Origin of the sequence: Rhodococcus sp. IEGM 1307, assembly GCF_030056915.1 — a bacterium.
Classification (GTDB): Bacteria; Actinomycetota; Actinomycetes; order Mycobacteriales; family Mycobacteriaceae; genus Rhodococcus_F; species Rhodococcus_F opacus_D.
This window is the reverse complement of the sequence record NZ_JASHKW010000014.1, coordinates 57,543-115,213: the sequence shown is the minus strand read 5'-3', so window position 1 is coordinate 115,213 and position 57,671 is coordinate 57,543. Positions and strand designations below refer to the sequence as shown.

The following is a 57,671-nucleotide window of genomic DNA, read 5'->3' as shown; positions in this document are numbered from 1 at the left end:
CGTACTCCGCCGCCCCCAGTCCGGCGCGGCGCCCGAACACCAGGAGGTCGGACAACGAGTTGCCGCCGAGCCGGTTGGAACCGTGCATCCCGCCCGAGCACTCCCCCGCGGCGAACAGCCCCGCGACGCTGGACGATCCGCTGTCGGGGTCGACTTCGATGCCCCCCATCACGTAGTGGCAGGTGGGCCCGACCTCCATCTGCTCCTTGGTGATGTCGACGTCGGCGAGTTCCTTGAACTGGTGGTACATCGAGGGCAGCCGCCGAACGATCTCGTCGGCGGGCATCCGTGAGGCGATGTCGAGGTACACGCCGCCGTGCGGGGTCTGCCGTCCGGCCTTGACCTCGGAGTTGATCGCCCGGGCCACCTCGTCGCGGGGCAGGAGATCCGGTGTGCGGCGGTTGTTGTCGGAATCCTTGTACCAGCCGTCGGCCTCTTCCTCGGTCTCCGCGTACTGCCCTTTGAAGACCGGCGGGATGTACGAGAACATGAACCGCTCGCCCTCGGAGTTCTTCAGGACCCCGCCGTCACCGCGGACGCCTTCCGTCACGAGGATGCCCTTGACGCTGGGCGGCCACACCATGCCGGTGGGGTGGAACTGCACGAACTCCATGTTGATGAGGTTGGCGCCTGCACGCAAGGCGAGGGCGTGACCGTCGCCGGTGTACTCCCACGAGTTCGACGTCACTTTGAACGACTTGCCGATCCCGCCGGTGGCCATGACGACGGCGGGGGCCTCGAACAGGACGAAACGTCCACTCTCGCGCCAGTATCCGAACGCACCCGAGATCCGGTCGCCGTCCTTGGTCAGCTCGGAGATGGTGCACTCGGCGAAGATCTTGATCCGGGCCTCGTAGTCTCCGGTGGCGGCGAAATCTTCCTGCTGCAGCGACACGATCTTTTGCTGCATGGTGCGGATCAGTTCGAGTCCGGTGCGGTCACCGACGTGGGCGAGCCGCGGATACGTGTGACCGCCGAAGTTACGCTGGCTGATCCGGCCGTCGGGGGTCCGGTCGAACAGGGCCCCGTACGTCTCGAGTTCCCACACCCGGTCGGGAGCCTCGCGGGCGTGCAGTTCGGCCATTCGCCAGTTGTTGAGGAACTTGCCGCCGCGCATCGTGTCCTGGAAATGGGTCTGCCACGTGTCCTTCTCGTTGGCGTTTCCCATCGCGGCGGCGCAGCCACCCTCCGCCATGACCGTGTGCGCCTTGCCGAACAGCGACTTGCAGACGACGGCGACGGACAGGCCCTGTTCCCGGGCCTCGATGACCGCTCGCAGTCCGGCGCCGCCGGCACCGATGACCACGACGTCGTACTGGTGCCGTTCGACTTCCGTCATTCCACTCCCTCTTCGATGAAGTCAGTTGATGAGGCGCAGGTCGGAGATGGTCCCGCTGGCCACGAGCATCACGTAGAAGTCGGTGACGATCAGTGTGGCGAGGGTGGTCCAGGCGAGCTGCATGTGCCGGGTGTTCAGTGTGCTGACCCAGGTCCAGAGCCGGTACCGGATCGGGTGCTGGGAGAAGTGGGTGAGCCTGCCGCCCATGACGTGCCTGCAGGAATGGCAGGAGACGGTGTACGCCCAGAGCAGGATCACGTTGCAGACCATGATGAGTGTGCCGAGCCCGATTCCGAATCCGCCGTCGGCGCCGTGGAACGCGCGGATCGCGTCGTACGTGTTGATCAGCGAGACGACGAGTGCGACGTAGAAGAAGTAGCGGTGTGCGTTCTGGACGATCAGCGGCAGGCGCGTCTCACCCGTGTAGGTGCTATGGGGTTCCGCGACCGCGCACGCGGGCGGCGAGAACCACACCGACCGGTAGTAGGCCTTGCGGTAGTAGTAGCAGGTGAGCCGGAAGCCGAGCAGGAACGGCAGCACCAGGAACCCGAGCGGGATGATCATCGGCAACTCGCCGATGGGTGTCCCGAAGTCGCTCGAACCGGGCACACACGAATCGCTCAGGCACGGCGAGTAGAACGGCGTCAGGTAGTGGTAGTCCTCGACGAAGTACGCGGTGCGGACCCACGAGCGGATCGATGCGTACACCACGAAGACGGACAGGCCGAGCACCGTCAGCAGCGGGGCCAGCCACCACCGGTCGGTGCGGAGCGTGCGTTCCGCTATCCGGGCACGCGTCGGCGCCCCCACACCGGCACTTTCGGAATCCTTCGGCGGCGCGCTCATCCGCGCTCGTAGTGGAGCCCGCCCAGCCCCTCGTCATCGATACCGAGCCACATCGACGCGTCGTACGGGGTGTCCGACACCTTGATTCGCTCCACCGGTTCGCGGTGGACGACGTTCGGTGGCGAGGAGTCGAGTTCCCGCGCGTCGATCTCGAGCCGCTCCAGATCGTTGCTCAGTCGCCGCACGGATGCGGCGTCGCCGTACATCGATCGCAACGAACCGACAGCGCGCCGAAGGCGGTCGATGGTGCGATTCAATTCGAGCATTTCGGAGGTCGACATGTGACCCCTCCCAACCCAGCCGGATGTAGCCGTGACATGAATCACACTACCGATATTCGGAGGGGACGGTGCCGCTTTCGGAACCTCGAAAACTCCGTTGCGATGAATTTCTCGGGGCGGCCGAGTCCATATCTGCAGGACCACCGACAACGCACACCCACCGGGAGGACATCATGGCCGACGCCACGATCGGAAGCATCCTGCTCGCGAGCACTCACCCCGACCGACTGCGGGACTGGTACACCGCCGCGTTCTCGCCGAAGGTCGAACGCACCCCCGGCGAACCGGGCTACGACGTCCTCGACTTCGACGGCTTCTACATCATGCTCGACCGGCGCGACGACGTCGGCGACACCAATCCCGAACCCGGCCGCGTACTCCTCAACGTCGAGGTCACCGACGCCCGCGCCGCAACACACCGGATCGACGAACTCGGTGCGACGTGGTTGTCCCCGCTGGAGGATCGTGACGGCAGCTGGTTCGGCACCGCCGTGGACCCCGACGGCAACTACGTCCAGATCATCCAGCTCAGCGCGCAGGCGCGGGCCGAGATGTCCTGACCGACAGCACGGAAGGAGAACAGACATGTTGAGCAATGCGCGAGCATTCAGCGGTTTCGCCGTCGACGACATCGCCGCGGCCCAGTCCTTCTACACCGACACCCTGGGCCTCGAGGTCACCGAGGAGGAGATGGGACTACTGGGCCTGCATCTCCCGAAGGGGCCGGTGGTGCTGATCTATCCCAAGCCCGACCACACGCCGGCGACGTTCACCATCCTGAATTTCGCCGTGGACGACGTCGAGAAGGCCGTCGACGCGCTCACCGAACGTGGGGTCCGGTTCCTGCGGTACGACGGCTTCGATCAGGACGACAAGGGGATTATGCGCGGCAACGGTCCCGACATCGCGTGGTTCACCGACCCCGCGGGAAACGTGCTGTCGGTGCTCGCCGAATCCTGACCGCCCCAGCTCAGAGCCGCGTGAGCGTCGACTTCAGCCAGGTGCTGTCGAACCACGTGGATGCGGCCGCACCGAACGAGGCAGAGGCCAGGCGTCCGCTGCCTGCGGGCACCGAGCCGACGACGTCGACCCCGGTCACGGCGGGCAGGTCGTCGAGATTGCACCGCTCGGCGAGCCCGGGCTCGTCCGGCCACGACCCGATCACCGTTCCGGCGCAGGCGAGACCGGCCGCCGACAGTCCCCGGATCGTGAGCTCGGTGTGGTTGAGCGTGCCGAGGCCTGCCGCGGCGACCACGACAGCCGGTGCGTCGAGGGCGAGCGCGAGATCGACGAGCGTGAAGCCCTCGGCGCCCAGCCGCACCAGCAGGCCGCCTGCACCCTCGACGAGCACCAGATCGTGCCCGTCGTCGAGCGCGCGGACCGTCTCGACCACGTCGGCGCACCGCAGCATCGGCAGGCCGCTGCGCCGGGCCGCGGTGTCGGGGGCGAGTGGTTCGGGGTAGCGGGCCAGCTCCACCACCGCCGTCACACCGGACAGTCTGGTCACCTCGACCAGATCGCCCGGCTCTCCCGGGGCGACGCCGGTCTGCGCGGGCTTGCACACCGCCACGGACAGGCCCGCTTCATGTGCAGCCGCCGCGAGCGCCGCCGTGACCACCGTTTTGCCGACATCCGTCGACGTGCCGGTGACCACCAGGATGCTCACGCCGACGCTCCCGCCAGGACGTCCGTCAGCACGGCTTCGATCCGCGCCAGTTCGTCCTCATCGAGCGTCGCGCGCGCGGTGAGCCGCAGACGCGACGTGCCTTCGGGCACCGACGGGGGCCGGAAGCAGCCGACGTGCAAGCCCTGTTCCCGGCAGGCGGCGGCTGCGTCGACGGCGCGTTGCGGGTCGCCGAGGATCACGGAGACGACGGCGGACTCGGGTGTCCCGGCGCCGGTGAACCGGGCGAGATCCCGCGCACGGTCCAGGACGGACTCCGCACGGTGGGGTTCACGCCGCAGAACGGCGAGGGCCGCCCGTGCCGCGCCGACGGCCGCTGGGGCCAGGCCGGTATCGAAGATGAACGTGCGCGCGGCGTCGACGAGATGCGCGCGCACCTTCTCCGACGCCAGCACCGCACCGCCCTGGCTGGCCAGCGACTTCGACAGCGTGGCCGTGACGACGATGTCGGGTTCGCCCGCGAGACCCACCTCGTGCACGAGTCCGCGGCCCCCTGCGCCGCGGACTCCGACACCGTGCGCCTCGTCCACGACGAGGAACGCGCCGTGCTCGCGGCACACCCGGTGGAGGTCGACGAGGGGTGCGAGATCCCCGTCCGCGCTGAACACCGAGTCGGTGACGACCAGCGCCCGCTCCTCCGGCCGGGTGGCCAGTGCGCTGCGGACGAAGTCGAGATCGGAATGCGGTGCGACGGCCACGCGGGCCCGCGACAGCCGACACGCGTCGACCAGTGACGCGTGGCTGCCCGCATCGGAGACGATCAGCGATCCGGCGCCGGACAGCGCGGTGACGGCACCGAGATTCGCGGTGTACCCGGAGGAGAACACCAGCCCGGCGTCGGCGCCGACGAACTCGGCGAGTTCGGTTTCGAGGAGTTCGTGTTCGGTGGTCGATCCCGTGACCAGACGCGAGCCGGTGGCCCCCGCACCCCAGCGGCGCAGCGCGGTCATCGCGCCGTGCAGCACCTCCGGGTGCCGTACGAGACCGAGGTAGTCGTTGGACGCCAGATCGATGAGCGCGTTGCCGGGCGTGCGTGGACGCAACTCGCGGCGCAGTCCCGCGGCGCGCCGCTGGTCCTCGACGTCGTCGAGCCAGGTGGTGAAGGTGCGGTCGGTACTCACCCCCGGCACGATACGCGACTTGAACGGTGTTCAACCCGGGTGGGCCCGGTTTTCCTCGGGTGGCTAGGGTCGAGACCGTGACCTCCCCGAGCCTGTCCGTCGACGACATCACGTCCCTCGATGCCTCGCTTCTCTGGCATCCGTACGGCGCCTTCCCCGCCTCGACCACCCCGCTCGTGGTGGCCGAGGCGAGCGGGACCCGCCTCACTCTCGCCGACGGACGTGAACTCGTCGACGGCATGAGTTCGTGGTGGGCCGCGGTCCACGGCTACCGGCATCCCGTCCTCGACGCGGCGGCGACGGCGCAGCTCGGGCGGATGAGTCACGTGATGTTCGGCGGGCTCACCCACGAACCGGCCGCGCGGCTCGCCCAGCTGCTCGTCGAGATCACCCCGGACGGACTCGACAAGGTGTTCCTCGCCGATTCCGGTTCGGTGTCCGTCGAGGTCGCCGTCAAGATGTGCCTGCAGTACTGGCGCAGTCGCGGCAGGCCGGAGCGGCACCGGCTGCTCACCTGGCGCGGCGGGTATCACGGCGACACGTTCGCCCCGATGAGCGTCTGCGACCCGGACGGCGGCATGCACTCCCTGTGGACGGACGTCCTGGCACGGCAGGTCTTCGCCGGACCCCCGCCCCGCGAGTTCGACCCGCGGTACGTCGCGGAGTTCGAGCGCCTGGTGGCCTCGCACACCGACGAACTGGCGGCCGTCATCGTCGAACCGGTGGTGCAAGGCGCCGGTGGCATGCGCTTCCACGACCCCCGGTACCTGTCGGAGCTGCGGCGGATCTGCGACGAGCACGGGCTCCTGCTGGTGTTCGACGAGATCGCGACCGGTTTCGGCCGCACCGGCGAGCTGTTCGCCGCGGACCACGCCGGCGCCCGCCCCGACATCATGTGCGTCGGCAAGGCCCTCACCGGCGGGTACATGACCCTCGCGGCGACGCTCTGTTCCACCGACGTCGCCGAGACCATCAGCTCCGGGGAGGCCGGCGGGCTGATGCACGGTCCCACGTTCATGGCCAACCCACTCGCCTGTGCCGTCGCGGTGGCGTCGATCGAACTCCTGCTGTCGCGCGACTGGCGAGGCGAGGTCGAGGCCGTGCGCCGCGAGCTCGAATCGGGGCTCGCACCGGCCCGGGAACTCCCCGGCGTCCGGGAGGTCCGGGTGCTCGGCGCGATCGGTGTGATCGAACTCGCCGAACCCGTCGACATGCGTGCCGCCACCGACGCCGCGGTGGCCGCCGGGGTCTGGTTGCGGCCGTTCCGGAACCTGATCTACGCGATGCCGCCGTACGTGTGCACCACCGGCGACGTGCGGAAGATCACAACCGGAATGCTTGCTGCGGCACGGAGCTCCGCCCCGGGCCGATAGCCCGATCTCGTCGAGCTGAGAGCAACGCCGACGCGGGCTAGTGTTCTCGATATGGAAGCAAGCGAGTCGACCGGCACCACGCCCATTCCCGTGTGGCCCGGCAGCGCCTACCCACTGGGCGCCACCTACGACGGAGCCGGGACGAACTTCTCCTTGTTCTCCGAGGTCGCCGAGGCGGTCGATCTGTGCCTGATCGCGAAGGACGGCACGGAGACGCGGATTCGCCTCGACGAGGTCGACGGTTACGTGTGGCACGCGTACCTGCCGACCGTCGTTCCCGGTCAGCGGTACGGGTACCGGATCCACGGCCCCTGGGATCCCGCGGCCGGGCACCGCTGCGACCCCAGCAAGCTCCTCCTCGACCCCTACGGCAAGGCGTTCGACGGCGAGTTCGACGGAGACCGGTCCCTGTTCTCCTACGACATCGACGCGCCCGCCGAGTCCGCCCCCGAGAAATCGGAGGACGCCGCGCTGATCGTCGACACGGACGACGACATCGAGGCCGAGGACGAGGCGGAGGCCGAGCTCGCGGCGGAACCCGAGGAGACCTCGGCGCCCGGACTGCCCGGACACGACTCGCTCGGCCACACGATGACGACGGTGGTGATCAACCCGTTCTTCGACTGGGCTGCCGACCGCGCACCGAAACACCCGTACCACGACACCGTGATCTACGAGGCCCACGTCAAGGGCATGACGGCGACGCATCCCGGTGTGCCGGAAGAGCTTCGCGGCACGTATGCGGGCCTCGCGCATCCGGTGATCATCGACCACCTCGTCGACCTCGGGGTCACCGCGATCGAACTGATGCCGGTGCATCAGTTCATGCACGATCAGACGCTGCTCGACAAGGGGCTGCGGAACTACTGGGGTTACAACACGTTCGGCTTCCTCGCCCCGCACACCGGGTATTCGTCGGCGGAGAAGCCGGGCGCCGCGGTGTCGGAGTTCAAGGCGATGGTCCGCTCGTTCCACGAGGCGGGCATCGAGGTCATCCTCGACGTCGTCTACAACCACACCGCCGAGGGCAACCACCTCGGTCCGACCATCTCGTTCCGCGGCATCGACAACGCCGCCTACTACCGGCTCGTCGACGGCGACGCCGAGCACTACATGGACTACACGGGCACCGGGAACAGTCTCAACGCCCGGCACCCGCACACGCTGCAACTGATCATGGACTCGCTGCGGTACTGGGTCACCGAGATGCACGTCGACGGATTCCGGTTCGACCTCGCGTCCACGCTCGCCCGTGAACTGCACGACGTCGACCGGCTCTCCGCGTTCTTCGACCTCGTCCAGCAGGATCCGATCGTCAGCCAGGTCAAGCTCATCGCCGAACCATGGGACATCGGCGAGGGCGGGTACCAGGTGGGCAACTTCCCGGGCCTGTGGACGGAGTGGAACGGCAAGTACCGGGACACCGTCCGCGACTACTGGCGCGGCGAACCCGCGACGCTCGGCGAATTCGCGTCCCGGCTCACCGGCTCCTCCGACCTCTACGAGGCGACCGGCCGCCGCCCCGGCGCGAGCATCAACTTCGTCATCGCCCACGACGGGTTCACCCTGCACGACCTGGTGTCGTACAACGAGAAGCACAACGAGGCCAACGGCGAGGGCAACAACGACGGCGAGAGCCACAACCGGTCCTGGAACTGCGGTGTCGAGGGACCGACGGACGACCCGGAGATCCTCGATCTGCGCGGGCGGCAGAGCCGCAACATCCTGGCTACCCTGCTGCTCAGCCAGGGGACGCCGATGCTGGCGCACGGCGACGAGATGGGCCGCACCCAGCAGGGCAACAACAACGTGTACTGCCAGGACTCGGAACTGTCCTGGATGGACTGGTCGCTGGCGGACGCCAACGCCGACCTGGTCGAATTCACCAAACGGGTGATCGCCTTGCGGATGAAGAATCCGGTGTTCCGTCGTCGCCGGTTCTTCGAGGGCACGCCCATCCGCAGCGGTGACCAGACCCGCGACATCGCGTGGCTCACCCCGGCCGGCGAGGAGATGACCCCCGAGGACTGGGACAGCGGTTTCGGGAAGTCCCTGGCCGTATTCCTCAACGGCGAGGGCATCCCCGAACCCAACCACCGCGGCGAGCGGGTGGTCGGCGACTCGTTCCTGTTGTGTTTCAACGCGCACGACGAGGAGATCGAGTTCTCCACGCCGAACTCCGATTACGCCGACGAGTGGGCGGTCGTGCTCGACACCGCCGTCCCGACGGGGGCGAAGGAAGCGGTGATCAAGGCCGGGGATCCGCTGCAGGTCGAGGCCCGCTCGCTGGTCGTGCTGCGCCGGACCGCCTGAGCCCGGGGACGACGATGTCGATCACGGCCACCTACCGGCTGCAACTGCGCGGTGACTGCTTCACCCTGGCGGACGCCGCCGCCGTCGCCGACTACCTGGACGACCTCGGGATCTCCCACGCCTATCTGTCGCCGATCCTGACGGCCACCACCGGATCGACCCACGGGTACGACGTCACCGACGTGACCCGCGTGTCCCCCGCGCTCGGCGGGCGGGAGGCGCTGGCCGCGCTGTCCCGGGAGGTGCGGGGCCGCGGCATGGGTCTCGTCGTCGACCTCGTCCCCAATCATGTGGGTGTCGCGAATCCGCGTGAGAACCCGTGGTGGTGGGACGTTCTCACGCACGGTCGCCGCTCCGAGTACGCCGAGTTCTTCGACATCGACTGGAGCGACGACAACGGCGCAGGCGGCCGGCTCGCGCTGCCCGTCCTCGGATCGGACGCCGATCTCGAGTCGCTGACCGTCGACCGCTCGGGACCCGAACCTCTGCTCGCGTTCTACGAGCACCGTTTCCCGATCACCCCCGGCACCGATGCCGCCGAGCCGACGGCGGTGCACGACGCGCAGTCGTACCGCCTGGTCCCGTGGGACTCCGGTCTCATCGGGTACCGGCGATTCTTCGCGGTCAGCGAACTGGCCGGTATCCGTCAGGAAGACCCGCGCGTGTTCGAGGCCTCGCACCGCGAACTGCGGAGCTGGGTGGCGGACGAGTTGATCGACGGCGTGCGCATCGACCATCCCGACGGGTTGTCCGATCCGGCCGAATATCTCGACCGGCTGCGCGGGCTGATCGGCGCGGACCGGTGGCTCGTGATCGAGAAAATCCTCGGCCACACCGAACCACTGGACGACCACCTGCCGATCGCGGGCACCACCGGTTACGACGCATTGGCCGAAGTCGGCGGCGTCTTCGTCGACGCGTCGGGAGCCCCCGCGCTCACCGCCCTGTCGGCGTCCCGCACGGGTGACCGGGGTGACGCGACGTGGATTCACGAACACGAAACCGCGATCAAACGCGACGTCGCCGGAACCATTCTCGCCCCGGAGGTCCGGCGCCTCGTCCGTGCGATCCGCGCGGAAACCGGCACCGACTGCAGCGATACGGACCTGCGTGACGCCGTTGTGGACGTCGTCGCGGCCATGCCCGTGTACCGGTCCGACTACAGTCCGCTGGCCGGGCTGGCGAAACGGGTGATCGGCGACGTCCTGCGGCGTGAACCGCACTGGTCCGACGCACTCTCTGCCCTCGGCGCCGCCCTGATCGCCGGCGGTGAGGCGGCCACCCGATTCCAGCAGGTGTGCGGCGCGGTGATGGCGAAGTCCGTGGAGGACTGCCTGTTCTACCGCACCGCCCGGCTGGTGTCGTTGCAGGAGGTGGGCGGCAATCCGGCGAACGTCGGCGTCTCCCCCGCCGAATTCCACCTGGCCGCAGCCGAGCGAGCCACCCGGTGGCCGCGGGCGATGACGACGCTGTCGACGCACGACACCAAGCGCGGGGAGGACGTCCGGGCCCGGATCGGCATCCTGTCGCAAGTGCCGGACCTGTGGGCCGAATGCGTCGATCAGTGGGAACGCATCGCACCCAGCCCCGATCCCGTGACCGGACTGTTCCTGTGGCAGAACCTGTTCGGGGCGTGGCCGGTCGACGGCCGGGCCGCGGCCGACGTGCCCGACTTCCGCGACCGCGTCCACGCGTACGCGGAGAAGGCGGTCCGCGAGGCCGGGACCCGGACGTCGTGGCACGACGTGAACGAGGACTTCGAGCGCGACCTCCACAGTTGGCTGGACACGGTGATCGACGGCACCGTCGGCAAGGCGCTCGGCTCGCTGTGCACCCAGCTTGCCCCGCACGCCTGGTCGGACTCGCTCGGTCAGAAGCTTCTGCAGCTGTGCGGACCCGGGATCCCGGACGTGTACCAGGGAACCGAGCTGTGGGAAGACTCGCTCGTCGACCCGGACAATCGCCGTCCCGTGGACTACGACATACGACGGAGCCTGCTCGCGGGGCTCGGCACTCCTCCCGTCGATGCGACGGGCGCGGCGAAGATGCACATCGTCCGCACGGCTCTGCGCCTGCGCCGGGAACGTCCGGACAGCTTCGTCGGCGGGACCTACACGCCGGTGTTCGCGTCGGGGACCGCGGCGGGGCATCTGATCGGCTTCGCTCGCGGACGGCAAGGGTCGGCGCCGGACGTCGTGGCACTGGCCACCCGCCACACCGTCGGACTGGAGCAACGTGGCTGGGGCGACACCACCGTGCCCCTCCCGGACGGCACCTGGACCGACCTGCTCACCTCCCAGACGTACACCGGCGGCCGCATCGACACGGCGACGCTGTTCGCCCGCTATCCCGTGGCGCTTCTGACCCTGTGAGTACTTGTTAACCGCCCGCGGTTGACAAGTACTCACAGGGGTACTGGCCTTGTATGTCGCGACGTGTGGTTGCCCGGGCGTACGGAGGGCCGGAGGTCCTCGCGGTCGTCGACGCGGAGGCTGTGAATCCCGCCCCCGGCGAGGTGGTGATCGACGTTCGCGCCATCGGGGTCAATCCGATCGACTACAAGCTCTACAGCGGCGCGTTCGGCGCCGACCCGGACGTCTTGCCCATGGGTCTGGGCAGCGAGGCCGCGGGCATCGTCGGCGAGGTGGGTGACACCGCGGCGGGGCCGGTGGGCCCGATCTCGGTGGGCGACGAGGTGATCGTGTACCCGGTGTCCGAGTCGTACGCGGATCGACTTGTCGTGTCCGGTGATTCGGTGATCCCGAAACCGGCGTCGTTGCCGTGGAACGAGGCGGCCGGACTTCTCGCCGTGGGTGCCGCCGCGGTCGACACCCTCGACACGGCGAACGTCGGCACCGGCGACCTCCTGCTCGTGCACGGAGCTTCCGGCGGCGTGGGCTCGTTCGTCGTGCAGTTGGGGCGGGCCCGCGGTGCCACGATCATCGGTACCGCGCGCCCCGAGCACCACGACTACGTCCGCTCGCTCGGTGCCACCCCCGTGTCCTACGGCGCCGGCCTGGACGATCGGGTCCGCGTCCTGGCACCGGACGGGGTGGACGCCGTGATCGATACCGCGGGCAGTGACAAGGCGATCGACGTCTCCGTGGACCTGGTGCGGGACCGGTCGCGGTTGGTGACGACCGTTCCCGGCCCCCGCCCGGCCGAAGCCGGTTTCCGGATCGTGGGCGCGCTGGGGCCGGAAGGGATGGAGCCGCGTAAACGGGCCCGCGTCTTCCTCGTCGACCTCGCGGGCAACGGCGACGTGCGGGTGCGCGTGGCGCGCACATACGCGCTGACGGAGGCAGCGCGCGCTCATGCCGATCTTCGGAAGCCGCACGCGGCGGGCAAGTTCATCCTGCTGCCGTAGGCCCGACGCACCTCGGATCAGTGGAGCAAACTCGCCCGGATCGTCGCTTTCACCCAGTTCCGGTACTCGACGACATCCCACCCGCACTGCCGTCGCAGCATCGAGTACACCTGCGGCGACACGACCGTGAACAGCACGTCGGCGGCCCGCTGGACGGAGATTTCGGGACGCAGCAGTTCGTGCGCGGCGAGTCCCTCGGCGAGCGTCATCGCATTCTCGGCCGAGGCCCGCGCTCCCTCGTCGGCGAACCGCCGCATGTCGTCGTCCGCACCCGAGGATTCGATCGACGTCGTCATCAGCGTTCCGGCGCGCTCCAGGACGTCGGTGCTGAATCCGACCATCTGGTCGAGGATCCGTTCGACGGGGTCGCCGTCCCGGGGTGCGGGCGTGTGGGTCGCGGCGGTATCACCGTCGATGGCCGTGTGCAGGGCCTCGTGGAACAGTTCCGCCTTGCCGCCGGGGAACGCGGTGAACACCGTGCGGGTCGACACCCCGGCGGCCTCGGCCACGTTCCGCACCGTCGTGCTGACGTATCCACGCTCGACGAACAGCCGGGCCGCGGCGTCCCGGACGAGGAGGCGGGTCCGGCGCGCCGATTCCGCACGAAGCGGCGAGCTGTAGGACCTCTTGGCGGATTCGGGCATGGGCTCACGATAGACGCATTCGATACATCAATCGTGCAACCAATGTGGCACAGCGATTTGCCACACATCGACCAGGCGAAACGCCCGATACCTACGACTTCGGGTGTTCCACCCAGGCATCGGATCCGGGAAACACGAGCGCCTCGTGGCCGTCGTCGTACCGGACGAGATAGGGCGGTTCGCCGTTCTCTCCGTGTACCTCCACGACCTCGGCGGTCGTCTCGTGCACTCCGACCACCCTGCCCTGGACGTGCAACCGGTCTCCCACTGCTACGTGCATGACTGCTCCTCGCGACGTTCGAGTCCGTACCCCCAGCTTGCTACTTCCGGAACCGGGGCGAAAGGGTCGACTCGCCGCCATCTCTGCCGGCGTGTGCCATCGTGGGGACATGGCTACGTATCGATACCTCGACAAGGACCGTAACGTGCTCGAGGAGCAGGACTTCGGCACCGTGCAGGACGCCGAGGAACACCGGTTGTCCGTTCTCGGCGCCGAGATCATCGAGGAGGTCGAGGACTCCGGCACGTCCGAGAGCTGACTGTTCTGCGCGGCCCGCCGCATCGAGGCATGCTGATCGGGTGCACACATTCGAGGTATGGGCCCCGATTCCGGATTCCGTTTCTGTGGAGGTCGACGGCCGACGCCACGACATGACCCCGTCACCGGACGGATGGTGGCGAGCCGACGTCGACGCGTCGCCGGATTCGCGGTACGCGTTCGTCCTCGACGACAGCGACACCCCACTTCCCGATCCCCGGTCGCCGCGACAGCCCGACGGAGTGCACAGCGCTTCCCAACTCCACACCCTCGACGAGAGCCTCTGGACCGACTCGCGGTGGACCGGGCGGCAGCTCGCCGGCTCCGTCGTCTACGAACTGCACGTCGGCACGTTCTCCCCGGAGGGCACGTTCGCGGCCGCCGTCGACCGGCTCGACCACCTCGTCGAACTCGGCGTCGACTTCGTGGAACTGATGCCCGTCAACGGTTTCAACGGGACCCACAACTGGGGATACGACGGCGTTCTCTGGTACACGGTGCACGAGGGTTACGGCGGGCCGGACGGGCTGCAGACCCTCGTCGACGCGTGCCACGCCCGCGGTCTCGGCGTCGTCCTCGACGCCGTGTACAACCACCTCGGACCGTCCGGCAACTACCTCGACCGGTACGGCCCGTACCTCGCGCAGGGCGCCAACACGTGGGGCCGGAGCATCAACCTGGACGGACCGGACAGCGGCGAAGTCCGCCGCTACATCATTGACAACGCGCTGCGGTGGTTCCGTGAGTTCCACATCGACGCGCTCCGCCTCGACGCGGTCCACGCACTCGTCGACCACACCGCCACCCATCTTCTCGAGGACCTGGCCATCGAGACCCGCCGGCTGTCCGCGCACCTGAGGCGGCCGCTGACGCTCATCGCCGAGAGCGACCTCAACGATCCGCGCCTGATCACGTCGCGCTCGGCAGGCGGCTGCGGCCTCGACGCGCAGTGGGACGACGACGTGCATCACGCCATCCACGCCGCCGTCTCGGGCGAGAGGCAGGGCTATTACGGAGATTTCGGTTCGATGGCCTGCCTCGCCGACACCCTGCGCCAGGGGTGGTTCCACGCGGGCACGTTCTCGACGTTCCGCGGTCGCACCCACGGCAGGCCGCTGGACACCCGCCGGACCCCGGCCAGTTCGCTGGTCACGTACACGTGCACGCACGATCAGATCGGCAACCGGGCGATCGGCGACCGCCCCGGCACGTATCTCGATTCCGGGCAGCTCGCCGTGAAGGCCGCGCTCGTGCTGTGCTCGCCGTTCACGCCGATGCTGTTCATGGGTGAGGAGTGGGGTGCGAGCACCCCGTTCCAGTTCTTCACCTCCCACCCCGAACCGGAACTCGCGAGGGCGACGGCCGAGGGGCGCAAGGCCGAGTTCGCGGAGCACGGCTGGAGCACGGACGACGTCCCCGACCCACAGGACCCGGAGACGTTCGAGCGGTCCAAGCTCGACTGGGACGAACTGGTCCGCGAACCGCATGCCCGGCTGCTCGACTGCTATCGCTCGTTGCTGCGCCTACGGCGGGAGCGCGCCGAGCTGACGGATCCGTGGCTGGAGAACCTGTCCGTCGACTACGACGAGGCGGAGCAGTGGATCGTGGTGCACCGCGGCGCACTTCGTCTCGCGTGCAATCTGGGTGCCGAACCGGTCACCGTCCCGGTCGGCGGCTCCCCCGTCTTGTGGTGGGAGCCGCCGACCCAGGACGAGACCGCGTCGGCGACGGTGCTACCGGGTCACTCGTTCGTGGTGCTCGACAGCTCGCCCTGACGGTCACGCAGCATCCGCAGGACGAGGATGGCGGTCGCGAACAGGATCACGGCCGTCGCGCCGGCGGCGACGTGCATGCCGTCGACGAACGCCGACTGCGCGGACTCCAGGAACACCGTCCGGGCCGTCTCCGGGAGGTGCTGGGCCTCCGCGACGGCGGCACCGAGCGTGCCCTGGGCGGACTCGACCTGTTCCGCCGGCAGCATCGATGTGTCGAGGCCGTTCCGGAAGATCGCCATGACGACGCTGCCGAGCACGGCGACGCCGAGTGCGATACCGAGTTCGTATGCCGTCTCGGACACCGCGGAGGCGGCGCCGGCCCGCTCGGGCTCGACGGCGCTGACCACGAGGTCGGAGGTCAGGGTCAGTGCGATACCGACACCGGCGCCCGCGAGGCCGAAGCCGATCACGAACATCGTCGGGGCACCGTCCACGCCGAGCGTGAGCATCAGTGCCGCACCCACAGCCGCGATCGCGAGACCGCCGCCGAGCACGTGCGAGGTGGCCCACCGACGCACCATCCAGGCCGCCGCGAGTGCGGTGACCGCGCTCATCAGCATGCCGGGCAGCATCAGCACACCCGATTCGAACGCGCTGTTGCCCAGCACCAACTGCAGGTACTGCGAGCCGAAGAACAGCACACCGGCCAGCGCGAAGATGGACAGCAGGTTGGTGAGGACGGCGGTCGAGAACGCCGGCTTGGCGAACAGGCCGATATCGATCATCGGGTCCTTCATCCCCTTCTGCCTGCGCACGAACACCACACCGGACACGACGCCGACGAGTCCGACGGCGAGCAGCACCGGGTCGACACCGTGCACCACGGTCTCCTTGACCGCGTACACCAGCGGCAGCATCGTCGTCATCGACAGCGCGGCGCTGAGAAGGTCGAAGCGCCCCGGGGCGGGGTCCTTGGACTCGGGAATCACGAGCGGTCCCACGGCGATCAGAACCAGCATCACGGGGATGTTGATCAGGAACACCGAGCCCCACCAGAAGTGCTCGAGCAGCCAGCCGCCGATCAGCGGGCCGGCCGCGGTACCGCCACCGGCCATCGCACCCCACACTCCGATGGCGAGGGTCCGCTGGCGCGGGTCGACGAAGATCGTGCGGATCAGGCCGAGTGTCGCGGGCATCAGCGTCGCCCCCGAGATTCCCTGCAGCACGCGGGCCGCGATCAGCATCTCGGGTGTCGGCGACCACGCTGCGATCAGCGAGGCGATGCCGAATCCGGCGGCGCCGAGGAGCAGCAGACGACGCCGTCCGATCCGGTCGCCGAGCGTGCCCATCGTGATGAGCAGGCCGGCGAGGACGAACGAGTAGACGTCGATGATCCACAGCAGCTGCGTGCTGCTGGGTTCGAGGTCGGCGCTGATGAACGGCAGCGCGAGGTCGAGCACGGTGCCGTCGACGGCGATCAGGAGGACGGCGAAGGCGAGGACGACCAATCCGAGCCAGTCTCGGCGTGATGCGGAGGACTGACCTGGCGCACCGTAGGCGTCGTTGATCCCGCGATCCGTGGAGACAGACATTTATCTTCCTGCGACTTTCCGATTCAAGAGCTGGCACGGCGAGAACCGTCCAGCCGGTACAGTTCCGTTACCTTATCGTGAACCGTCCGGACGGTAAAGTTATTTCCCGGGTACAGTCCCTCTCCATGGCTGCCGGAACGCGCGATCGAATACTCGACGCCCTCGAGAAGCTGCTGCTCGACGTGGGGATAGCCCAGGTGACCCTCGAAGCGGTCGCTACGGAGGCCGGGGTGTCCAAGGGCGGACTGCTCTACCACTTCCCCAGCAAGGAAGCGCTGCTCGCCGCCATGGTGCGCCGGCTCGGCGAACGAGCGGACGCCCAGCTCGCCGACGCCGTCTCCGGCGGCACCTCGCTGTCCGAGTGGTATCTGCAGGTTCCCGACGCGAGCACCACCGAGGAACTCGCCCTCTACCGTTCGACCATCGCCGCGCTACGGAGCGTCGACGGTCAGCACGACGAGATCCAGAAGGCCGTCACCGAAGTGATGCGCGGCTGGGACGAAGGTCTCCAGAGCGAGATCGACGACCCCGTGCAGGCCGAGATCGTCCGGCTCGTCGGCGACGGCATCTACCTGTCCGCGCTGCTCGGGCTCCCCATGCCCGAGCCCGAGCTGTACAACAAGGTCGTCGCGCGGCTGCTGCAGAAGTAGCGGCTCAGGTGAGGTAGCGGTACGCCGGGCTCCCCGGCTCCAGGCGTTCCACCTGCATCCGGGACTGCTCCATCCGCTCGAGCAGCTCGCCGAGCCCCTCGGCCTTGCCGAGTTCGATACCCACCAGCGCGGCGCCGGTCTCCCGGTTGTTGCGCTTCACGTACTCGAACAGGGTGATGTCGTCCTCGGGGCCGAGCACCTCGTCCAGGAAGCGGCGCAGCGCGCCCGGCTCCTGCGGGAAGTCGACGAGGAAGTAGTGCTTCAGGCCGAGATTCACCAGCGAACGTTCCAGGATCTCGCCGTACCGCGAGACGTCGTTGTTGCCTCCGGAGATCAGGCACACCACCGTGGACCCCGGTTCGAACGTGATGTTCCCGAGGGCCGCCACCGACAGGGCGCCCGCGGGCTCGGCGATGATGCCCTCGTTCTGGTACAGCTCGAGCATCGTGGTGCACAGTGCGCCCTCGTCGAGGTTGGCCATCACGAAGCTCTCGGGATCGAGCCGGATCGTGGTGGACCGGTCGGACTGGCCCAGTGACGTGTGCGTCACCACCTCGGCGCCCAGGGCGGACACCACGGCGTAGGGAAGGTCGCCGACCCGCTTCACCGAGGCGCCGTCGACGAACGGGTCGATCTCCGTCAACGTCACGGGACCACCGGCGACCAGGGCCGCCGTCATCGACGCCGCCCCCGTCGGCTCCACCCCGACGATGGCCGTGCGGGGTGCGTGCGCACGCAGATACGTGGCGATGCCGGCGATGCATCCGCCGCCACCGACCGGGACGAGCACGGTATCGGGGGCCGCACCGAGCTGCGCGAGGATCTCGGCGGCGATGGTGCCCTGACCGGCCGCGGTACGGGCGTCGTCGAACGGCGCAACCATCGTCGCGCCCGTCCGCCGCACGTCGGCGGCGGCCGCAGCGGCAGCGGCGTCGTACGTCTCCCCCGTCAGGATCAGCTCGACGAACTCGCCGCCGTGCGCGCGGATGCGATCCCGCTTCTGCTTGGGGGTGTTCGACGGAACGTAGATGCGGCCGGTGATTTCCATTGTCCGGCAGGCGAACGCGACGCCCTGCGCATGGTTGCCCGCGCTGGCCGTCACCACTCCGGCCGCACGCTCGCCGGCATCGAGCTGCGCCATGAGGTTGTAGGCGCCGCGCAGCTTGTAGGAGCGGACGACCTGCAGATCTTCGCGCTTGAGGTAGACGTTCGCGCCGGTCAGCGACGACAGGCGCTCGCTCCGCTGCAAGGGGGTCGCGTCGATCACGTGGGAAATTCGCTCGATGGCCGCATCGATGTCGCCCACCGTCAGGGGCGAGGTGATGTTCTGGGCTGCGGTATCGGGCGATGTGGACACCCGGATATGTTCCCACTCTCCAGCCACGGGATACCAGTCGGGTTCAGCCGCGCGGATCGAACTGGGACGGTCGCGGAACATTGCGGACGTTCGACTTCGCCATCTTCACGGCCTCGCCGACACCCCCGTTCATCACCATCTTCGACAACGCCAACGCGAAACCGGTGACCTGCCCGCCAGTGATGGTCGGTGGCAGCGACAACGCCAGCGGGTCGGTGACCAGATCGACGAGCGCCGGTCCGACGTGATCGAACGCCTGCCGCAGGCCCGATTCGATGTCGGCCGGATCCTCGATCCGGCGGGCGAAGATGCCCAGGGCCGACGCCACCGCCGCGTAGTCGACGGGTGCCACGTCCACCCCGAAATCCGGCAGCCCGTCCACCAGCATTTCCAGCTTGACCATCCCCAGAGTGGAATTGTTGAACACCACGATCTTGACCGGGAGCCGGTACATCGCGACCGTCACCAGTTCCCCCAGCAGCATCGACAGCCCGCCGTCGCCCGACACGGACACCACCTGCCTGCCCGGCGCGCACACCTGGGCGCCGATCGCGTGGGGCAGGGCGTTCGCCATCGATCCGTGCAGGGCCGAGGACAGGAACCGCCGCGACCCGTTCGGTGTCAGGTAGCGCGCCGTCCACACGTTCGACATTCCCGTGTCGGTCGTGAAGATCGCGTCGTCGGCGGCGAGGTCGTCGAGGATCGACGCCGCATATTCGGGGTGGATCGGGATGCGCTGCTTGGCGGGTTTGGTGTACGCACCGACCACCTTGTTCATCAGTGTCCGGTGCTTGTCGAGCATGTCGTCGAGGAATCGGCGATCGTCCTTCCGCCGGATCAACGGGGCGAGGGCACGCAACGTGCTCGCCACGTCGCCGTGCACGGCCAGGTCGACGTTCGTTCTCCGGCCGATTCGTTGTGCGGCCCAGTCGATCTGCGCGGTGCGGACTCCGTCGGGCAGGAACTGGTTGTACGGGAAGTCCGTTCCGACGAGCAGCAGGAGGTCGGCGCCGTGCATCCCGTCGTGCGCCGCCCCGTACCCCAGCAGCCCCGTCATTCCGACGTCGAAGGGGTTGTCGTACTGAATCCATTCCTTGCCGCGGAGCGTGTGGCCGATCGGCGCACCGATCGTGTCGGCCAGGCTCAGCAACTCCTCGCGCGCCTCCCGCACACCCTCGCCGGCGAAGATCGCGACCTTTCCCGCCGCGTTCACGGCGTCGGCGAGCGCCTGCACGTCGGCCTGGTCGGGCACGATCGCCGGTGCGCCGGTCCGCGGCACCGACGGCGCCTTCCCCTCGGCGGGCCGGTCCGCGATGTCGCCGGGCAGCGTGATGACCGCGACACCGGACAGCGCGGTCGCGTGCGCGATGGCGGACGCCGTCACGCGTGGCGCCTGGGCGGGACTTCCGATCAGCTCCGCGTACCGGGAGCACTCGACGAACAGGCGGTCCGGGTGGGTCTCCTGAAAGAAGCCGAGTCCGATCTGCTCGCTCGGGATCTGCGCCGCGATCGCAAGTACCGGCGCCCCCGAGCGGTCCGCGTCGTAGAGGCCGTTGATCAGGTGCAGGTTTCCCGGGCCGCACGAGCCGGCGCACACCGCCAGCTTGCCGGTGACCTGCGCCTCGGCTGCCGCGGCGAACGCGGCGGCCTCCTCGTGACGCACGTGAATCCAGTCGATTCCGCCCTTCGCCGCGCCGCCCGACCGCCGGACCGCGTCGACGACGGGATTGAGGCTGTCGCCCACGATTCCGTAGATCCGCTGGACGCCGGCGTCCTGGAGTTGACGTACCAACTGATCGGCAACGGTTTTCGCTCTCATCGGGCCTCCGGTCGGGGGACGGTCGAACGGCGAAGGACAGCGGGGCGCGGGTCAGGCGGGTTCGAGCACGAACACCGGGATCTCCCGATCGGTATTCTTCTGATACTCGGCGTAGTCCGGGAACGCGGCGACGGCGCGGTCCCACCAGGCGGTCTTCTCCTCGCCCGTCACCTCACGGGCCACCATGTCCTGTGTGGTCGAGCCGTCGCGGAGTTCGACGTGCGGCTCGGCCTTCACGTTGTAGTACCAGACCGGGTTCTTGGGTGCGCCGCCGAGCGAGGCGACGATCGCGTACGTCCCGTCGTGTTCGACACGCATCAACGGCGTCTTGCGGAGCTTGCCGGATTTCGCGCCACGCGTGGTCAGCAGGACGACGGGCCTGCCGCCCAGCGTCGTGCCCTTCGCTCCATCGGTGGATTCCATCAACTCGGCCTGATCTGCTGCCCACTTGGACGTACTGGGCTCGTATTCACCTGTGAGTGGCATGCGTCCAGTCAACACCTGATGCGCGAGAACGCGCCACCGATTCCACCGAACGAGCGCACATGCGAAGAACCACATCCGATTGTTCGTTGCGCCGAACTCCGGGTTCCGAGTACCCTGATCCCACGCGGGGGATGTCCGCTCCCCCGACCCGCGCCAGTGAGGTGACCTGCGATGACGACACACGACGCATGGGTGCGCCGCGAGATTCGCCGCAGCAACCCTGCCCGCACCGTCGATCTCGCCGGCACCGCGTGGCCCCTGTACAAGCTGGAAGCGCTGGCTGTCGCGCTGCTGGTCTTCGTCACGATCCTCGTCGTCACCCAGACACTGCAGGCGGCCGTCCTCACCGCCGCCGCGGTGGCCGTCGTCGTGTGGTGGGCGCGGCGCCTCTACCCGCCGCGCCCCTAGCCGTCACACCGACAGGCAGCTCGGTCCGAGCAGCGCCTTGAGATCGCCCATCAACGCCGACGACGGTTCCACCCGGAGCACGTCGTCCACCTTCCACAACGTGACCTCGGTGCCGCCGATCAACCGCACGTGCACGTCCGAGGTGCCCGGATGGCGCGTGAGGACCTGACGCAGCGCGCCGAGCTTGTCCTTGGTGCACTGACGCAGCGGCAGACTGACCGCCAGCGGCTTCGCGACCCCCACCGCCGAGAGATCCGGCACCGCAAGATCGTTGGCGATGAGTGAGATCCGGTCGTCACGAATCGACACGCGCGCCTTGACCAGCACGACGGAGTCCTCCGTGACGTCCATCCCGTACACCGAGTAGGCCTGCGGGAAGAACAGCACCTCGATACCACCGGTCAAATCCTCGAGCTGCGCGGACGCCCAGGTGAGACCGTTCTTGTTGATCCTCCGGTTCACCGACGCGAGGATGCCGCCGACGGTGACCTGGGTGCCGTCCTTGATGTCGCCTTCGAGGATGGTCGGGATCGCGGTGTCGGACTGCGCCGACAGCACGTGTTCGACGCCGTTGAGCGGGTGCCCGGACACGTACAGTCCCAGCATTTCCCGTTCCAGCGCCAACCGGTGCTTCGAGTCCCACTCTTCCTCGGGGATCTTCACGTTGAAGACCGAGGAGATCGACTCGTCGGCGTCGTCGCCGCCGAAGAGGTCGAACTGTCCGATCGCCTCCGCCTTCTTGGTGCCCATCACCGCGTCGATGGCGTCGGCGTGGACGAGCATGAGTCCCTTGCGCGGATGGCCCAGCGAGTCGAACCCGCCTGCCTTGATCAGCGATTCGGTGACCTTCTTGGAGCAGGCGGCGGCGTCGATCTTGTTGAGGTAGTCCGAGAAGTCGACGAACTTGGACTTCTCCTTGCGCGCCTTGATGATCGAGCCCACGACGTTGGCGCCGACGTTGCGGACGGCGCCCATTCCGAACCGGATGTCCTCACCGACGGAGGCGAAGTTGACCTCCGATTCGTTGACGTCCGGCGGCAGCACGGTGATACCCATCTTGCGGCAGTCCGCGAGGTAGATGGCGGCCTTGTCCTTGTCGTCACCGACCGAGGTGAGCAGACCGGCCATGTACTCGGCCGGATAGTTGGCCTTGAGATACCCGGTCCAGAACGACACCAGGCCGTACCCGGCCGCGTGCGACTTGTTGAACGCGTACCCGGCGAACGGGAGGATGGTGTCCCACAGTGCCTTGATGGCGGGCTCGGAGAATTCGTTGGCGAGCATGCCCTCCCGGAAGCCGGCGTACGCCTCCTCCAGCACCGAGAGCTTCTTCTTACCCATGGCTCGGCGGAGAATGTCGGCCTGTCCGAGCGAGTACCCGGCCACCTTCTGAGCGATCTGCATGATCTGCTCCTGGTAGACGATCAGGCCGTACGTGTCGGCCAGGATCTCCTTCAGGGGCTCCTCGAGTTCCGGGTGGATGGGTTTGACCTCTTGCCGCCCGTTCTTACGGTCGGCGTAGTCGTTGTGCGCGTTCATGCCCATCGGACCGGGCCGGTACAGCGCGAGCACCGCGACGATGTCCTCGAAACCGGTGGGCTGCATACGGCGCAGCAGGTCGCGCATCGCGCTGCCGTCGAGCTGGAACACGCCGAGAGTGTCTCCGCGCGAAAGCAGTTCGTACGTGGCTTGATCGTCGAGCGCGAGGGTGTCGAGATCGAGGTCGATCCCCCGGTTGGCCTTGATGTTGTCGATGGCGTCACCGATGACGGTGAGGTTCCGCAGTCCGAGGAAGTCCATCTTCAGCAGGCCGATGGCCTCGCACGACGGGTAGTCCCAGCCGGTGATGATGGCGCCGTCCTGGGCGCGCTTCCACACGGGAATCGCGTCCATCAGCGGTTCGGACGACATGATCACCGCGCAGGCGTGGACGCCGGCGTTACGGATCAGGCCCTCGAGTCCCTTGGCCGTCTGGTAGATCTTCGCGACGTCCGGGTTGGAGTCGATGAGGGCGCGAACCTCCACCGCTTCCTTGTAGCGCTCGTGGTTCGGGTCGGTGATGCCGGACACCGAGATGTCCTTGGCCATGATCGGCGGCGGCAGCGCCTTCGTGATCTGGTCGGCGATCGCGAAACCGGGCTGACCGAACTGGACTCGGGCGGAGTCCTTGATGGCCGCCTTCGTCTTGATGGTGCCGAACGTGATGACCTGGGCGACGCGGTCGCTGCCCCACTTGTCCGTCGCGTAGCGCACCATCTCGCCGCGACGGCGATCGTCGAAGTCGATGTCGATATCGGGCATGGAGACGCGCTCGGGGTTCAGGAACCGCTCGAACAGCAGGCCGTGCGGGATGGGGTCGATGTTGGTGATGCCCATCGCGTAGGCGACGAGCGACCCGGCCGCCGAGCCTCGGCCGGGGCCGACGCGGATGCCGACCTCCCGGGCGTGGTTGATGAGGTCACCGACGACGAGGAAGTAGGCGGGGAAACCCATTTCGAGGATGACGCCGATCTCGTAGTCGGCGCGGGCGAGGTACTCCTCGGGGGGTCCGTCGGGGAACCGGCGATCCAGTCCGCGCATGACCTCCTTGCGCAACCAGGTGCCCTGCGTCTCACCCTCGGGGACCGGGAAGATCGGCATCCGGTCGTGGTGCGCCCAGACGTCGTCGTACGACTGGACCCGCTCGGCGATCAGCAGTGTGTTGTCGCACGCGCCGGGCACCTGGTCGTCCCACAGCGCCCGCATCTCCGCGGCCGGCTTCAGGTAGTAGCCGTCGCCGTCGAATTTGAACCGGGTGGGGTCGGACAGCGTCTTACCGGTCTGGATGCAGAGAAGCGCCTCGTGGTTCTCCGCGGCTTCCTTGGTGACGTAGTGGCAGTCGTTGGTGGCGAGCGGCGGAATCTCGAGCTTCTTGCTGATCTCGAGCAGGCCCTCGCGCACCCGTCGCTCGATCGAGAGCCCGTGGTCCATCAGCTCGAGGAAGAAGTTGTCCTTGCCCCAGATCTCCTGCCACTTGGCGGCGGCCTCGAGCGCCTCGCGGTCGTGGCCGAGTCGCAGCCGGGTCTGGATCTCACCGGACGGGCAGCCCGTGGTCGCGATGATGCCCTCGTGGTGGGTGGCGATGAGCTCTTCGTCCATCCGCGCCCACTTGCCGAGCTGGCCCTCGATCGACGCGAGCGAGGACAGCTTGAACAGGTTCCGCAGACCGGTCGCGTTCTCCGCGACCATCGTCATGTGGGTGTACGCACCGCTACCGGAGACGTCGTCGGACTTCTGGCTGCGGTCGCCCCACAACACGCGCTTGGTGTTGAAGCGGGACTCGGGCGCGATGTACGCCTCGATGCCGATGATCGGCTTGATGCCCTGCTTCTTCGCGACGTTGTAGAACTCGCTGGCGCCGTACATGTTGCCGTGGTCGGTCATGCCGACCGCCGACATCCCCAGTCGCTCGGCCTCTTCGAACAGGGGGCCGACCTTGGCCGCACCGTCGAGCATCGAGTACTCGGTGTGATTGTGCAGATGTACGAACGAGTCAGCCACGTGCGCCTCTCTGAAGGTCTGGGAGCCTCACGAGTGTAGGCCCTCGGACCGACAGCACCGGTCGCCGACGGCGGGTGTCGGAGAAGTCGTGACGCGAGTTACTGGACGGGCGCCTGGGACGGTTCGGTATTTCGCCGCTCGCGCCGGACCCGTACCAGCGCATCGGTACTGAAGATCGCGAGTGCCACCCAGATCAGCGCGAAACCGATCCACCGCGACGCGGGCATGTCCTCGTGAAGAACGGCGACACCCCACGCCATCTGCAGCGCCGGTGTCAGGTACTGCAGCATGCCGAGTGTGCGCAACGGCACCCGTTGCGCGGCCGCGCCGAACAGCAACAGCGGCAGCGCGGTCACCGGTCCCGCGGCCAGCAGCAGCAGGGTGTGACCGATCCCGAACCCGAGGAACGTGCCGGCCCCGGTGAGGGCGAGGAACACGAGGTAGCCGATCGCGACGGGCGCGGCCACGATTCCCTCAGCGGTCAGGCTCGTCCGCGGGTCGAGCGGCATCACCTTCTTGCACAGCCCGTACAGGGCGAACGACGCGGCCAGGGTCAGCGCGATGTACGGCGGATGCCCGTAGTCGACGGTGATCACGATCACCGCGGTTGCGGCGAGCGCGAGGGCGACGATCTGGGCGGGGACGAGCCGTTCCCGGAAGATCACGACCCCGAGCAGCACGCTCACCAACGGGTTGATGAAGTAGCCGAGCGCGGTCTCGACCACCCGGTCCGAGGTGACCCCGTAGATATAGGTGCCCCAGTTCACCGCGATGGCCGTCGACGCGGCCGAGACCAGGAGCCAGGTGCGCACACTCAGCCCGCGCAGCGACCGGAGCCGGCCCGAGACCGCGAGGACGACGAACATGAGCGCGAGCGTCCACACCACCCGGTGCGCGAGGATCTCCACCGACCCGGCCGGGCCGAGCAATCCGAAGAACGCCGGGAACGCGCCCCACAGCACGTAGGCGCCGACTCCGCACGCGGCGCCCACGGTTTCCGCCTTCCTCGCCTTCACGAACCGCTCCCCGGGACGATGCCGTCGTCGGGGCCGGGCGCGACGATCTCGACCTGCTCCGGCAACAGCGGGCGCACGGCGAACCGCCCGGCGACGGCTTCGGCTCCGAGTGCCTCGACCGCCCGGACGTCCGGGGCGGACCGCAGCGCGGTGAGGGCTTCGTGATCACCGCGGACGACGACACCGATCACGCACGCGCAGTTCCGGGCGAGTTCCTCCGACGACACCGCCGCGATCTGCGCCTGCCGCTCCGTTTCGCCCGTCATCGCCTGGGCGCGTCCGGCGGCCAGGACACTCGCCCGTGCGAGCGCCGCATCGCCTGCCGCGACGGACACGGGAACGAGGGGTGTCTGCACCCGGTCCAGGGGCACACGGAAGAGAACCTGCGACACCCGGGTGCCGGAGGCGGCGTCCCGGACGACCTCCGTCGTCACCGGACGCGCGAACGAGACCAGCGCCCAGTGCTCGCGGCGCGCGTCCGGCGCGTCGAGCGACCGGTCCGCCCGGGCCAGGTAGTCGGCCACCACTTCCCCGTTGTCCGGGCCCAGCGTGTCCGTCGACACGGGCGCCCGGCGGACAGGGTGCAGTACTCCGAGCACGACCGTCACCGCGATCAGGGCGACGGCGGTGAGCACTGCCGGCACCGCCGGACCGCTCGGGTGCGGGCGCCTCAAATCAGCTCGCCCGCAGAACCCCGAGAGCGTCCTCGAGATCCTTCGGGTACTTGGACGTGATCTCGACCCACCGCCCGTCCGCGGGATGCGCGAAACCGAGCGACCGGGCGTGCAGCCACTGCCGCTCCAGCCCGAGACGTTCCGCCAGCCGCGGATCGGCCCCGTATGTGAGGTCGCCGCAGCACGGGTGCCGCAGTGCGGCGAAGTGGACGCGGATCTGATGGGTCCGGCCCGTTTCGAGGTGGATGTCCAGCAGGCTCGCCGCCTGGAACGCCTCGACCGTGTCGTAGTGCGTGATGCTGGGCTTGCCGTCCGCGGTGACGGCGAACTTCCAGTCGTTGCTGCGGTGCCTGCCGATCGGCGCGTCGATGGTTCCGCTGCTCGGATCCGGGTGACCCTGCACCAGCGCGTGGTACCGCTTGTCGATGGTCCGCTGCTTGAATGCGCGCTTGAGGAGTGTGTAGGCGCGTTCCGACGTGGCCACCACCATCACTCCGGACGTGCCGACGTCCAGCCGATGCACGATGCCCTGGCGCTCGTGCGCACCGGACGTCGAGATCCGGAAGCCTGCGGCGGCGAGTCCGCCGATCACCGTCGGACCGGTCCAGCCCACACTGGCGTGGGCGGCGACACCGACCGGTTTGTCGACGGCGACCACGTCGTCGTCGGCGTACAGGATTTCCATGCCCTCGACGGGTTCCGCCTCGATGGTCAGCGGACGCGGCGGTTCGGGCAGTTCCACCTCGAGCCAGGCGCCTGCGGACAGGCGATCCGACTTGCCGACGGGCGCGCCGTCGACGAGCACCGAACCTTCCTCGGTGAGCTGAGCCACCGCGGTGCGCGACAACCCGAGTAGTCGAGCGAGTCCGGCGTCGACCCTCATCGCTTCGAGCCCGTCCGGGACCGGCATCGACCGTGTTTCCCTCACTTCTCTACCCCCTTACGTGTTCCGTCCGGTTCCAGCCCGATCAGGGTGAGCACGACGAGCAGGATCGCACCGCACACGATGCCGGAATCCGCCACGTTGAACACCGGCCACCAGCCGACGGACACGAAATCGACGACGTGCCCCTGCATCACTCCCGGCGCCCGGAAGAACCGGTCGACGAGGTTGCCGAGGGCGCCGCCGAGTACCAGCCCCAGACCGAGCGCCCACCACGGCGACCGCAGCGTGCGGCCGATGCGGACGACGCCGATCACCACACCCACGGCGACGAGCGTGAGCAGCCACGTCATGCCGGTGGCCATCGAGAACGCCGCGCCCGGGTTGCGCACGAGCCGCAGCGAGACGATGTCCCCGATCAGCCAGACCGGCCGGCCGGGCTCGATGTTGGCGACGGCGAGGATCTTCGTCAGCAGGTCCGTGGCCAGGACGACACCTGCGATCACGAAGAGCAGCAGCCTGCGCTGATGCTTCACCGGCTGCGGCGGTGCGCTGCCGGACGGGTCACCGTCGTTTCGGTCTTCGGCGTCGGTCTCGTTCTCTGCCGTGGGGTCTTGACTCACCCGTTCATCATCCACTACGGAGGCAAGCCTCCGTTCACGCGCTCCCGCGCGCACTAACCTGGGGGCGTGCCACTGTTCTCGAAAGCTCTGCGACCCGGATTCTGCCTACTCGCCGCAACCCTCTCCCTGGTCGCTCTGACCGCCGGGTGCGGAGATGACGGCGACTCCTCGGAGTCGAACCCCGCAGGGTCCACGTCCACGCCCGCCGAAGTGACCGTCCCGATCTCCGCGACCACCGTCGAACTGATCCAGCCCGGCGAGGAGCCGCGCGAGGTGATCCAGCGCAGACCGCCGGTGGGGGTCACGCAGCAGGTGCAGTTGATCACCGACGCACAGGTGTTCCAGCAGATCGACGACCAGCCCGCCCAGGACTTCTCCTCACCCGAGATCACACTCCCCCTCACCGCCGCCGTCGGGCAGTCGACCGACGACACCGACGGCGGCACCACCGTCGACCTCACGCTCGGTGACGTCACCAGCCCCGACGACCGGCTCGGCAGCGCGCTCGAGGCCAGTGCCGGTTCGGGCGCCGGATTCACCGTCGACCCCACCGGTGCGATCACCGCACTGCGACTGCGTCCCGACGCCGAAGCTCAGGACATCGCCCGTTCCGCGATCGAGCAGGCGTTCTACCAGGCCGTGTACCGCACCGTCCCGTTTCCGGCGGAGCCCGTCGGTGTGGGCGCCCAGTGGACGATCCACCAGCAGGTGATGAGCGGCATCGCCCTCGACCAGACCACGGTGGCCACCCTGACCGCCCGGGACGGCAACCGCCTCACCGTCGACTACACGATCGACCAGAAACCGAAGTCCCCCGTCTGGGAGCTGCCCGGGGAGGCGGGCACGCTGAACGTCGACCAGTACGTGATGCAGGGCTCGGGCACCATGACCGTCGACCTCGGCCTTCCGCTGCCCGTCACCGGGACGGTGACCGTGCGCGGTGACCAGGAGTACAGCGACCCGGACGGCTCCACCCGCCTGCACCAGACCACGTCGAACTCGGTCCGGTGGGGTTCCTGATGCGCCGCGGAACCGTCGCCGCATCCTGTTCCCTCTTCGCGGTGCTCGCACTGTCGGCGTGCTCGTCGAGCGCGTCCGGCGACTCCGGTGCCGGCGCCTCACTCGCGCCGCTCGGACCGGTGGTGACCGCAGCGCCGGATGCGGCGGGCACACCGTTCACCGATCGGGGCGCGCTGAAGGCGGCTCTCCTCGACGTCGGGGACCTTCCCGTCGGCTTCACCCCCGTGCCCGATCCCGAGGACGATCTGGGGCTGCCTCCGGCGTCGGGGTCGGCGGACTCCGACAAGTCGAGCACGGATCCCGCGGAATGCGGCGCCGTGCTGTCGCCCGTCGCGGATCAGCGTGCGGGCGCGGTGGCGTCGGCGTCCGGCTGGTTCACCGGCCCCGGCTTCGCGACCATCGACCAGGACGCGGCCAGTTACGGCACCGGCGCCGACGCCTCCGCGGCGTTCGCGGCGGTGCAGGACCGGCTGGTGGGATGCACCGAGTACACCGGCACGGACGCCGACGGCGTGCAGGTGCAGTACCGGGTCGGCGGCCGCGAGCAGCAGCCCGCGGGCGACGCATCGGTGGCGTTCCGGCTCGTCACCACCAGCGAGGGCGTCAGTCTGGTCTCGGACGTGGTGGTGGTCGTCGTCGGGAGCACCGTCACTCAATTGGTCGCGACGGGCCAGGACCCGATCGACGCCGGCGTCCTCGGCGACCTGACGGCCACCGCCGTCGCGAAGCTCGCACCCGCCCCCGCCGGCTGAACCGACCAGGCCACGAACCATCGATGCCGGTGTCCCCGAGGGGACACCGGCATCGATGGTAGAACGCGGCGATCCGTCAGGACCGCGTCATTCGGCCTGGAATCAGGCAGGGCATGCAGGCGAGGTCAGCTGCGCGAGCGACACGATCTGGCATGCGGTGATCTTCGACAGCTTCCACGTTCCGTTCTCGCCGGGAACGAAGATGGCCGGGACGCCACCCTGCTGGACCTGGCCGTTGACGGTCAGCTGCAGCTGGCCGCTGGCGGTGCCGTCACCGTTGTCGATGACCGGGTCGAGAACGGTGACCTCGGCGTTGTTGGCCTTGGCTGCGGCGGCGACCTGGTTGATGAGCTCCGGATCCTGCTCCGAGCCCTCGACCATCGCGGACTTGACCTCGAGCGGCGTGGCCGGATCGAGGCCCTGCACCAGAAGCGCGTTGAGATCGGCCGCGGTGGGCACCTCGATGGCTTCCGAGGTCTCGGCAGCTGCGGAAGTCGTCGTCGTGGTCTTGGTCGCCGTGTCGCTCTCGTCGGAGCCACACGCGGACATCGTGAGGGCTGCGGCGATTGCTACTCCGGCAACCGTGATCTTACGAAGCTTCAACTCAATAACCTCTTCATTCTCGGTGTTCGTTCTCGGACGATCTGAGCATCTATCGCTACCCGGGCCAACATTACCCAAGGGTAAGCATCAGCGCCCGAGGCTACCTTCTCGTGGAGCCGGTCTCCACTCCTTCGTCCGGGCGGTGGGTCCGGTCACTCGAGCGAGCCTTCCACATCGGCCTGTTCGAGTTGTGCGTCGTCCTCCTTGAAGGTCCGCGCCTTCCCCGGACCCGTTGTGCGCGTTTCGAATCGGACGGTCACGACACCGTGGCCCGCCCCCTGCACCCAGCCGTGACCGAAGTCCGGGTGCGTCACGTCGAGACCGGGATGCCACCGGGTGTCGATCGCCCGGGCGGGTGCGGGAACGGGCGCGGAGAGGCCGTCGGCGGCGCCCGCCTCCGTGATCTTCGACTCCTGATAACCCGGGACGTCCAGGTCCAGTTCGGGGAACAGCGAGCCCTGGCGGACCGTCGACAGTCCGGCGAATCCCACCCCGACCAGACGCACCGGCCCGAGTTCGAGCGGATCGATCACCTGCCGCTGCGCCGCCGCGACGAGGATCTGACGGTCGAGGGTCGCGTAGGGCAGCGTGACCGAGCGCGTCACGATGCTCATGTCCGCCTTCTTCAGCTTCAGCACCACCGTCCGCGCGGCCCGGCCGTCCTTCTGCAGGCGCCCGAACGCGGACGCAGCGCTCGACTCGACGGCACCGCGCAACTCCGCCATCGTGATGATGTCGGTGGCGAAAGTCGTCTCCGCACTGACCTGTTTGGACTCGGCGCGTTCGGCGACCGGCCGATTGTCGATGCCCTGCGCCAGCCGGTGCAGGCCCGGTCCGACCGTGGTGCCCAGAATGGACGCCACCTCCGATTCCGGGGTCCGCGCGAACCCGCCGATGGTCTCGATGCCGAGCCGCTTCAGCTTCTCCTCGGCGACCGGGCCGATGCCCCACAGCTTCCGCACCGGAAGCTCGTCCAGCACCGCATGCTGCTCGTCCGGCGGGATCACCGTGATCCCGTCGGGTTTGGCCAGACCGGACGCGATCTTGGCCACCTGCTTGCCCGACCCGGCGCCGATGGACGCGACCAGTCCCGTCTCCTCGAGCACCAGGGCGCGCAGTCCCTCGCAATACCGTTGCACCGTGCCCGCATCAGCCCCGGCCAGCTCGATGGGTTCGCCGAACGCCTCGTCCATCGACAGTTGCTCGAGCACCGGCATCGGGCCGCGGAGCGCGTCGAACACGGACTTGCTCAACATGCCGTAAAGGCGACCCCGCGGCGGCAGCACCACCGCACCCGGACCCACCAGCCGGCGGGCCTGATGCATCGGCATGGCCGAACGCGCGCCGAACACCCGCGCCTCGTAGCTGGCGCCGGCGACGACGCCGCGCCCGCCGAGACCACCGACGAGAACCGGGCGGCCGCGGAGCGTCGGCCGGGTGAGCTGCTCGACCGACGCGAAGAACGCGTCCATGTCGAGGTGCAGCACCCACCGACGACTCACCTGATGCAAAATACCCGCCCGGTCCGACAGGTCACGCCTTCGCGATCGCCGCCCGCACACCCTCACCGAGCTCGACGGCGTCGCCCGGCGCCTCGGCCAGTTCCAGTTCGACGGCGAGGATCTCGCCCGCGATCAGCTCGCGGTGCGCGAGCGCCCAGTCCCGCCGCTCTTCGGGCACGTCGAGGACGACGGTGATCCGATCGGACACCTCGAGCCCGGCGGCGCGCCGCGCGTCCTGCAACTCGCGGATCCGGTCCTTCGCCCACCCCTCGGCTTCCAGTTCCTCGGTGACCACCGAGTCCAGGACGACCAGACCGGCCCCGTCGGGCAGGGCTGCCGTCGACTCCGGTTCGGCGGCCACGAGCCGCTGCGTGTACTCCTCCGGCAGCAACTCGATCCCCGCCGCGACGACGACGCCGTCCGAATTCTCCGACCAGTCACCGGCCTTCACGGCCTTGATGACGGTCTGCACGTCCTTGCCCAGGCGCGGTCCCGCGGCGCGCGCGTTGACGACGAGCTCGAACCGGCCGTGCACGTCCACGTCGGTGGTGAGGTCGACCTTCTTGACGTTGACCTCGTCGGCGATGAGACCCAGGTACGGGCGCAGGCGCTCCGCGTCGTCGGACGCGACCGTCACCTCGGGCAGCGGCAGCCGCACCCGGAGGTTCTGCGCCTTGCGCAGTCCCAGCACCGTCGAGCACACCGACCGCACCTCGTCCATCGCCGACACCAACTCCGCATCCGCCGGCAGCTGACCGTGGGCCGGCCAGTCCGCGAGATGCACGGACCGTCCGCCGGTCAGTCCTCGCCAGATGACCTCGCTGATCAGGGGCAGCAACGGAGCGGCGAGCCGGGTGACCACCTCGAGCACCGTGTGGAGGGTGTCGACGGCGTCCTTGTCCTCGTCCCAGAAGCGCGAACGCGACCGCCGCACATACCAGTTCGTCAGCGCGTCGCAGAACGTGCGCAGTTCGTCACACGCCCCGGCGATGTCGTTCGTCTCGAGCGCGCCGGTGATGGCGTCCCGGGTTCCGGCCAGCTTCGCGAGGATGTACCGGTCCAGGACGTTCGTCGAATCCGTGCGCCACTCACCGGACGTCGGCGCGTACAGCTGCAGGAAGCTCCACGCGTTCCACAGCGGCAGCAGCGCCTGCCGGACACCCTCGCGGATGCCCTGTTCGGTGACGACGAGGTTTCCGCCGCGCAGGATCGGCGAGGACATGAGGAACCAGCGCATGGCGTCCGAGCCGTCCCGCTCGAACACCTCCTTCACGTCCGGGTAGTTGCCCTTGGACTTGCTCATCTTCAGTCCGTCTTCACCCAGGACGATGCCGTGAGCCGCAACGGTCTTGAAGGCGGGACGATCGAACAGCGCCGTCGCCAGCACGTGCAGCGTGTAGAACCAGCCGCGGGTCTGCCCGTTGTACTCGACGATGAAATCGCCCGGGAAGTGGCCGTCGAACCACTCACGGTTCTCGAACGGGTAGTGCACCTGCGCGTACGGCATCGAGCCGGACTCGAACCAGCAGTCGAGGACCTCGGGGACACGCCGCATCATCGACTTCCCGGTCGGGTCGTCCGGGTTCGGGCGCACCAGGTCGTCGATCATCGGCCGATGCAGATCCGTCGGCCGCACCCCGAAGTCGCGCTCGAGTTCGTCAAGCGAGCCGTACACGTCCGTGCGCGGGTACGCCGGGTCGTCGGACACCCACACCGGAATCGGGCTGCCCCAGTACCGGTTGCGGCTGATGTTCCAGTCGCGGGCGCCCTCGAGCCACTTGCCGAACTGTCCGTCGCGGATGTGCTCGGGCACCCACGTGATGTCCTGGTTCAGCTCGACCATGCGGTCGCGGAACTTGGTGACCGCGACGAACCACGACGGGACCGCCATGTAGATCAGCGGCTGCCCGCTGCGCCAGCTGTGCGGGTACGAGTGCTCGATCGTCTCGTGCCGCAGCAACTTTCCAGCAGCCTTGAGGTCCTTGATGATCACCGGGTTCGCGTCGAACACCTGGAGACCCTCGTACGGCGGCACCATCGCCGTGAACTTGCCGCCCGGGTCGAGCGGCTGCACGATCTCGATCCCGTTCGCCGTGCAGTACTCCATGTCCTCTTCACCGAAAGCCGGTGCGAGGTGGACGATTCCGGTACCGGACTCGGTGGTGACGTAGTCGGCGGAGATGACGCGGTGCGCGTTCTCGTGACCGACGAAGAAGTCGAACGGCGGGTCGTAGTGGAGCCCGACGAGGTCCGCACCCTTGTGCTCGGACAGCACCTCGGGTGCCTCGCCGAGTTCGCGGGCATAGTGCCCCAGCCGATCCTTGGCGAGCACGTAGCGTTTGCCGTCCGCGCCCGTCACCTGGACGTAGTCGATGTCCGGGTGCACCGCGACCGCGAGGTTGGACGGCAGCGTCCACGGCGTGGTGGTCCAGATGATCGCGTTGGCTCCGTCGAGCGGGCCCTCGCCGTGCAGCGGCATGTCGACCGTGACGGCGGGATCCTGGCGCATCTTGTACGCGTCGTCGAGCCGGGTCTCCTGGTTCGACAGCGGCGTCTGCTCGTACCAGCTGTACGGCAGCACACGGAAGCCCTGGTAGATCAGGCCCTTGTCGAACAGTTCCTTGAACGCCCACATGACCGACTCCATGAAGTCGAGGTCCAGGGTCTTGTAGTCGTTGTCGAAGTCGACCCACCGGGCCTGCCGGGTGACGTAGTCGCGCCACTCGTCCGTGTATCGCAGCACGGAGGACTTGCAGTACTCGTTGAACTTCTCGAGACCCATGACGTCGATCTCGGACTTGTCCTTGATGCCGAGCTGCTTCTCCGCCTCGAGTTCGGCGGGCAGTCCGTGGCAGTCCCAGCCGAATCGGCGCTCGACCTTGTTGCCGCGCATGGTCTGGAACCGCGGGATCAGATCCTTGACGTACCCCGTCAGGAGGTGGCCGTAGTGTGGGAGACCGTTCGCGAACGGCGGACCGTCGTAGAACACGAATTCGGGGGCGTCGTCACGCTGGGCGACCGACGCCCGGAAGGTGTCGTCCTCGTCCCAGCCGGCCAGCACACGCTGCTCGATCTGGGGAAACCGGACACCCGCGTCCTGGGAGACGCCGTAGTCGACCTTGGGGTAGGACTCGTTGCTGCTGGTCACGTTGCTGGTGTCGGTCACCGCGATCTCCTCGTGCCTGACGTACTCGGCACGGGGACGACGGAGACGCCTCCTGCGTCACCACCGCGGTACCACCCCGCTTGCACCCCGGAGGGCGCCTCTCGGTGCCGGGCTGTGACGGGCCCACCCGTTCGGTTCTACTGAGCCGGCGTGCCGGCCGTTCTTCCGAAGGCTCCCCGGTGATGGCCGGATCGTCGCCGCGAAACTCGGTTACTGAATTATTCGCTGAATGCAGTCTAGCCGCCACCGCCGCGGGGCGGCTCAATCGGCACCGGGATACGGCAGCTCAGTCGCCCTCGTCGGATCCGGGCGCCGTGTCCGCGTCCCGTGTGGGACCGCGGTCACCGGGGACACCGCTCGTGGGTTGCCCCGGAACGGCCGCCGCCTTCTTGCCTGCAAGGGCGCTGACGAGCAGCAGGACCGCTCCGGCGACGCACACCACGATGCATCCCCAGGCCCACACGACCGAACCGGTCATGAGAGCCACCACTAGGAGAGCGAACCCCACCGCTGCAAGAGCGAGTGTCACGACCAGCACGGCTCAACCTCTATCCGGGCCGCTGGCTGGGCAACTACCGCGCGCTCAGTCAGCTATTGCCCTTGGCGTAGGACTGGCTGTAGTTGGACTGCGATCCACCCTGCGCGAACGAATCCTGACCGCCGTCCACCGGAACTGCGGATCCCCGCTGCTCCAGTTCCTCGAGCTGCGACTCCAGGTACGACTTCAGGCGCACACGGTATTCGCGCTCGAACGTCTTGAGCTGCTCGATACGACCCTCGAGCACGGAACGCTGCTGGTTGATCGTCGCCATGATCTCGGTGTGCTTCTTCTCCGCGTCCGCCTGCAGCGCATCGGCCTTCTCCTTGGCCTGGCGCAGCTGGGTCTCGGACCGGGTCTGAGCGTCGGTGATCAGTGCTTCCGACTTCTGGCGGGCGTCCGCGATCATCGTCTCGGAACGGGTCCGTGCGTCGCTGACCAGCTGCTCCGAGTTGGTGCGCGCGTTGCCGAGCAGCTGCTCGGACTCCGTCTTCGCGTCACTCGTGAGGCGGTCCGCCATCTCCTGGGCGAGACCCAGAACCTTGGCGGCCTGCATGTGAGCGTCGGCGCCCTGGGCGGGAGCGGCCGCGGCTGCAGCGGCGGGAGCCGGTGCCGGCGCGGGAGCCTTGGGCTGCTCGACCACGCGAGCCGGCTCCGCCTTGGGGGCGGGAGTCGGTGCTGCGGACCCGGAGCGTGGAGCCTTCTTCGCATCGGCGAGCTCCTTGTCGAGCTCCCCTACTCGCTGCCGAAGGTCGGCGTTCTCCTCGATCAGGCGCGACAACTCTTGCTCGACGAGGTCGAGAAACGCATCGACTTCGTCTTCGTTGTAGCCCCGCTTACCGATCGGTGGCTTGCTGAACGCGACATTGTGCACATCAGCGGGAGTCAGCGGCATGGAAGGATCCCTTCACGCGTCATTTGGCGGTCTAGCAAGCATTCAGTTACAGCGCAGTCTACGTAACGGTGAAACAAGACTGGATCAATGGGGTCCATTCTGTCACACCAGACCCGTAGCACGCGCTTGTCCCTGAACGATCGACATCAGGATGAAGACGATGAACAGCAAGACCATGATGGATAGATCCAACCGCACCCCACCGAGATTGATCGGGGGGATCAACCGCCGTAGCAGTTTGACCGGTGGATCGGTGACCGTAAAAATCGCCTCGAGAATGACGACCACGACGCCGGTTGGCCGCCAGTCTCGTGCGAAGGTCCGTACGAACTCGACAATGATTCTGCCGATGAGTAGCAGCCAAAAGACAAACAGTATCAAGTAGATCACCGAGAACAAGGCCACACCTTCACTCTGCCTGAGAATGTCCGGCCGATCAAAACGAGCCGCGTGGCCAGGGCTTTCTCCGCCACAGCCGCCGCGGCCCGCGCCGTTTCGGACGTTCGGATCCCGATGGTCGTTTCCCCCGCTCCCCGGTTTACTTCTGGCTGTAGAAGCCGGTTTCCGCGATGCGGCGACGCTCCTCGGCGGACACGTCGATGTCTGCGGGTGAGAGCAAGAACACCTTCGTGGCCACCTTGTCGAAGGACCCGCGCAGCGCGAATGCCAGTCCGGCGGCGAAATCGACGAGGCGCTTGGCGTCCGCGTTGCTCATCTCGACGAGGTCCATGATGACGGGGGTGCCGTCACGGAACCGCTCGCCGATGGTGCGGGCCTCCCCGTAGTCGCGGGGGCGCAGCGTGGTGATCTTGGACAGCGGCCCACCTTCGTCGAAGAGGGGTCCGCGACGACTCTCCACCCGCTCGGACCGCGTGTCGACGGCCAGCGCGCCACGGGTGCTGCCGCGCACCGCACCGCTCGCGCTGGGACGGGCCGACCGGACGGCCACGGGTTCGACCCGGGACGAGTGCCGGGGGCCGTCGTACCGGTCGAAGTCGTCGTCGAGGTCGTCCCGGCGGCCGGGAGCATAGGCAGCCTTGCTGAAGGCCGGCTCGGCGAAGTCACGGTCGTCACGGTCGAGGTACGGATCACGTCCACTGTCGCGGGCCGGTCGAGCAGCCCTGCGCGCAGGTTCCGGCTCGTCCAGGTACTCGTCCTCGTAGTCGTCGAGGGGAACCATGCCGAAGTAAGCCTTGAACTTGTGCAGACTGCTCATTGATCGACCTTCCTTGGCGCGGCGGACAGGATCCAACTGCGACCGGTCGCAGCGGTGTGGACGGGTTGGCGATCACCTGGGCGATCTATTTCGAGGTTATAGGCCTCGAACCCAACAGCGCGGTTCCGACACGCACGCACGTCGACCCGTGTCGGACAGCGTGCTCGAGATCATTCGTCATGCCCGCTGAGAGGTCCGTCGCATCCGGATGGTCGCGCCTGAGCCGCGCGTGAATCTTCTGTAATTCCTCGAACGCCGCGTCCGGGTCGGCGTCGATCGGCGGAACCGCCATCAGCCCGCGGTACTCGAGTCCCGGCGACGCCTGCACCTCCGCGGCAAGGTGTTCGAGGTCGGCGATCGCGGCACCGCCGCGCTGCGGATCGCCGTCCAGACTGACCTGCAGCAGCACCCGCAGGGGCGCGGGCCGCTCCCCCGCCTCGAGCGCCGTCGTGGCTGCGCGGCCGAGGGCGCCGACGAGCCGTTCACTGTCCACCGAGTGGATGGCGTACGCCCAGTGCGCGACGGCCTTCGCCTTGTTGCGCTGGAGGTGTCCGATCATGTGCCACCGCACCGACGGATCCGTCACCACGGTGCGGAACTCCGCGATCTTGGCCGTGGCCTCCTGCTCCCGCGACTCCCCGAATTCGCGGCACCCGAGTTCGTACAGGATCCGCGCGTCGGATTCGGGGAAGAACTTGGTGACGGGCAGCAGCGACACCTCCGCGGGGTCGCGACCGGCGTCCCGGCACGCCGCGTCGAGCCGTGCGCGCACGGCGCCGAGCGCAGCCTCGATCTCCCCGACCCTGCTCATCGTTTCCACTCCCACACCGATCCTCACCGCCGTCGGCGGTCGTCGTCACACGCTGTCTTGCCCAGTATCCATCCAGATCACCGCCGCGAGCCGACCGGTCGGGGCCTGCCGGCGATGACTGAACAGTGTCTGGTCCTCGATGGTGCAGCGCGGATCCTCCGCCACCCCCGCGACACCCGCGTCGAGCAGTTGCTTCCGCAGGCCGGCCCGCAGGTCGAGGCCGGGGGTGCCCTTGACGGTGCGGGTGGCGCTGCCGGGAAGGAACTTCTCGACGTCGGCTTGCATCGCCGCGGGGACCTCGTACTGTCGGCCGCTGGCCGCCGGACCCAGGAATGCGCCGATCCGGTCGACGCGCGCCCCCTGCTCGACCATGACGTCGAGCACCCGCGGAACGATGCCGATACGGGCGCCGATCCGGCCGGCGTGGACTGCGGCGATCACTCCGGCCTCGTCGTCGGACAGCAGCACCGGGACGCAGTCGGCGCTGAGGGTCGCGAGTGCGATCCCCGGAACCGTCGTCACCAGCGCGTCGGTGGCGGGTACCGGCACGTCGGTGGGCCCGTCGACCACGGTCACGTTGCGACTGTGGATCTGCTCCATCCAGATCAGGCGGTCGAAGGCCACGCCGATGTTGTCTGCCAGTCGACGCCGGTTCGCCTCCACCGCGGCCGGATCGTCGCCGACGTGATCACCGAGGTTGAACGTGTCGTACGGTGCGACGGAGTGCCCTCCGGCACGGGTGGTGACGACCCGGCGAACCCTGAAATCGGGGGCGGACGGTGAACTCAACGACGCATGAAGGAGGGCACGTCGACTTCGTCTTCACCCTCCTCGTCGGACACCGGCACCGCGCGGGACTGACCGTTTCCCGGAAGCGGCGGCAGACTGCTCGGGCTCTGGTGGGAGCTGATCGTCTCGCGGGTCACCGACATCGGCTCGCTGTGCTGGTCGGCCGACTGTCCGACCTCGCCCGCGCGCCCGGCACCGATGGCGCTGCGACCGGCAGCGCCCGACTCGACCGGCCGGCGGGCGGGGGCGCCGCCGTCGAACCCGGCGGCGATGACGGTGACCCGCACTTCGTCGCCGAGCGAATCGTCGATGACGGTGCCGAAGATGATGTTCGCGTCGATGTGGGCAGCTTCCTGCACCAGCGACGCCGCCTCGTTGATCTCGAACAGGCCGAGGTCGCTGCCACCGGCGATCGAGAGCAGCACGCCGCGCGCACCCTCCATCGACGCCTCGAGCAGCGGAGAGTTGATCGCCGATTCCGCGGCCTTGATGGCGCGGCCCTCGCCGCGCGAGGATCCGATGCCCATCAGCGCGCTACCCGCGCCGGACATGACGCCCTTGACGTCGGCGAAGTCGACGTTGATCAGACCGGGGGTGGTGATGAGGTCGGTGATGCCCTGGACACCGTTGAGCAGCACCTCGTCGGCGCTGCGGAACGCGTCCATGAGGCTGACGGCGGCGTCACCGAGCTGCAGGAGGCGGTCGTTCGGGATCACGATGAGGGTGTCGCACGATTCGCGCAGCGACTGGATGCCGGTGTCGGCCTGGCCGCCGCGGCGCTTGCCCTCGAAGGAGAAGGGGCGGGTGACGACACCGACGGTGAGGGCTCCGAGCTTGCGCGCGATACTCGCCACGACCGGTGCGCCACCGGTACCCGTGCCGCCGCCCTCGCCTGCGGTCACGAACACCATGTCGGCGCCCTTGAGGACTTCCTCGATCTCGTCCTTGTGGTCTTCTGCGGCCTTGCGGCCGACTTCGGGATCCGCGCCGGCGCCGAGCCCGCGGGTGAGTTCCCGGCCGACGTCGAGCTTGACGTCGGCGTCACTCATCAGCAGCGCTTGCGCGTCGGTGTTGACGGCAATGAACTCGACTCCCTTGAGTCCCTGCTCGATCATCCGGTTGACTGCGTTCACGCCGCCGCCGCCGATGCCGACGACCTTTATTACGGCGAGGTAGTTGTGCGGGGGCGTCATCGGCTCTCGCCTTCCATGAGTGTGTATCACGCTTTCGTACAGATCGGTCCAGCCTGAACTCTCAACCTCAACCATAGGGTTACGGTTATGTCAAGTGCTGCTCGACTAGAGCGAAACGCTATGCACCGGCATAGGGATACGCCATTAGGCGCGCCGAGACGCGCCGAGTTATTTGACGAACTCGCCCGCAACTGTTTCGCATCCGGGTCACGACCCCTCACCGCACCGTCGGCAGGTCGGGACTCGACACGTCGTACGTCTGCCCGGGCTGGGTGAGCAGCGGCAGGGTGACCGCAGCCTTGCGCTCGGACTTCTCCGTACCGCCCCACACCACGATCCGGCCGTCGAGCAGCGTCACCGAGATATCCGAAATCGACTTCGCCGCAACCTGTCCCACCTGACCGCGCAGCTGAGGCGGCATCGACTCCAGCACCTCGATCGCCGCCGCCGTCGACGGGTCGCCCCACCCCGGCGACTCCGTCACCAGACGCGGCACCCCGGGCGGCGGCGGTGCGATCTCGTAGTCCACGGCCTCCGCGTCGAGCAGATGGGTACCGCCGGGGCTGTCGACGAACACGACGGGCACCCGCTCGGTTACCGTGACCCGGATGGTGGACGGGTACACCCGCTGGACGCGCGCGGACGCCACCTTCGGGATCGCGGCGACCCGCTGAGCCGCGCCCTCCGTGTCGACACGCAGCAACGGCTGCCCCTGCGGCACCGCCAGCACCTGGCGAATCTGCTCCTCGGAGATCGACATCGCCCCCGCGACATCCGTCTTCCGCACCGACAGCAGCGGAGTGAACCAGGCGACGAGACCGAGCGCCACGACCACGACGACACCGACGGCGCCCATCACTGCCGGCCGCCGGTACCACGGCCGCCGCGGTGTCTCCACCGCCGCGGACTTCCGTGCCGCCGAGGCCGATTCGCGGGTGCGCCGCGTTCCGGGCTCGGTGACCGTCGAGGTGCGCCGACGCGAGGACGCCCGATCGCTCGCCGTCGCGCGGGCACCGGCCGCAGCCCCCGGCCGCGGACTTCGCTGGACGTCGCGGCGAACCGGGCGGTCCGGCCGCTCGGACCGGCCCCGACGCTCCCGCGTCATCGCGACGGGTGGTGGTGCGGAGCCGCACGCAGAGCGTCGAGGATCTGGTTGCCGAGCATCGTCACGTCACCGGCACCCATGGTGATCACCACGTCCCCGGGGGACGCGAGTGCCGCGACCTGACGCGGTGCCTGCGACAGGTCGGGCTGGTAGTGCACCGGCTTCGACACCGACAGCGCGACCAGGGCGCCGCTGACACCCGGGAGCGGTTCTTCCCGCGCGCCGTACACGTCGAGGACCACGACCTCGTCGGCGAGATCCAGGGCGTGTCCGAACTCTTCCGCGAATGTTGCTGTGCGGGAGTACAGGTGGGGCTGGAACACCACGATGACCTTGCCGCTGCGCACCGAGTCCTCGTATTCTCGGCGGTCGGCCTCGTGGGGCTGGCGCACCAGATCGGCGGCGGCGCCGAGCACGGCACGCACCTCCGTCGGGTGATGCGCGTAGTCGTCGAACACGCGGACCCCGTGCTCGCGGCCGGTGAACTGGAACCGGCGGTGCACTCCCCCGAATCCGGCGATGCCTTCGAGGATCTCGTCCACGTCGGCGCCTGCCTCCCGGGCGGCGAGGAGAGCGGCCAGCGCGTTGAGCGCCATGTGCCTGCCGGGCACACCCATCCGGACCGTCCTCGGCGACTGCTCGCCGGCCAGCTGGAACTGCAGGACTCCGCCGACGTCCCTCGCCTCGAAGCTGAGCAGTCGCGCGCCGACCTCGACGCCGTCGACCGACGCGAAGGCCCCGTCCGCGTTCTCGGCGCTGCCGTATCCCAGCACCCGCACACCGGGCAGCCCTCGCGCCGCCACCCGCTGCGCGAGCGCCGCGGACCCTGGATCGTCGAGACAGGCGACGAGCAGACCGCCGGGCGACAGACGGGCCGCGAAATCGTCGAACACCTGGATGTACGCCTCGGTGCTGCCGAAGTAGTCGAGGTGGTCGGCTTCGACGTTGGTGACGACGACGACGTCCGGGTCGTACTGGAGTAGCGAACCGTCGCTCTCGTCGGCCTCCGCGACGAACACGTCGCCGCTGCCGTGGTGCGCGTTGGTTCCGGCCTCGTTGAGTTCGCCGCCGACCGCGAACGACGGATCGAAACCGCAGTGTTGCAGCGCCACCACCAGCATCGACGTGGTCGACGTCTTGCCGTGGGTGCCGGAAACCAGCAGGGTGCGGTGCCCCTGCATCAGCGACGCCAGCACCGCGGGCCGCAGGATCACGGGAATCCCGCGCCTGGCCGCCTCCACCAGTTCCGGGTTGTCCTTGGGGATGGCGGCATGGGTGGTGACCACGACGGTCGGGCCGCCGGGCAGCAGGTCGAGCGCGCCGGCGTCGTGGCCGATGCGGACCTGCGCGCCGCGGGCACGCAGGGCGAGGACGCCGCGGCTCTCCTTGGCGTCCGATCCGGACACCTGCCCTCCCCTGGCCAGCAGGATCCGCGCGATTCCGGACATTCCGGCGCCGCCGATCCCGACCATGTGGACTCGTTCCAACTCCGCGGGCAGATCGGTCATCGGGTTCCCCTTGTCAGCGCGGCCACGTCGAGCACGATCCGCGCAACCTCGGTGGCTGCGCTGCGGTGACCCGCGCCGGCCGCCCGTCGCCCCATGTCCTCGAGCTGTGCGGGGTCGCGCAGCAGAGGGATCACGGTCTCCGCGACGAATCGGGCGGACAGGTCTCCGTCGGCGACAATCATTCCACCTCCGGCGGCGACCACCGGTCGCGCATTCAGTTCCTGCTCCCCGTTGCCGTGGGGCAGCGGCACGTATACCGCGGGAAGTCCCACCGCCGACACCTCCGCCACCGTCATCGCGCCCGACCGGCAGATCACCGCGTCCGCGGCCGAATACGCGAGGTCCATCCGCGACAGGTAGGGAACGGCCACGTAGGGCGGGCCGCCCGGGGTCGCGGGAACGTCGAGGGTGTTCTTCGGTCCGTGCGCGTGCAGAACGGCCACACCGGCCGCGGCGAGCGACTCCGCCGCGCCCGACACGGCCTCGTTGAGCGACCGCGCACCCTGCGAGCCGCCGAAGACGAGCAGCACCGGACCCTCGGCGGGGAGCCCGAAGTGTGCACGCGCCTCCGCGCGCAGAGCCGCCCGGTCGAGACCGGTGATCGACGCCCGGACCGGGATCCCGAGGATCTCCGCCTCCGAGCGGCCGCGAGCGGACACTCCGGAACCGGCGACCGCCGCCAGGACCCGGGCGGCGCGGCGGGCACCGATCTTGTTCGCGATCCCGGCGCTGGCGTTCGCCTCGTGCACCACGATCGGAATGCGGCGCCTGCGGCGGAGCAGACCGGGGCCGGCCGCCAGGTATGCGGGCAGCGCGACGTACCCGCCGAAACCGACGACGACGTCGGCGCCGGTCGCGTCGAGCACCTCGCGGGTGCGGCGCACCGACGCGCGTACCCGGCCGGGAAGCCGCAGCAAGTCGAGGGTGGGTTTACGGGGCAGCGGCACCGGCGGAATGAGCTCGAGCGGATAGCCTCGCTCGGGAACCAGGGTGGTTTCGAGGCCGCGCGCCGTGCCGAGAGCGGTCACCACCGCGGTGTCGTCGATCGCCTTGATCGCATCGGCCACTGCCAGAGCCGGCTCGATGTGCCCGGCGGTACCACCACCGGCCACGATCACCGACAGGGTGGACTTGTCGCCGTTCACCTACGAAATCCTCGCTCTCCTGCTCGGCCACCCGAGCTTCGCTGTTGACGTGCACCTCGTTCGGGGGTGCGGCCCTTGCCGCGTTCGGGGCGGCCCTTCTCGTATGTGACGCTGCGGGTCCGCGGGGCCATCTCGCGACCGGCCCTCCGCCGGGCTTCGGCGCGGCGCACCGCCTCGGCGCGTGCCGCGTCGGCCCGCACCGGCGAATACGCCTCCGGCTTGCGGAGACGCAGAAGACGACCGAACGGGCCGTCCTGCCCGGAGTGCAGCGCCGCGACCGCCTCCGGTTCGTGCCGCGCCGCGTTGGCGACGAGGCCGAACATGAACAGTGTGGTGGCCGTCGACGTTCCGCCGGCCGACACCAGCGGCAACTGCAGGCCGGTGACGGGCAGCAGCCCGATCACGTACCCCACGTTGATGAACGCCTGTCCGGTGATCCACACCGTCGCCGTTCCGGTGAGCAGGCGCAGGAACGGGTCGGCGGACCGGGCCGCGATGCGCAGGCCCGTGTACACGAACAGTCCGAACAAGCCGAGGACGGCGGCGCCGCCGAGGTATCCGAGCTCTTCGCCGATGATCGCGAAGATGAAGTCGTTGTGGGCGTTCGGCAGGTAGCTCCACTTCGCGCGGCTCTGCCCCAGCCCTCGTCCGAGGATCCCGCCGTCCGCGAGCGAATACATCGCCTGCCGCGACTGGTACCCGATGCCCTGCGGGTCGGAACCGGGATTGAGGAACTCGCGCACGCGAGCGGAGCGGTAGCCGGCGGTGAGCGCGAGGATCACGATTCCGCCGAAACCGGTGCCGAGGATGGCGACGAACAGTTTCAGCGGCAGGCCCGCGAACCACAGCAGCGCCATCAGGATGATGGCCAGCGAGACCGTCGTGCCGAGGTCGGGCTGCAGGATGATCAGGACGAACGCGACGAGCGCGGCCGGCACCAGCGGAACGAGCATGTCCCGGATACTGGAGATGTCGCTGCGCCGCGACGCCAGGATGTGCGCACCCCACACGGCCAGCGCGATCTTGGTGAGCTCGGCGGGCTGCAACGAGAATCCCGCGACGACGAACCAGCCGCGGGTGCCCTGGGACACGGTGCCGATGCCGGGTATGAGGACCAGAACCAGCAGGATGATCGTGACCGCGAAGGCCGGGAACGACAGGGCGCGCATCACCCGGACCGGGATCTGCAGCGCCGCGTAGAACAGGCCGAGCCCGAGAGCCGCGAACAACGCCTGCCGGGTGAAGAGGGTGTACGCCGAACCGTCGGAGGCGTAGGCCTCGACGCTCGACGACGACAGCACCATCACCAGGCCGAGGACCGTCAGCAGAAACGCGATGGTGACCACGAGGTGGAACGACGCCAGAGGTCGCGACAGCCAGGCCCCGATCCGGGTGCGCGGGCCGCGCGGAGGTGCGGTGCGGGTGCGGGGACCGGATGGTGCACGCTTCGCCACACCGGGGGCGGCCGCCGTGCGAGCCGGGGACCGCTGTCCCTCAGGGACGCGTCGGGTGCGGGCTCCGGCGGAGGTCATCGCAGCGTCCTGGAGATGTCCGACGCGTCGAGCCTGCCGACGGCTTCCGCGAAGCTGTCCCCCCGGTGGCCGTAACTGGCGAACATGTCGAGCGAGGCCGCCGCGGGCGCCAGGACGACGGAATCCCCTGCCGTTGCCAGCGCAGCCGCCTCACGCACGACGACACCCATCACGGCGTCGCTGTCGGTGTCCGCCGGCAGCACCACCCGGTGCGTCGCGGTCTGCGGGACTGCACTCACACCTGCATCGTCTCCCGTTTCCACAGTGACCACGGGAACCTCGGGGGCGTGTCGCGCAAGGGACTCTGCGATCTGCATCGCATCGCGGCCGAGCAGGACGGCGCCGGCGAGGCGACCGGCCACCTCCCGGACGAGGTCGTCGACCCGCGCACCCTTCAGCAGACCCCCGGCGATCCACACCACCCGCTCGTGGGCGAGTATCGACGGGCGGGCGGCGTGCGGGTTGGTGGCCTTGGAGTCGTCGACGAACGTCACGCCCCCGACCTCGGCGACGAGTGCCGCGCGGTGCGGGCCCACGACGTGGGCGGCCAAACCTGCGGCGACGGCGTCCGGCGGAACTCCGATCGCCCGTGCCAGAGCCGCCGCGGCCAGGGCATCCATCAGTCCGGCAGGCCCGGGCGGAGTGATCCCCTCGGTCGGGGCCAGCCGCTCGCCGTCCGCGAACGCGCGGTCGACGAGGTACCCGTCCTCGACACCCAGCTCGCCCGGCGCCGGCACGCCCAGCCGGAAACCCAGGGTCCGGGCTGCGAGGGACGATGAGAAGAGAGAGGACGCGACCTCGTCGTCGAGGCCCAGCACCGCGACCTCACCGGTCAGGGCGCGCGCCTTCGCATCGATGTACGGCTGCATCCCGCCGTGCCAGTCCAGATGATCTTCGGCGATATTGAGGATCGCGCCTGCGGCCGGCCGGACCGACGGCGCCCAGTGCAGCTGGAACGACGAGAGTTCGACCGCCAGCGCCTCCGCCCGGGGTTCGGTGTGCCGCAGGGCGTCGAGCACCGGAAGCCCGATGTTGCCGCAGGCCAGACTCGGCAGCTCGGCCGCCTCGAGGATGGACTGCAGCATGGAGGTCGTCGTGGTCTTGCCGTTGGTGCCGGTGACCACCAGCCACCGTCGCGGCGGGCCGTAGAGCCCGGCCCGGTCCACGTGCCACGAGAACTCGATGTCGCCCCAGATCGGTACCCCGTCCCCGGCGGCGAGCGAGAGCAGCGGTGCGTCCGGGCGGAACCCCGGGCTCGTCACGACCAGCGCGAACTCGGCGACCCGGTCCCGCTCGGCGAGCAGATCGTCGATCGGGACGGTCGCGGCGCCGAGCCGCGCGCACTCGGCGAGGGCGTCGACGTTCGCGTCGGTCACGGTGACGAGCGCACCGAGGTCACGAAGAGGTTCGATGGTGGCCCGGCCGGAGACACCCGCACCGGCGACGAGGACGCTGCGACCCCGCAACCAGTCGAGCCCGCCGTGTTCCTCTGCCACGTCGTCAGCCCCCGATCGCTGCCAGGTACTCGCTGTAGAACAGCGCGAGCCCGATCGCGGAGGCGATGGCGGCCAACAACCAGAACCGGATGATCACCGTGGTTTCCGCCCACCCTGCGAGTTCGAAGTGGTGGTGGAACGGAGCCATCCGGAACACTCGTCTTCGGCTCGACCGGAACACCGCGACCTGGATCACGACCGATGCCGCCTCGGCGACGAACAGCGCGCCGATCACGACCATCAGCAGTTCGGTGCGCGTCGTGATCGACAGTCCGGCGAGCATGCCGCCGAGTGCCAGCGAACCGGTGTCGCCCATGAAGATCTTCGCCGGCGCCGCGTTCCACCACAGGAATCCGATGCACGCACCGGCACCGGCCGCGCAGATCAGGGCCAGGTCGAGCGGATCTCGGACGTCGTAGCAGCCCTTGCCGGGGCTCGTCTCGCACGCGTTGCGGTACTGCCAGAACGTGATGATCACGTACGCGCCGAGGACCAGGCTCATGGACCCGGCAGCGAGACCGTCGAGGCCGTCGGTGAGATTGACCGCGTTCGACCAGGCGCTCACCAGGAGGTAGCAGAACGCGACGAACACGACGGAGCCCATCGTGACCGTCGCGATGTCACGCACGTACGACAGGTGCTCGCTGCCCGGTGTGAGGTCGTTCGCGCCCCGGAACTGCAGCGCGAGAATGCCGAACGCCACTGCCGCGATGAGCTGTCCGACCAGCTTCGCCGTCTTGTTCAGTCCGAGGTTGCGCTGCTTGCGGATCTTGATGAAGTCGTCGAGGAACCCGACCCCGCCGAGCGCCGTCGTGAGACCGAGAACCAGCAGTCCCGATGCCGACGGCCCGTCCGCGTTGTAGCCGATGCCGATCAGGTGCGAACCCCAGTAGCCGGCCCACAGTCCGGCGAGGATGGCGACGCCACCCATCGTCGGGGTGCCGCGCTTCGACTGGTGGCTCGCCGGACCTTCGACACGGATCTCCTGGCCGAATCCCTGACGGGAGAAGGCCTTGATGAGAACGGGGGTCAGCAGAATCGAGACGGCGAGCGCGATGCCCGCCGCGAAGAGGATCTGTCTCACCGCGTAGCCTCCGAACCCTTCTGTCCCGTGCTTCCCGCCAACACCGTGTCCGCGACCTCCCACAATCCGATGGACTGCGACGCCTTGACCAGCACCAGATCACCCGGCGCCAGTTCCGCTTCGAGCAAGGCGACCGCACCGGCGATGTCGGGGACGAGGATCGACTCCTCACCCCACGAACCCTCCATGACCGCACCCTGATGCATGGCGCGGGCGGGCCTGCCGGTTCCGACGATGATCAGCCTGCTCACGTCCAGTCGGACGGCGAATCTGCCGATGGCGTCGTGTTCGACCACTGATTCTGGACCCAGCTCGGCCATTTCTCCGAGCACCGCCCAACTCCGGCGCGCCGCACCCCGGCCCGTCCTGGCCATCGACACCAGCGCCTTCAGGGCCGCCCGCATCGAGTCGGGGTTCGCGTTGTACGAATCGTTGACGACGGTCACACCGTCCGGCCGGTCGCGGACGTCCATCCGGCGCGCCGAGACGGCGGCGGCACCGGAGAGGGCCTGCGCGATCTGCTCGAGGTCCGCCCCGCATTCGAGCGCCACCGCCGCTGCGGCGAGCGCGTTGCCGACCTGGTGTTCGCCGTGCACGGCGAGCTCGACGGCGACACTACCCACCGGCGCCGTGAGAGTGAAACGCGCCCTTGCCTTCTCGTCGAGCACGATGTCGGTGGCCCGCACGTGCGCGGACTCCGACCGGCCGACGAGGACCACACGGGCCGACGTGCGCGGGGCCATGGCTGCCACCAGCGGATCGTCGGCGTTGAGGATCGCGACACCACCCTCGTCCGCCGAGGGCAGCGACTCCGCGAGTTCGCCCTTGGCGGCGGCGATCGCGTCACGCGAACCGAATTCGCCGAGGTGCGCCGTACCCACGTTGAGGACGACCCCGATCTTCGGGGGTGCGATGTTCGCGAGGGAGGCGATGTGGCCGCGGCCGCGGGCCGACATCTCCAGAACCAGAAATCCCGTGTCCGCGTCCGCGCGCAGCGCGGTCCACGGGTGGCCGAGTTCGTTGTTGAACGATCCGGGCGGCGCGACGACGGGGCCGAGGGGGCGCAGGACGGCGGCGAGCAGATCCTTGGTCGACGTCTTTCCCGCCGATCCGGTGACGCCGACGACGGTCAGCCCCTTCGCGGTGAGGCCGTCGACGGAGGCGCGCGCGAGCTTCGCGAGGGCCGCGAGCACGGCGGCGCCCGATCCGTCGGTGTCGTGTTCGAGAGCCATCGCCTTGCTCGGGATGTCGCTGGGCGTCGGGGTGACGACGATCGCGGGGACGCCGACCGGGCGCGCGGCCAGGACCGCGACCGCACCGGCCTCGACCGCCGACGCCGCGTGATCGTGGCCGTCCACGTGGGCGCCGGGCAGGGCGAGGAACAGCCCCCCGGCGGTGACCTTGCGCGAGTCGAACTCCACCGTTCCCGTCACCTCGGCCGACGGATCGGCGACGCCGTGCAGTTCGCCGCCCACGATCTCGGCGATGCGAGCGAGTGTCATCGGGATCATCGCGCTCCTCCGACCTGTCGCTCGATCGCGTCGCCCAGTACGTCGCGGTCGTCAAATGGGTACTTCACCCCGTGTATCTCCTGACCGATCTCGTGTCCCTTGCCTGCGACCAGAACCACGTCGCCTGCCTGCGCCCAGCCGACGGCGTCGGCGATCGCCTTCGCTCGGTCCGCTACTTCCCACACCTGTCCCCGCTCGGATTCGGGCACTCCGAGAGCGCCCTCGCGGACCGCGGCCCTGATCTTCGCCGGGTCCTCGGTGCGGGGGTTGTCGTCCGTGATGATCAGCAGGTCGGCACCGCGCGCGGCCGCGGCGCCCATCAGCGGCCGCTTGCCTGCGTCGCGATCGCCGCCCGCACCCACGACGACAGCGACGCGACCGCGCACCTGCTCGCGCAGCGTCGCGATCACGGCCTCGACCGCTGCGGGCTTGTGCGCGTAGTCGACGACGGCGAGGAAGTCCTGTCCCCGGTCGATCCGCTGCACCCGGCCCGGCACGTCGACCCCGGCGATGCCCCGGGCGGCGTCGCGCGGATCGACACCCAGCGCCGCGCACAGCGCGACGGCGAGGGAAGCGTTGGCGACGTTGTACTGCCCCGGCAGACGGAGCTCCACGTCGAGTGTCGTGCCCTCGGCCGTGGTGAGCGCGAAGGTCTGCGAGCCCGAGAGCGACACCGTCGCCGGGCCCGCCGTCCACACCGCGCCCTCGCTGTCCGGCGTGGTCGCGACCGTCGTCACGATCGAGTGCGCACCGCGGGCGACGTCGGCCATCCGCTGTCCCCACACGTCGTCGATGCAGATGACGGCGTGCTGGGCGTGCACGGACGAATCGGCCGCGAAGAGCCGCGCCTTCGCGGCGAAGTAGTCCTCGAAGTCGCGGTGGAAGTCCAGGTGGTCCTGGGAGAGGTTCGTGAAGGCGCCCACATCGAAGCGGACTCCGTCGACGCGGCCGAGCGACAGCGCGTGGCTGGACACCTCCATCACGACGGTGTCGATCCCCTGCTCGAGCATCACGGCGAACAGGGCGTGGAGCTGCGGCGCCTCAGGGGTCGTCAGTGCGCTCGGCACCCGGCGGCCACTCATCCGGGTCTCGATGGTGCCCACGAGACCGGTCGTCCGCCCCGCGACGGTGAGCGCGGCTTCGACGAGATACGAGGTCGTGGTCTTCCCCGACGTCCCGGTGATGCCGATGACCTGCATCTTCTCCGAGGGCCGGCCGTAGATGGTTGCCGACAGCTCACCGAGGACGCCGCGTGGGTCGTCGTGGACGAGCACCGGCATGTCCGAGCCCAGCGCGGACACCAGCGCGAATCCGGCCTCGTCGGTGAGGATCGCGGTCGCGCCGCGTGCGAGAGCGTCGGCGGCGAATTCCGCGCCGTGCGCGCGGGCCCCGGGAAGGGCCGCGAACAGATCGCCCTCGACGATCCCCTGGGCGCGGAGATCCACCCCGGTGACGATGACGTGCTCGGCGGTTCCGGTGGGTGCCTCGACCCTCGCTCCGGCGAGCGCTGCCAGAGCGCTCACCGTGGTACGGACCGGCTGGGCGGGGCGAAGGCTGTCTGTGACCTTCACCTCCACTGACGCCGACTGCGGGCGGGACGGAACAGGCACCGGGCTCCTCTCGGATGTCGACTCTCACTGACAACGGCATAGTGCACGGATCGATACAGCGTGCTACCTCGGCAGTTCCCTGCGTCCACGGGAAAGTCCGTGTCCACTGAACGGCCGACGTGTCAGATTACCGCGAGCGCTCTCGGAACCCGATTCGGCCGACCTTCGCTCAATCGGCCTGCAGCACCAGCCTGCGTCCGGGGTCCGGGGACATCGGCACGCTGTCGCGCTGCAGCATCCAGGACGCGATGTTGTGGAACAGCGGCGCCGCGGATTGGCCGCCGGAACCGTCCGCGCTGCGTGTCGGCGCGTTCAGCATGATTCCGACGACGTACCGCGGGTTGTCGGCGGGGGCGATCCCGGCGAACGTGATCCAGTAGTTCGAGTTCGAGTAGCACTTGCAGGCGGGGTCGACCTGCTGGGCGGTGCCCGTCTTGCCGCTGATCTGGTACCCGTCGACGGCTGCCTGCACCCCGGTACCGCGCTGGTTGCCCGTGTCGTTCTGGGTGACGGAGCGGAACATGTCACGGACGGTGGACGCGGTCTGGGGGCTGACGACCGTCACCTCCTCGGGCGCCTCGGTCTCCGTCCGGTTCCCCGACGCGTCGACGGTCGCCTTGACGATGCGCGGCGGGATGCGAACGCCGTCGTTGGCGATCGCCTGGTACATGCCGGTCATCTGCAGCAGCGTCATCGACAGGCCCTGACCGATCGGCAGGTTCGCGAACGTGCCCCCCGACCACTGGTCGCGGCTGGGGACGCTGCCCGCGCTCTCGCCGGGTAGTCCGACGTCGGTGCGCTGGCCGAGCCCGAACCTGGACAGCATGTCCGCGTAGCGGTCCTCCCCCACCCGCTGGGCGAGCATCAGGGTGCCCACGTTCGAGGACTTCCCGAACACACCCGTGGCCGTGTACGGGGCGACCCCGTGGTCCCACGCGTCCTTCACCGACACACCCGACATCTGAATGTTGCCGGGAACTTCGAGAACTTCGTCCGGTGTGGTCAGCCCGTACTCGATCGCGGCGGCCGCGGTGACGATCTTGTTGACAGAGCCCGGTTCGAACGGCGTGCTCACCGACAGGTTGCCCATCTCCGCGGTCCGCGGATTGTTGCCCACCCCGATCGCCGGGTTGAACGTGCTGTCGTTCGACATCGCGAGCACCTCACCGGTGTGGGAGTCGAGCACGACCGCCGAGGCGTCCTTCGCACCGGACTTGTCCTTGGCCATCTGCACCTGCTGCTGAACGTAGTACTGCAGGTCGGAGTCGATGGTGAGCTCGACGCTCGACCCGTCCACCGCCGGTTGCTTGTCACGCCAGCTGCCGGGAATCACCGCGCCGTCGGAGCCCCGGTCGTAGGTCTGGGAGCCGTCGGTGCCTGCCAGGGTGGAGTCGAGCGAGTCCTCGAGGCCGAGCAGTCCGTGGCCGTCCCAGCCGGTGGCGCCGACGAGGTTGGCGGCAAGGGATCCGCCCGGATACTCGCGGATGTCCTGGCGTTCGAGTCCGACCTCCGGGAACTTGTCGCTGATCTGCGCCGCGATGTTGGGGTCGACGCTGCGCGCGAGATAGACGAACGTGTCGTCGCCGTGCAGTTTCTCCTTCAGATCCTTCTCGGGTGCGGCGTCGCCGAGCCGGTCGTGGATCTCCTTCGCGATCGCGTCGAGACGGGAGTCGACGTCGGGGGCGGTGTCGCTCTTGGCCTTCGCCTCCTCGAGTTCCTTCCGCACCCGTGCGGGCTGGAACGTCAGGGCCTTCGCTTCCATCGTGAACGCAATGGGGTTGGAGTTGCGGTCGGTGATCGACCCGCGCAGCGCCGGATCCACCTCGGTGGTGGTGCGCTGGTTCGCCGCCTCCGCGGACAGTTGTGGTGCGTCGATGACCTGGATCCACAGAAGCTGCACTGCGGCGAGGCCGAGCGCCAAGAACATCACCAGGCGTCCGTACCGTTGCCTGAACGGAAAGGACGCCGAACCGGCGCCCTTGGGGCGCCGGGGACGACTTCTCGGTGCGCTTCGATTCACCGGCGACCGCCGGACGGTGGAGCAGTCGTCGGAGCGGTGGTCGAGGGGATCACGGGAACCAATTGTTCACCCTGAGCTTGGATCTCCGTGCCATTGCCGGGCTGCGGCGTGGCGCGCGGCGACTGCGTCGTCGTCCCGCGGTTGGGGGCGGTCGCGACGGCGTTGCCGCGCTGGGTGGGCGGGACGGCGACATCCAGCGGCGGCACGGGTGCACCGGACGCCGGGGCCGGCTTTCCGACGACCTCGACGCTGCCGTCGGGATGGACGACGAGGCGAGCGGGATCGTTGGCGGGCACCATGCCGAGCTTGGCCGCTTCCTCTGCCAGTTTCGGGGCGGAGTTGGCGGTCTCGACGTCACGCTGCAGCGCGGCCTTCTCCTCCGCGAGTGACTGGTTGTGAGCGCGGGCGGCGCTCAGCTGGTACGAGTCCTCGGCGGAGCGGGTGGTCAGCAGCAGTGTCATGGCCAGACCCATGGCGAGCAGAACGAGGATCGTCGCCACGAACGGGATGCGGGCGGTGAGCGTACCGGTGCGGTTCTTGCCGGAGACGGCGATCGCGGACCCACTGTGCACGGCCGCACGCTGGGTGCGCTTCTTGTACGCCCGCTCAGCCGCGCCCGTCCGGTTGGCCGCCCGCGCGGGCCGCATCTCGGTGGAACTCACCTGAACCGTCATGCCGCCGACCTCCTGGCAATTCTTTCTGCAGCGCGCAAACGCACCGGGGCTGATCGTGGGTTCTCTTCGACTTCCTGTTCGGACGCCCGCTCCGCCCCTCGTGTGAGGATCCGGAACTCCGGTCCCATCCCCGGTAGTTCGACAGGAAGCCCCTCGGGGCTCTTCGACTTCGACCTGGGAGTGATTTCCTGCTTGACGACCCGGTCTTCCAGAGATTGGTACGACATGAACACGACGCGTCCCCCGACGGTCAACGCGTCGAGTGCAGCCGGGACCGCGGCGCGCAGTGAATCGAGCTCGCCGTTGACCTCCACTCGAAGGGCCTGGAACGTCCGCTTGGCGGGATGTCCCCCGGTACGGCGGGTCGCCGCAGGAATGGAGCGGTACAGCAGTTCGACCAGCGCTGCGCTGGTGGTGAACGGCTCCTTCGCGCGCTGCCGGACGATCTCCGACGCGATCTTGCCCGCGAAGCGCTCCTCGCCGTACGTGCTGAGGATACGAGCGAGATCTCCGTGGCTGTACGTGTTGAGGACCTCGGCCGCGGTGATGCCGGTGGTCGGGTCCATCCGCATGTCGAGGGGCGCGTCGATCGAATACGCGAACCCCCGATCCGATTCGTCGAGCTGCATCGAGGAAACGCCGAGGTCGAAGAGGATCCCGTGCACCGACTCCTGCGCGGGCAGGCCCGCCTGGTCGAGCGCGTCCTCGATGCCGTCGTAGCGGGTGTGCACGAACGTGATGCGATCGGCGAACGGTGCGAGCCGTCCGCCGGCGATCTCGAGCGCGTGCGGATCACGGTCGAGGGCGATGAGCCTCAGCTGAGGGTAGGTCCGCAGGAAGTGCTCGGAGTGTCCGCCGAGACCGAGGGTCGCGTCGATCATGACGGCTCCCCCGCCCTGCGGGTCGTTCACGGTGAGGGCGGGGCCCAGCAGTTCGTCGGCGCGGTGAAGCAGAACCGGAATGTGACCGAAACCATCGGCGGGCGAGGAATCTTCCCCCTCGTGATCCACCATGATCCCTCCGGCTCCTGCTCTGTGGTGCGGGTGAAGTGCCCGATGCCGGGGTTCACTGCTCGACCTTCTCTTGTCGGCCAGTTGCCGTGGCGAATGCTTCGAGGTCCCTGCCCGAAATGAAAACCTGGCGCTGGGGAAGTGCGTCAGGGTTCCGTCGGACAGAGGCCTCGCGGCATTCGCGGGGACGCGGTCACGCTCAGACGATCTCGCCGAGCGCGACTCCTGTTGCCTGCGAGTAGTTCTCCTCGTTCGCCTCGACGTAGGTCTGCCAGGCTTGCGCATCCCAGATTTCGAGGAAATCGACCGAACCGATCACTACGCAGTCCTTGGAGAGACCCGCGTAACGACGGTGATCTGCCGAGAGGGTGATGCGCCCCTGGGCATCTGCGTGCTGCTCGTCGGTACCTGCCGCCAGTCCGCGAACGAAGGCTCGCGCCTCCGGATCGCTTCTCGACGCGGCCGCGGCCTTGCGTGCGAGAGCGGTGAACTCTTCCCGGGGATACACCGCGAGGCTGTGATCCTGACCCTTGGTGACCATCAACCCTCCCGCCAGCGCATCCCGGAACTTTGCGGGCAACGTGAGCCGCCCCTTGTCGTCGAGCTTCGGCGTGTAGGTACCGAGAAACACTCGACACCTCCCACCGCGTTCATATCGAACGCCGTATGCCCGGGCGGTTCACCTTCGCTCCCCGCTGCGCACCACAGTACCCCACTTTCCCCCACCCACAAGGTGGATAACGGCGTGTTGTTCCCCAATTTGCCCAATACTTGCTGGTCAACGCTCATTGCAGATGGTGGGGGAAAATTCCCGGCGTGATCACCGCCACGAGCGGAGCCGATCGGGCTCGTCCCCACAACGGGGCAGGATGGCGCAAAAGCCCAGGTGAAAGCCCAACGCGAGGGGGCGGCGCCCCCGTCTCGCGGTTCGTCGCGGAGCAAAGGGGGGAAAGTGGGGAAACGGGGTGGGTGAGGGTGGGGATTCGTGGGCGGGACGGTTCACTGGCCCCACCGGATCGACCCGCCTCCGCACCCGGGCGACCCGGGACCGGGCCCCGACACAGCAGTGGCGGCGCGGCATCACATGCCACGCCGCCACTGGGCTGCTGAGCGGGTAGTACTACTCCTGCTCGAATCTCTTCTTGAAGCGGTCTTCCATTCGCGACGAGAATCCGCCACTCTTGCGCCCGCTTCGGGGCTTACCGCGATCGGCACGGCCGGTCTCACCTTGCGTGGTCGAGCCACCACGTGAGGACTGTCCGGACTTGCTCTTTCCTCCACCCCACAGGAGGAGGACTCCGGCACCGAACATGACGATGAAGCCGATCAGGCTGATGACGGGAAAACCGCCCGGCTTGATCGGAAGGGCGACGCCGGCGATGAGCAGGACCAGCCCCAGAACGAACAGGGCCACCGCCTGCAATCGACGACGACTCGATGCCGCACGCATGCGACCGCCTCGCACAGTGGAGGCGAACTTGGGATCCTCGGCGTAGAGAGCGCTCTCGATCTGGTCGAGCATGCGCTGCTCGTGCTCGGAGAGTGGCACGGTACCTCCCCCGGCACTGGAGTGTTGGCCACCGCCTCACGGTGCGAGACGGTGGGTAACCGACTTTGGCGGCTACCTAGATTTAATAATACGAGCAGTTCGATCCCCGTACCACCTACTCCACGTACGAGTTCCCGACCAACCTTACGGACTCCCGCACCGAACCCCGTTCGGGGCACCGCAATGTCGCGGACGTCCCACCGTTTTCCCGCCGTTTCCGGGCCCGCCGCCGACTAGGACGCCCGCAGATCGAGACCCGCGCCACGTCCGATGTGATCTTCGACGGCCTGGAGAAAGCGTCCGACCTCGACGAAGAACTCGTCGGCCTCGAGATCGGTGAGGGTTCGCGACATTCCCGCCTCGATCGCGGCGCGGGTGGCGGAGTGCCCGGCGAAGTAGTCGGCCCAGTTCACGAATTCGGGCGTCGCGTCGGCCATGAGAACCCAGGCGTTACGCGTTCGTGTCCGTCTGCGCCCCGCTGCGGGCCCCTCGACGGCGGCCAGCACTGCGCCCGCCCCGCGGAGCGCGGCCAGATACGCGCTGTGGAATCGATCCGCCGGCCCACCGGCCCCCACCGATTGAGCGAGGAGCGCGTCGGCGCGATCGAGCAGCACCGAACCCCGCCTGGAGCCCGGGTTGCGTACGTCACCCGGTCGGCGTGAGTTCCCAGAGG

General features: G+C 68.7%; 52 protein-coding genes (1 of these 52 only partly in view). 12 read left to right on the top strand and 40 right to left on the bottom strand.

Translation table 11 applies throughout. The annotated features are described in order from the left end of the window. The 3 genes in view from QM841_RS25855 to QM841_RS25845 are tightly spaced (at most 21 nt apart) and all read right to left on the bottom strand, a layout consistent with a single transcriptional unit that may run on beyond the window. A protein-coding gene (locus QM841_RS25855) for a fumarate reductase/succinate dehydrogenase flavoprotein subunit (protein WP_283334286.1) crosses the window boundary here: on the bottom strand, nt 1-1,339 show its 5' portion. Its footprint begins 596 nt before the window's first position; the window shows 1,339 of its 1,935 coding nt (coding positions 1-1,339); it begins with the start codon at nt 1,337-1,339; its stop codon lies beyond the left edge, outside the window. 21 nt (nt 1,340-1,360) lie between these two features. Next, entirely contained in the window at nt 1,361-2,185 is an 825-nt protein-coding gene (sdhC, locus tag QM841_RS25850; protein ID WP_283334285.1) for a succinate dehydrogenase subunit SdhC, read from the bottom strand. Continuing rightward, nucleotides 2,182-2,466 (bottom strand): Rv0250c family protein, encoded by a 285-nt coding sequence (locus QM841_RS25845; RefSeq protein WP_009473700.1) that lies wholly within the window; start codon nt 2,464-2,466, stop codon nt 2,182-2,184. Before QM841_RS25845 ends, sdhC begins: the two co-directional genes overlap by 4 nt. Before the next feature lie 173 nt (nt 2,467-2,639). Between QM841_RS25845 and QM841_RS25840 the strand changes: the two genes are divergently transcribed. Beyond that, nucleotides 2,640-3,026, top strand: coding sequence for a VOC family protein (locus tag QM841_RS25840; protein ID WP_283334284.1), 387 nt, complete (start codon nt 2,640-2,642; stop codon nt 3,024-3,026). A 25-nt stretch (nt 3,027-3,051) separates the two neighbouring features. Then, entirely contained in the window at nt 3,052-3,426 is a 375-nt protein-coding gene (locus QM841_RS25835; protein ID WP_283334283.1) for a VOC family protein, read from the top strand. Nucleotides 3,427-3,436: 10 nt separating this feature from the next. Here QM841_RS25835 and bioD read toward each other — a convergent pair whose 3' ends face one another. Together bioD and QM841_RS25825 are read right to left on the bottom strand one after the other, a co-directional pair. Next, nucleotides 3,437-4,132: a dethiobiotin synthase gene (gene bioD / locus QM841_RS25830; protein WP_283334282.1), complete on the bottom strand. Its 696-nt coding sequence runs from the start codon at nt 4,130-4,132 to the stop codon at nt 3,437-3,439. Then, nucleotides 4,129-5,280 (bottom strand): 8-amino-7-oxononanoate synthase, encoded by a 1,152-nt coding sequence (locus tag QM841_RS25825; protein WP_283334281.1) that lies wholly within the window; start codon nt 5,278-5,280, stop codon nt 4,129-4,131. The genes bioD and QM841_RS25825 overlap by 4 nt, the downstream gene beginning before the upstream one ends. Before the next feature lie 68 nt (nt 5,281-5,348). Between QM841_RS25825 and QM841_RS25820 the strand changes: the two genes are divergently transcribed. The 4 genes from QM841_RS25820 to QM841_RS25805 are packed head-to-tail and all read left to right on the top strand — an operon-like array spanning nt 5,349 to nt 12,324. Next, the gene (locus QM841_RS25820) at nt 5,349-6,644 is read left to right on the top strand and encodes an adenosylmethionine--8-amino-7-oxononanoate transaminase (protein WP_283334280.1); all 1,296 of its coding nucleotides are present in this window, start codon (nt 5,349-5,351) and stop codon (nt 6,642-6,644) included. Between the two features lie 51 nt (nt 6,645-6,695). Next, nucleotides 6,696-8,957, top strand: a complete 2,262-nt coding sequence (gene glgX, locus QM841_RS25815) for a glycogen debranching protein GlgX (RefSeq protein WP_283334279.1) — start codon at nt 6,696-6,698, stop codon at nt 8,955-8,957. Nucleotides 8,958-8,971: 14 nt separating this feature from the next. Then, complete coding sequence (gene treY, locus QM841_RS25810) at nt 8,972-11,329, top strand: malto-oligosyltrehalose synthase (protein ID WP_283334278.1); 2,358 nt, start codon at nt 8,972-8,974, stop codon at nt 11,327-11,329. 53 nt (nt 11,330-11,382) lie between these two features. Then, a complete protein-coding gene (locus QM841_RS25805) occupies nt 11,383-12,324 on the top strand; it encodes an NADP-dependent oxidoreductase (RefSeq protein WP_283334277.1) in 942 nt (313 codons plus the stop codon). A 17-nt stretch (nt 12,325-12,341) separates the two neighbouring features. Here QM841_RS25805 and QM841_RS25800 read toward each other — a convergent pair whose 3' ends face one another. Both QM841_RS25800 and QM841_RS25795 read right to left on the bottom strand, forming a co-directional pair. After that, nucleotides 12,342-12,968, bottom strand: a complete 627-nt coding sequence (locus QM841_RS25800; RefSeq protein ID WP_283334276.1) for a TetR/AcrR family transcriptional regulator — start codon at nt 12,966-12,968, stop codon at nt 12,342-12,344. Nucleotides 12,969-13,059: 91 nt separating this feature from the next. Continuing rightward, on the bottom strand, nt 13,060-13,248 hold the full coding sequence (locus QM841_RS25795; protein ID WP_005247576.1) for a DUF1918 domain-containing protein: 189 nt from the start codon (nt 13,246-13,248) through the stop codon (nt 13,060-13,062). Nucleotides 13,249-13,357: 109 nt separating this feature from the next. Here QM841_RS25795 and QM841_RS25790 point away from each other — a divergent pair, with 109 nt between their 5' ends. Then, nucleotides 13,358-13,507 (top strand): hypothetical protein, encoded by a 150-nt coding sequence (locus QM841_RS25790; protein ID WP_198601994.1) that lies wholly within the window; start codon nt 13,358-13,360, stop codon nt 13,505-13,507. Nucleotides 13,508-13,547: 40 nt separating this feature from the next. Next, the gene (gene treZ, locus QM841_RS25785) at nt 13,548-15,281 is read left to right on the top strand and encodes a malto-oligosyltrehalose trehalohydrolase (RefSeq protein ID WP_280782542.1); all 1,734 of its coding nucleotides are present in this window, start codon (nt 13,548-13,550) and stop codon (nt 15,279-15,281) included. On the opposite strand, the gene QM841_RS25780 is transcribed toward treZ, so the two are convergent. Next, nucleotides 15,248-16,813, bottom strand: coding sequence for an MFS transporter (locus QM841_RS25780; protein WP_283334275.1), 1,566 nt, complete (start codon nt 16,811-16,813; stop codon nt 15,248-15,250). The genes treZ and QM841_RS25780 overlap by 34 nt on opposite strands. A gap of 125 nt (nt 16,814-16,938) precedes the next feature. On the opposite strand from QM841_RS25780, the gene QM841_RS25775 reads away from it, so the two are divergent. Continuing rightward, on the top strand, nt 16,939-17,463 hold the full coding sequence (locus QM841_RS25775) for a TetR/AcrR family transcriptional regulator (RefSeq protein ID WP_005260248.1): 525 nt from the start codon (nt 16,939-16,941) through the stop codon (nt 17,461-17,463). A gap of 4 nt (nt 17,464-17,467) precedes the next feature. On the opposite strand, the gene ilvA is transcribed toward QM841_RS25775, so the two are convergent. From ilvA to QM841_RS25760, 3 genes are read right to left on the bottom strand one after another with little or no spacing between them, the layout of a single operon-like run. After that, entirely contained in the window at nt 17,468-18,820 is a 1,353-nt protein-coding gene (gene ilvA, locus QM841_RS25770) for a threonine ammonia-lyase IlvA (RefSeq protein WP_283334274.1), read from the bottom strand. A 43-nt stretch (nt 18,821-18,863) separates the two neighbouring features. After that, the gene (locus QM841_RS25765) at nt 18,864-20,639 is read right to left on the bottom strand and encodes a pyruvate dehydrogenase (protein ID WP_283334273.1); all 1,776 of its coding nucleotides are present in this window, start codon (nt 20,637-20,639) and stop codon (nt 18,864-18,866) included. 51 nt (nt 20,640-20,690) lie between these two features. Next, the gene (locus tag QM841_RS25760) at nt 20,691-21,125 is read right to left on the bottom strand and encodes a nitroreductase family deazaflavin-dependent oxidoreductase (RefSeq protein WP_280782546.1); all 435 of its coding nucleotides are present in this window, start codon (nt 21,123-21,125) and stop codon (nt 20,691-20,693) included. Between the two features lie 171 nt (nt 21,126-21,296). Between QM841_RS25760 and QM841_RS25755 the strand changes: the two genes are divergently transcribed. After that, nucleotides 21,297-21,533 (top strand): hypothetical protein, encoded by a 237-nt coding sequence (locus tag QM841_RS25755; protein ID WP_280782547.1) that lies wholly within the window; start codon nt 21,297-21,299, stop codon nt 21,531-21,533. 3 nt (nt 21,534-21,536) lie between these two features. Here the strand turns inward: QM841_RS25755 and dnaE are convergent, their stop codons facing one another. The 5 genes from dnaE to lspA all read right to left on the bottom strand — a co-directional run bounded on the left by dnaE (nt 21,537) and on the right by lspA (nt 28,284). Beyond that, nucleotides 21,537-25,073 carry a DNA polymerase III subunit alpha gene (gene dnaE, locus QM841_RS25750; RefSeq protein ID WP_280782548.1) on the bottom strand — a complete coding sequence of 1,179 codons (3,537 nt, stop codon included), beginning with the start codon at nt 25,071-25,073 and terminating at the stop codon, nt 21,537-21,539. A 98-nt stretch (nt 25,074-25,171) separates the two neighbouring features. Beyond that, nucleotides 25,172-26,089, bottom strand: a complete 918-nt coding sequence (rarD, locus tag QM841_RS25745; protein WP_005574447.1) for an EamA family transporter RarD — start codon at nt 26,087-26,089, stop codon at nt 25,172-25,174. Then, complete coding sequence (locus QM841_RS25740) at nt 26,086-26,763, bottom strand: hypothetical protein (protein ID WP_283334272.1); 678 nt, start codon at nt 26,761-26,763, stop codon at nt 26,086-26,088. Before QM841_RS25740 ends, rarD begins: the two co-directional genes overlap by 4 nt. A 1-nt stretch (nt 26,764) precedes the next feature. Next, nucleotides 26,765-27,691 (bottom strand): RluA family pseudouridine synthase, encoded by a 927-nt coding sequence (locus tag QM841_RS25735; protein ID WP_029537355.1) that lies wholly within the window; start codon nt 27,689-27,691, stop codon nt 26,765-26,767. Next, nucleotides 27,688-28,284 (bottom strand): signal peptidase II, encoded by a 597-nt coding sequence (gene lspA, locus QM841_RS25730; RefSeq protein ID WP_280782551.1) that lies wholly within the window; start codon nt 28,282-28,284, stop codon nt 27,688-27,690. Before lspA ends, QM841_RS25735 begins: the two co-directional genes overlap by 4 nt. 51 nt (nt 28,285-28,335) lie before the next feature. Between lspA and QM841_RS25725 the strand changes: the two genes are divergently transcribed. Both QM841_RS25725 and QM841_RS25720 read left to right on the top strand, forming a co-directional pair. After that, nucleotides 28,336-29,289: a hypothetical protein gene (locus tag QM841_RS25725; RefSeq protein ID WP_280782552.1), complete on the top strand. Its 954-nt coding sequence runs from the start codon at nt 28,336-28,338 to the stop codon at nt 29,287-29,289. Then, nucleotides 29,289-30,041: a sensor domain-containing protein gene (locus QM841_RS25720; RefSeq protein WP_283334271.1), complete on the top strand. Its 753-nt coding sequence runs from the start codon at nt 29,289-29,291 to the stop codon at nt 30,039-30,041. The genes QM841_RS25725 and QM841_RS25720 overlap by 1 nt, the downstream gene beginning before the upstream one ends. 102 nt (nt 30,042-30,143) lie before the next feature. Here the strand turns inward: QM841_RS25720 and QM841_RS25715 are convergent, their stop codons facing one another. From QM841_RS25715 to QM841_RS25600, 24 genes are all read right to left on the bottom strand, one after another. Next, nucleotides 30,144-30,644 (bottom strand): WKL family lipoprotein, encoded by a 501-nt coding sequence (locus QM841_RS25715; RefSeq protein ID WP_005247603.1) that lies wholly within the window; start codon nt 30,642-30,644, stop codon nt 30,144-30,146. Nucleotides 30,645-30,796: 152 nt separating this feature from the next. After that, nucleotides 30,797-32,146 carry a DNA polymerase IV gene (locus QM841_RS25710; RefSeq protein ID WP_502943286.1) on the bottom strand — a complete coding sequence of 450 codons (1,350 nt, stop codon included), beginning with the start codon at nt 32,144-32,146 and terminating at the stop codon, nt 30,797-30,799. Nucleotides 32,147-32,177: 31 nt separating this feature from the next. Further along, the gene (gene ileS / locus QM841_RS25705) at nt 32,178-35,312 is read right to left on the bottom strand and encodes an isoleucine--tRNA ligase (RefSeq protein WP_283334270.1); all 3,135 of its coding nucleotides are present in this window, start codon (nt 35,310-35,312) and stop codon (nt 32,178-32,180) included. A gap of 286 nt (nt 35,313-35,598) precedes the next feature. Then, nucleotides 35,599-35,850 (bottom strand): hypothetical protein, encoded by a 252-nt coding sequence (locus QM841_RS25700; protein ID WP_283334269.1) that lies wholly within the window; start codon nt 35,848-35,850, stop codon nt 35,599-35,601. A gap of 49 nt (nt 35,851-35,899) precedes the next feature. Further along, nucleotides 35,900-36,745, bottom strand: a complete 846-nt coding sequence (gene wag31, locus QM841_RS25695) for a DivIVA-like cell division protein Wag31 (protein WP_011594219.1) — start codon at nt 36,743-36,745, stop codon at nt 35,900-35,902. Between the two features lie 102 nt (nt 36,746-36,847). Next, nucleotides 36,848-37,150, bottom strand: coding sequence for a YggT family protein (locus tag QM841_RS25690; protein ID WP_005247609.1), 303 nt, complete (start codon nt 37,148-37,150; stop codon nt 36,848-36,850). 133 nt (nt 37,151-37,283) lie between these two features. Next, nucleotides 37,284-37,961, bottom strand: coding sequence for a cell division protein SepF (locus QM841_RS25685; RefSeq protein ID WP_283334268.1), 678 nt, complete (start codon nt 37,959-37,961; stop codon nt 37,284-37,286). 85 nt (nt 37,962-38,046) lie between these two features. Further along, a complete protein-coding gene (locus QM841_RS25680; protein WP_283334267.1) occupies nt 38,047-38,772 on the bottom strand; it encodes a YggS family pyridoxal phosphate-dependent enzyme in 726 nt (241 codons plus the stop codon). Nucleotides 38,773-38,817: 45 nt separating this feature from the next. Further along, complete coding sequence (pgeF, locus tag QM841_RS25675; protein ID WP_283334266.1) at nt 38,818-39,561, bottom strand: peptidoglycan editing factor PgeF; 744 nt, start codon at nt 39,559-39,561, stop codon at nt 38,818-38,820. Then, nucleotides 39,558-40,754, bottom strand: coding sequence for a cell division protein FtsZ (gene ftsZ / locus QM841_RS25670; protein WP_105413648.1), 1,197 nt, complete (start codon nt 40,752-40,754; stop codon nt 39,558-39,560). Before ftsZ ends, pgeF begins: the two co-directional genes overlap by 4 nt. A 217-nt stretch (nt 40,755-40,971) precedes the next feature. Further along, nucleotides 40,972-41,859, bottom strand: a complete 888-nt coding sequence (locus tag QM841_RS25665; RefSeq protein WP_283334265.1) for a cell division protein FtsQ/DivIB — start codon at nt 41,857-41,859, stop codon at nt 40,972-40,974. Further along, nucleotides 41,856-43,367: a UDP-N-acetylmuramate--L-alanine ligase gene (gene murC, locus QM841_RS25660; RefSeq protein ID WP_283334264.1), complete on the bottom strand. Its 1,512-nt coding sequence runs from the start codon at nt 43,365-43,367 to the stop codon at nt 41,856-41,858. Before murC ends, QM841_RS25665 begins: the two co-directional genes overlap by 4 nt. Beyond that, on the bottom strand, nt 43,364-44,512 hold the full coding sequence (gene murG, locus QM841_RS25655; protein ID WP_283334263.1) for an undecaprenyldiphospho-muramoylpentapeptide beta-N-acetylglucosaminyltransferase: 1,149 nt from the start codon (nt 44,510-44,512) through the stop codon (nt 43,364-43,366). The genes murC and murG overlap by 4 nt, the downstream gene beginning before the upstream one ends. After that, nucleotides 44,509-46,044: a putative lipid II flippase FtsW gene (ftsW, locus tag QM841_RS25650; RefSeq protein ID WP_105413645.1), complete on the bottom strand. Its 1,536-nt coding sequence runs from the start codon at nt 46,042-46,044 to the stop codon at nt 44,509-44,511. Before ftsW ends, murG begins: the two co-directional genes overlap by 4 nt. Then, nucleotides 46,041-47,540: a UDP-N-acetylmuramoyl-L-alanine--D-glutamate ligase gene (gene murD / locus QM841_RS25645; protein ID WP_283334262.1), complete on the bottom strand. Its 1,500-nt coding sequence runs from the start codon at nt 47,538-47,540 to the stop codon at nt 46,041-46,043. The genes ftsW and murD overlap by 4 nt, the downstream gene beginning before the upstream one ends. Nucleotides 47,541-47,544: 4 nt before the next feature. Further along, nucleotides 47,545-48,624 carry a phospho-N-acetylmuramoyl-pentapeptide-transferase gene (gene mraY / locus QM841_RS25640; RefSeq protein WP_005247625.1) on the bottom strand — a complete coding sequence of 360 codons (1,080 nt, stop codon included), beginning with the start codon at nt 48,622-48,624 and terminating at the stop codon, nt 47,545-47,547. Then, nucleotides 48,621-50,135: a UDP-N-acetylmuramoyl-tripeptide--D-alanyl-D-alanine ligase gene (locus QM841_RS25635; RefSeq protein ID WP_283334261.1), complete on the bottom strand. Its 1,515-nt coding sequence runs from the start codon at nt 50,133-50,135 to the stop codon at nt 48,621-48,623. The genes mraY and QM841_RS25635 overlap by 4 nt, the downstream gene beginning before the upstream one ends. Next, nucleotides 50,132-51,745: a UDP-N-acetylmuramoyl-L-alanyl-D-glutamate--2,6-diaminopimelate ligase gene (locus QM841_RS25630; RefSeq protein WP_283334260.1), complete on the bottom strand. Its 1,614-nt coding sequence runs from the start codon at nt 51,743-51,745 to the stop codon at nt 50,132-50,134. Before QM841_RS25630 ends, QM841_RS25635 begins: the two co-directional genes overlap by 4 nt. Nucleotides 51,746-51,914: 169 nt before the next feature. Beyond that, a complete protein-coding gene (locus tag QM841_RS25625) occupies nt 51,915-53,765 on the bottom strand; it encodes a peptidoglycan D,D-transpeptidase FtsI family protein (RefSeq protein WP_280782566.1) in 1,851 nt (616 codons plus the stop codon). After that, nucleotides 53,762-54,439 (bottom strand): cell division protein FtsL, encoded by a 678-nt coding sequence (ftsL, locus tag QM841_RS25620; RefSeq protein ID WP_105413640.1) that lies wholly within the window; start codon nt 54,437-54,439, stop codon nt 53,762-53,764. Before ftsL ends, QM841_RS25625 begins: the two co-directional genes overlap by 4 nt. Next, a complete protein-coding gene (rsmH, locus tag QM841_RS25615; RefSeq protein WP_105413639.1) occupies nt 54,436-55,452 on the bottom strand; it encodes a 16S rRNA (cytosine(1402)-N(4))-methyltransferase RsmH in 1,017 nt (338 codons plus the stop codon). Before rsmH ends, ftsL begins: the two co-directional genes overlap by 4 nt. A gap of 196 nt (nt 55,453-55,648) precedes the next feature. Further along, nucleotides 55,649-56,080, bottom strand: coding sequence for a division/cell wall cluster transcriptional repressor MraZ (gene mraZ / locus QM841_RS25610; protein WP_005247637.1), 432 nt, complete (start codon nt 56,078-56,080; stop codon nt 55,649-55,651). A 489-nt stretch (nt 56,081-56,569) separates the two neighbouring features. Continuing rightward, nucleotides 56,570-56,998, bottom strand: a complete 429-nt coding sequence (locus QM841_RS25605) for an SCO2097 family morphological protein (protein ID WP_009473745.1) — start codon at nt 56,996-56,998, stop codon at nt 56,570-56,572. Nucleotides 56,999-57,231: 233 nt separating this feature from the next. Then, on the bottom strand, nt 57,232-57,612 hold the full coding sequence (locus QM841_RS25600) for an SAV_6107 family HEPN domain-containing protein (RefSeq protein WP_283334259.1): 381 nt from the start codon (nt 57,610-57,612) through the stop codon (nt 57,232-57,234). Nucleotides 57,613-57,671: the final 59 nt, after the last annotated feature.

Excerpts from the sequence above, each read along its gene's own strand:
- QM841_RS25790 (WP_198601994.1), top strand. The coding sequence starts at position 13,358 with ATGGCTACGTATCGATACCTCGACAAGGACCGTAACGTGCTCGAGGAG.
- QM841_RS25755 (WP_280782547.1), top strand. The coding sequence starts at position 21,297 with ATGACGACACACGACGCATGGGTGCGCCGCGAGATTCGCCGCAGCAAC.
- QM841_RS25845 (WP_009473700.1), bottom strand. The coding sequence starts at position 2,466 with ATGTCGACCTCCGAAATGCTCGAATTGAATCGCACCATCGACCGCCTT.
- QM841_RS25775 (WP_005260248.1), top strand. The coding sequence starts at position 16,939 with ATGGCTGCCGGAACGCGCGATCGAATACTCGACGCCCTCGAGAAGCTG.
- sdhC (WP_283334285.1), bottom strand. The coding sequence starts at position 2,185 with ATGAGCGCGCCGCCGAAGGATTCCGAAAGTGCCGGTGTGGGGGCGCCG.
- QM841_RS25795 (WP_005247576.1), bottom strand. The coding sequence starts at position 13,248 with ATGCACGTAGCAGTGGGAGACCGGTTGCACGTCCAGGGCAGGGTGGTC.
- rsmH (WP_105413639.1), bottom strand. The coding sequence starts at position 55,452 with ATGGTGGATCACGAGGGGGAAGATTCCTCGCCCGCCGATGGTTTCGGT.
- glgX (WP_283334279.1), top strand. The coding sequence starts at position 6,696 with ATGGAAGCAAGCGAGTCGACCGGCACCACGCCCATTCCCGTGTGGCCC.
- QM841_RS25840 (WP_283334284.1), top strand. The coding sequence starts at position 2,640 with ATGGCCGACGCCACGATCGGAAGCATCCTGCTCGCGAGCACTCACCCC.
- QM841_RS25780 (WP_283334275.1), bottom strand. The coding sequence starts at position 16,813 with ATGTCTGTCTCCACGGATCGCGGGATCAACGACGCCTACGGTGCGCCA.
- QM841_RS25720 (WP_283334271.1), top strand. The coding sequence starts at position 29,289 with ATGCGCCGCGGAACCGTCGCCGCATCCTGTTCCCTCTTCGCGGTGCTC.
- murC (WP_283334264.1), bottom strand. The coding sequence starts at position 43,367 with ATGACCGATCTGCCCGCGGAGTTGGAACGAGTCCACATGGTCGGGATC.
- QM841_RS25765 (WP_283334273.1), bottom strand. The coding sequence starts at position 20,639 with ATGAGAGCGAAAACCGTTGCCGATCAGTTGGTACGTCAACTCCAGGAC.
- QM841_RS25835 (WP_283334283.1), top strand. The coding sequence starts at position 3,052 with ATGTTGAGCAATGCGCGAGCATTCAGCGGTTTCGCCGTCGACGACATC.
- wag31 (WP_011594219.1), bottom strand. The coding sequence starts at position 36,745 with ATGCCGCTGACTCCCGCTGATGTGCACAATGTCGCGTTCAGCAAGCCA.
- ftsW (WP_105413645.1), bottom strand. The coding sequence starts at position 46,044 with ATGACCTCCGCCGGAGCCCGCACCCGACGCGTCCCTGAGGGACAGCGG.
- treY (WP_283334278.1), top strand. The coding sequence starts at position 8,972 with ATGTCGATCACGGCCACCTACCGGCTGCAACTGCGCGGTGACTGCTTC.
- QM841_RS25680 (WP_283334267.1), bottom strand. The coding sequence starts at position 38,772 with ATGAGCAGGGTCGGGGAGATCGAGGCTGCGCTCGGCGCCGTGCGCGCA.
- QM841_RS25760 (WP_280782546.1), bottom strand. The coding sequence starts at position 21,125 with ATGCCACTCACAGGTGAATACGAGCCCAGTACGTCCAAGTGGGCAGCA.
- QM841_RS25635 (WP_283334261.1), bottom strand. The coding sequence starts at position 50,135 with ATGATCCCGATGACACTCGCTCGCATCGCCGAGATCGTGGGCGGCGAA.
- QM841_RS25685 (WP_283334268.1), bottom strand. The coding sequence starts at position 37,961 with ATGAGCAGTCTGCACAAGTTCAAGGCTTACTTCGGCATGGTTCCCCTC.
- QM841_RS25800 (WP_283334276.1), bottom strand. The coding sequence starts at position 12,968 with ATGCCCGAATCCGCCAAGAGGTCCTACAGCTCGCCGCTTCGTGCGGAA.
- QM841_RS25805 (WP_283334277.1), top strand. The coding sequence starts at position 11,383 with ATGTCGCGACGTGTGGTTGCCCGGGCGTACGGAGGGCCGGAGGTCCTC.
- QM841_RS25665 (WP_283334265.1), bottom strand. The coding sequence starts at position 41,859 with ATGACGCGGGAGCGTCGGGGCCGGTCCGAGCGGCCGGACCGCCCGGTT.
- ftsZ (WP_105413648.1), bottom strand. The coding sequence starts at position 40,754 with ATGACGCCCCCGCACAACTACCTCGCCGTAATAAAGGTCGTCGGCATC.
- ftsL (WP_105413640.1), bottom strand. The coding sequence starts at position 54,439 with ATGACGGTTCAGGTGAGTTCCACCGAGATGCGGCCCGCGCGGGCGGCC.